Source organism: Brevibacillus sp. HB1.1, assembly GCF_013332445.1.
In the GTDB taxonomy this organism is placed as follows: Bacteria; Bacillota; Bacilli; order Brevibacillales; family Brevibacillaceae; genus Brevibacillus; species Brevibacillus porteri.
The window spans coordinates 169,564-227,234 of sequence record NZ_JABMIV010000005.1; the positions used below are offsets into that span (position 1 = coordinate 169,564).

Genomic DNA, 57,671 nt, shown 5'->3' on the forward strand with positions numbered 1-57,671 from the left:
ATTAGCCAAGTCTATGTGCACTTTTTTGTTCCGAATCGAGAATCTATGTTTGCAGGACTTTCCGGCTATCAGCTCATGTACTATGCATTCGCTCTCTTGCTGCTCTTTTTGTCCAGACGAGTGAAGCCGTTAGGGGGAACGACCGATGAAGAAATATCATAATGCATGGGCGATCGTCGTACTCTTGGGGCTTTTGGGATGGGGCATTTTTGATGCGGAATTCTTGAACAGGCAAGAGCCCATCGCTTCATCTGGCGAGCAAGGCAACGGGCAGATTGGGATTGAAAAAGGAAATACCGCTCCGGATTTTGAACTGCAGCAGATAGGTGGCGGTACGGTCAAGCTGTCCGATTTACGGGGGAAAAAAGTCATTCTCAATCTGTGGGCGACGTGGTGTCCTCCTTGCCGTGCAGAAATGCCGGACATGCAGCGTTACTACGAAGAGAATAAGGAAAAAGGCGTAGTTATTCTCGGAGTCAATTTGACTGATACGGAGACGAGCCCGGAAGCGGTGGCGGATTTTGTGAAGCTGTATGGCATTACCTTCCCGATCTTACTCGATCCCGAGAAAGAAGTGGCGAATGTGTACAAAGCCATTTCGATTCCGACCAGCTACATCATTGATTCGAACGGCGTGGTCCAGAATAAATACATCGGCCCGATGAGTGAAGAAATAATGGAGAACATGTTGTCTGCGATCAAATAGAAAAACCGACAGCAGGCATATCTGCTGTCGGTAGTCATGTCTCTCCTATTATCCAGCGTCTGCTTTGTTATCTGGTTCTTTGAGTGGTGCCTTTCGATCCAGACGAAACACAGCATTGAGCAACTTGTAAATGTGCTTGGATTCCTTGGTCAACAATGGACCTAAAATGGCGAGAATCAAAACGTAAAGAGCCGCAAATGGTTGCAAAATTTCCATGAGTGCGCCCGCTTTTCCGAGATTAGCCATGATAATGGAGAACTCACCGCGAGAGACGATGGTTAGTCCAATATTGGTAGAAGCCTTGGGAGACAATCCGGCACTGCGTCCAGCCAAAAGTCCGGCTACGACGTTACCGAAAAGGGTGATGGCGACTGCCGCAATGGACAACCATACGGCTCCACCCAGCTCCAATGGATCAATTGTCAAACCGAAGCTGAAGAAGAACATGGCTCCGAAGAAGTCACGAAACGGCAGGATGAGATGCTCGATGCGCTTCATGTGTTGTGTTTCTGCCAAGACGAGACCTACGAGTAAAGCTCCGATGGCTTCGGCAACATGGATCGTTTCGGAAAAACCCGCAATCAGAAACAGAGCGGCAAACACCGTAATCATAAACACTTCGTTTGATTTGATGTTCAATGCCCGATTCAGGAAAGGTACGAGTTTGCGGCCTACGATAATGAGGAGGAGCATGTAGCCGAGTGCAATCAATGCGGATGAGAGTACGCCAGCAAGAGAGGTTGCACCGCTTAGCACCAAGCCGGACACGATCGAGATATAGACGGCCAAGAATATGTCTTCGAACATGATGATCCCCAAGATCATCTCTGTTTCGCGATTTGCTGTACGTTTGAGATCCACCAGTACTTTTGCCACAATGGCGCTGGAGGAAATAGTGGTAATACCGGCGATAATCAATACCTCTTTGAGAGGGAAGCCAGCGGCCCAACCAAATACGAGGCCGAGGGTAAAGTTAATCACGATGTAGATCGTACCGCCTACGGCAATGGATCGACCAGCCTTGATCAGACGGCCTACCGAAAATTCCAGTCCGAGGTAAAACAACAGGAAGAGTACGCCAAGTCTGCCCATAAATTCGATGAGCGGGGCGCTTTCAATAAAGCGGAGATCAAACAAGCCGATGTCGGGAGCGTGTGGACCCACGATCATCCCGACGAGAATGTAGAAGGGTACGATGGAGAATTTTAACTTCATGGAGAGGAACCCCGCAATTGCTATGAGTGCGAGGGCAAGACCGACTTCAAAAACGATGTGCTCCAATATCACTCACCTCCGTTGCTGAGAATAGTCTTGAGAGCCTTCACCTGCTTCCGTTCACCTGCAACGACCAACGTAGATCCTGTACTAAGGACATACTCGGGGCCGGGATTAATCGTTTGTTTATGGTCTTTTTCGATAACAGCGATGATGGTAGCGCCTGTTTCTTGACGAATGTTGAGTTCCCCAATCGTCTTGCCAATGGCAGGAGCGTTCGATTCAATTTTGTACCATTCGATCATGAGTTTGTCTAACGCAACCTCGACTGTTTCCAGTGCAGATGGTTTGTACGTCAAGCCGCCTACGATGGCAGAAATTTGTCTCGCCTCATCATCGTCAAGGGTAACCATGGAGATTGTTTCGTCCATATCATCACGGTCAAAGTGATACATTTCCCGACGGCCGTCATCGTGAATGACGATAACCAGCTTGTCGCCACTTCTGGTTTCGACCTGGTACTTCCTACCGATTCCTGGTAAATCGGATTCTCTAATAGAGAACATATAAGATCCTCCTTTGCGCAAAACACTGTATTGGCATAGATAGCTGCTCTTTTTTTCAGTGAGCAACAAGTCGTCAATAATTATTTGGAATTATATCCATTCCGGTGATATTTTAGTAATAATCCCCCCTGTTATGCGGATTATTGTCGACATTCATACCTACATCCACTATTATACACGAAATGACGTCATTTTTCTTCAAAATGAAACAATTTCATTAAAAAATGACACACTTATAAACGGACAGGAATATTAACTTTCCTCTAAAACAAGGTCACTCCTCATGAGTGGGCTTCGTATAGAGGTTATTTTAAGGATGATGAAACATGGCGAACAAACAGTATCGATTAACAGAAGCTGAATGGGTCTTTATTCAAGACATGCGGTCCATGGATATGGATGAGCTATTAGACATCGTGATCGCATTGCGCAATGAGGTAAAGGAACTGGAGAAAAAGGCGGAGCTGATTAGAGAGCGCGAGAAAGAGGGCTGGCAGGAGGAGTATCAGGCAGCACAGAAGCGAATTAATCACCTGCGCCAATTCGAGGTTGAGCTTCGTAAGACATGGCCAAATGACTAAAGCAAAAAGAGGTTCTCTCTGAAGTAGGAGAACCTCTTTTTTATATGGACTAGGCCGTGATCGGTTTTGCTTCTGAATCGTTGTCCGACTCGATGGCGGTTTCGTCTGTTTGTTGGACGCGTCCCGGATGGAACTCATTTTCATGCTTGGCTATGACCACAGTGGCTACGCCATTTCCGATCAGATTCGTAATGGCACGAGCCTCTGACATGAAGCGATCAACGCCGAGCAAGAGCGCAATGCCTTCGACCGGAATGACAGGGAAGGCTGCCAAGGTAGCGGCGAGTGTAATGAAACCAGAACCTGTTACACCGGCAGCCCCTTTTGACGTAATCATCAGGATTCCTAAAAGGGTGACCTGTTCCCAGAAGCTGAGCTCGATGCCATAGGCCTGGGCGATAAAAATGGCAGCCATAGATAAATAGATGGAGGTACCATCCAGGTTAAACGAGTAGCCCGTCGGTACGACCAGACCGACAACGGATTTGGAGCAGCCGTACTTCTCCAGCCGATCCATCATTCTCGGAAGAGCGGATTCTGAGGAGGAGGTGCCAAGCACGAGCAGGATTTCCTCTCGAATGTATTTGATAAACGCGAAGATGCTGAATTTGTAGTAGCGCGCGATCCCGCCCAGTATGAGAATAATGAACAAAAACATCGTGATGTAGACAGCCGTCATCAAAAGGCCCAGTCTGGTCAGCGAACCGATGCCGAATTTGCCAATCGTGTACGCCATTGCGCCAAATGCAGCTAGCGGAGAAACCTTCATGATCATGTTGACTACACCGAAAAATCCGTGCGCCAGCTTATCAAACAGCTTGATGACAGGCTGGGACGCTTGCCCCATGGCAGCGAGTGAAAGACCAAACAGGACAGCGAAGAACAGAATAGGCAACAGCTCGCCATTAGCCATAGCCCCGACGACATTTTCCGGGATGATCCCCGTAATAAAATCAATAAAACCGTTGTTACTCTGAGCAGCAGCCTCCGTGTACTTGGAGACGTCCCCGCTGGTCAGGCCCGTTTTGTCAAAGCCTACCCCAGGCTTGATCAGGTTGACAACCAACAGTCCGATCGCCAATGCGATTGTGGTAACGATTTCAAAATAGAGCAGTGCTTTGCCGCCGATCTTTCCGACCTTTTTCATGTCTCCCATACTGGCGATTCCATTTACGACAGTGAAGAAGACAATCGGTGGGATGATCATTTTGATCAGTTTGACAAAAATGTCGGCTAACACCTTCAGCTCTGCGCCAAATTTGGGTGCAAAATGACCAACTAGGATACCGAGAATGATGGCAATTACAACCTGTACGGTCAGATTTCTAAAGTTGATCCGCATGAAATTCGTTCCTCCTCCAGGTTTTGAAAACGCTTTATTCCTCTTTTTCGCATTGTATAAATTGGCTGGAAAATTGAAAATAATGCGGTCATATTGGTTGTTTTGGTCCTTTTGGTCACAGAAATCCCCTCAAATTGGAAAGGAAAAAATCAATTGTTGACATACTCTCGACACGAACGATAGGTAAAGTAGGAAATGTACATAGTGACACGAAAGAAATAGACAACCGGGAGAATGGAGGATTTTCTATGTTCAAGAAGCAATATCTGGCGATTGCCTCAGCGTTGATTCTGACTACCACGCTTATTCCGACGAGCTCTCAAGCAGCGACTGGAACGAAGAATCTGCAAGCTAAGTACAACAATATTAAAGTTATTTATAACGGCGCAGCTGTTCCAACTACAATCGAACCATTCATCGTAAACGGAACCACGTACATTCCACTTCGCATGATGGCTGGCGTATTCAACAAGGATGTAGCATGGGATGGCACGAAGTACACCGTTACGGTAAAAGACATGCCTAACTCCCAACAAGCAAACGAGTTGGCTGCACGTGATGCTCAAATCAGAAGCCTGCAAGGCACAATTGACAGCCTGAACAAACAGATTACTGATTTGAAAAACAGCAAGAGCAACAGAGATGATGACGATGATGTCCAAGATGACCTGGACGACCTGGAAGATCAACTCGACAAGGACTACGATGACTTCAAAGATATCGAGTGGAAGTTCACGCTGAAGGGCGATGAAGATGATATCGATGTAGAAATTGAGGTTGACCTGGATGAGTTCCAAGACGAGTACGATGATCTGGATGATTCCGATTTCGAAGACCTCGTTGAAAGTGTAGTAAAAGACATTTGGGATGAGTTCGAAGATGCTGACATTGATGGCGAAATCGTTGACGAGGATGGCGACAACCTGCACGATTTCTCCGCTGATGCCAGCGATGAAGAAATCTTTTTCGAAGATGACGAAATCTAATTAATTTCTTCATAGTGGGGACGTTTCTCACAAAAAAAGCCTTGCTCCTTTACATGGGATGCAAGGCTTTTTTCCTATTTTCCAAAAACATCAAAGGCAAATTTTAATACAAGGTTGTAAACTGATAGAATAGAAGTACGTAGAGTATAGAGGACCATGCGAGAATTCGCGAATAGGAATGATTATATGTCTGTAAATCAGGTAGGGAAGATATGAAAAGTATTTTATTGGTAGAAGATGAACTAGTGATATCGCGCGTGCTGAAGGCTTACTTGCAAAAGGCAGGGCATGAGGTCTGGCAAGCGAATGACGGGATCGAGGCCGTGCAGCTTTTTGATGAAAAAAAGCCGGATTTGGTTCTATTGGATGTCATGCTCCCTGAACGCAATGGTTGGGAAATCCTCCAGTATATTCGCGAAAAGAGCTCCTGTCCGGTCATTATCATGACTGCGCTGGGCCAGACAGACCAAAAGCTCAAGGGACTGAATCAAGGAGCAGATGACTACATAACGAAGCCTTTTGTCGCGGACGAAGTAGTGGCGCGAGTAAATGCGGTGCTACGGCGCTCTGTTATTTTGGTGAAAGATCAAGAGACCCGACTATTTGGAAGCTTGAAAATAAACTTTCAGTCCCATCACGTGACGTTGCATGGTCTCGAACTGACGTTTCACCCGCGCGATCTGTCCTTGCTGCTTTTTCTGGCACAAAATCCGAATCAGACCTTTACCCGTGAGCAATTGATTGAACAAGTATGGGGAATAGACTACGGGGGAAGTGACCGTGCCGTAGACCTGGCGATCAAGCGAGTCAGAAAGACTCTGGAGAATTGGCCGGTTCATGAGGGCGAGATCAAGACGCAAAGAGGGGTTGGGTATCAATTCTGTGTTTATAAAAAATAATGAGCCTGTATCGCTGCTGCGTTATTGGACCACACGCTATCTGCTCACCCTCGTGATCGGATTGCTCATCATTGGGGCTGTCTCTGCTTATTGGATCAAGTACGCTGCGATTGAAAAGCAGATCGAGGTCACGCGATTGTTTGCAGAGGAAGTAGCTGATCGAGTCGTCGATGATGTTGGAAATATTCTGGTGGGGGAAAAACTTCATCAGGTATTAGATAATCGGCGTAAGTTTATGGGTGTTGATCGCAACCTGATTTTGTTCATTGAAGATGTAAAAGGAGAGGTCGTTTACAGTCGACCAACCAAACTTCCCCCTCCCTTGCAGCAGGCAGCACCTGAGTTGTTGGAGCAGGCAGATAGGTGGGATAAAGTGAGGCATCCGTCAGGTGAGACACTGTACGTAGTGAGGAAAAATTTGGAATACAATGATCGAGTCATTGGCAAGGTGATCCTGCTTTTCCCAGAAACAGATATCAAAGTAGGTAAAGAAGAAATCCAATATTTGGTTATCATGCTGGGCAGTTTGGGTGTGCTTGGCTGGGCGGTTATTTATTTTCATGCGCGGAAGCTGTCTGAGCCGATTCAAAATGTGGTGATGTCCGCTCGCCAGATCGTAGAAGGAAACTACGACGTCTTGATCAATAAAACGATCAAGGAAAAGGAAATTCACGAGCTGGTGCATACGTTTGCGGAAATGGCCGACCGTCTTCGGCAGCTGGAAAGTATGCGAACAGAGCTTTTGGCTGGAGTAACACACGAGCTGAAAACCCCCGTTACGTCGATTAGTGGATTAATCCAGGCAATTAACGACGAGGTGGTTTCCGGTGAGGAGCAGAAGGAGTTTTTGGAAATCTGCTTGAAGGAAACGAAGCGCCTGCAAAAAATGGTAGAGGATTTGCTAGACTTCAATTCATTTGCCGTAGGAGCGATCACCGTTTGTCAGGAAGAGCAAAACGTGAACAAGCTAATCCGCGAGATCGCCTCACAATGGCGGATTGTCCACGACCTCGGTCACGTCACGTTTACCGTTGAGGTTCTGGAAAAGCAGACGATGATCTATGTCGATCCGGGCCGTGTACAGCAAATCTTGATTAACCTTTTGAACAACGCAAAACAGGCTGTTGGTGAGAATGGGAGCATAGCGCTCACTCTCTACGAGACGGAGACGGATTTACGAATCGACGTCAAAGATGATGGGCCGGGAATACCCGCAAAGGAACAGCCACTTGTGTTCGAGCGTTTCTTTCGGGGAAGCAATAAAAAAGACAAAGTACGTGGGCTCGGTTTGGGGCTGTCCTATTCTCGCATGATGGCGAAGGCTCTTGGCGGAGATCTCCTCCTCGCAAAAAGCACGTCAGAGGGATCAGTTTTTACGCTGATTGTGCCCATGCGCAAGGAGCAGAGCGAGGAGATTGATTGAGAGCTTCACCGGCGTTGGTGGAGCTCTCTGATTTTCTGCACCAATGGTTCTCCGATACTCGGAGCGAACTGATCGTAGACTGGCTGCAACGCTGTGATCCAGGCCGCACGTTCTTTTGCTGTCTGTAAGTGGATGTGCATTCCCCCATTTTCTTGGAGCAAGCGCAGCTGTTTGTCATTCATCGAAACAGTCAATTGATTATTGTAAGCTGTCGCTTCTTGCATCGCTTCCGATATGGCCTGCTGAATATCGGCGGGGAGATTGTTCCAAAACGTTTTATTAATCACGACGGCATAGCCCAGATAGCTGTGATTGCTGATCGTCATGTGATTTTGTACTTGGTAAAGCCGCTTGGTGTACACATTAGAGATTGTATTTTCTTCGCCGTCTACTTTTCCGGCAGCTAGCATGCTGTATAATTCATTGAAGGAAGAGCCTACAGGGATTGCCTGAAGCGTGCGAAACTGAGCTTCGATCACGTTGCCTGGAATGATGCGCAAACGTTGGCCGACAAAATCGGAAGGCATGATCAACGGGCGATTGGCTGTCACTTGCTTAAAGCCGCTTCCCCAGAAGGCCAGTCCTTTCATATCAGAATCTTCAAGCTTGTCGAATAGTATTTGGCCGATTTCCCCATTGAATACCGTTTCGACATCCTCTTGCGATCGAAACAGATAAGGCAGATCAAGGACAGCCCACTCGGGAATCGTGTTTGACAGATAGGAGAATGCAGGGGCGATCATCTGGATTTCGCCGTTTTGCAGGGCAGCCATCTCAGTTTTCTCCGTGTGGAGGATACTGTTGGGAAAGACCTGTACCTCAACACGTCCGTTTGTCTTTTCCTTCACTAGCTGGGAAAAGCGTTCGATAGTCAGACCCTTTGGCGTGTTTTCCGCAATCACATGGCTAAACTTGATGATAATTTGATTGGACAGCCCCACCTGTTCTTCGTCGTATCCTCTGTTTTCCATCAGGAAATCTGATCTGAAGCCTATAATGACAGCGCTCACAAGTCCGAGCAGGACAATGAATGTACTGGTTACCAACGATTTCATTTTCATACACCTGCTTACGTTTAATGAATTTGAGTATAAACCCAATGGAAAGGAAAGAACGAACCTGTTTGAACGATTAACAATCAAATGGAAGATTATGCTACTCTCCGTCGGAATCGTTCTTTTTTCCTTGATCATTGGAAACTTGATCATGGCCGGAGGGATTATTCGGATTACGGAAACCCAACTGGGACAGCGGCTGATGACCACAGCGCGCACGGTTGCGACGATTCCCAATGTACAAAAAAGCATTCAGGAACCAGACGGGTGGAAGGTCATCCAACCGACAGCAAACAGCCTGCGCGTCGTCAATGATGTGACGTATATCGTCGTACTGAATAGGGAGCGTGTCCGTTACTCAGACCCAATAGATGAGCGGATTGGTACCGTGTTTATGGACCCTGCGGTTGATGAGGCCTATGCCGAGCACTCCTATTTTCAAAAAGTCAAAGGAGAGATGGGAACGGCTCTGCGGGCCTACGTGCCGATCATGGATGACCAGCATCAGCAGGTGGGTGTTGTCTTGGTCGGACGTGTGATGCCGGATGTTTGGGGGATCTTGTACAGTGAGCGAAACAATATCGTGCTGACCTTTTTCTTCTCCTTATTGTTCGGGGTGTGGGGCTCTTATCAGTTGGCCCGTCACATGAAAAAGCAGATGCTCGACCTAGAGCCGGACGAAATCGCACGAATCCTGGTAGAGCGAACCGCGACCTTCCATGCCATGCACGAGGGAGTCATCGCCATCGACAATCGGGAGCGAATCACGATCTTTAACGACAGAGCGAAGCAAATTTTTGGCATAGAAGGAGAGGTGCTGGGCAAGCACATACGGTCTGTCCTGCACGACACCAGATTACCAGAAGTGCTGGAGCTACGCCAGAATTTTACCAATACAGAAATTCACGTCGGCAATACACTGCTCTGGTCCAACCGTTTTCTGATCAAGGTCGAGGAAAAGATCGTCGGCGCGATTGCGATTTTTCAGGACAGAACAGAGGTGGCGAGAATGGCGGAGGAGCTGACAGGCGTAAAAGAATTCGTCGGTGCACTGCGGGTACAAAATCACGAGCACATGAACCATTTGCATACCATCGCAGGCTTGCTCCAGCTCCATCAGCATGAAAAGGCACTCGCGTATTTGTTCGAGGTCAACGAGCAGCAGGAGGAGCTCACCTCCTTTTTAACGACGCGGATCATGGATGAGAATTTATCTGGGCTCTTGATTGGCAAAGTCAGTCGCGGAAGAGAGCTGGGTATCCGTGTCGTCATTGATCGCAGGAGTCACTTGGAATGCTTTCCACCGTACATGGATCATCATAATTTCGTGCTCATTTTGGGGAATCTGATCGAGAATGCCTTTGATTCACTGGAGCGAATCGAACGCGAGGATAAGGAGATCATGATCAGTATCGAGCAAGACGAAGAGATTTGCTCTATTCTGGTGGAGGACAATGGAATCGGCATGGACGAAGAGACGCGCCGACGCATGCTGGAACGGGGATTTTCTACGAAAGAACGTGCGCACCGTGGACTTGGTCTGCATCTGGTGCATCAATTGGTCAATAAAGGGGGAGGCGAGCTGGTATGCCATTCAGCACGAGGAGAAGGGGCCAGCTTTCTCATTACGTTTCCGATGGGGGAGGTGGAGAGCCATGGAGAAGGATAACGACAACATTCGTGTACTGATAATGGAAGACGATCCGATGGTACAGGAAATCAACAAGCAGTTCATAGAGCGCGTCCCGGGCTTTGTCGTGGTCGGAATTGCAGCCAACGGGGCAGATGGACTCAAGCTAGTGAATGAGCTCACACCTGACTTGGTGATCATTGATATTTTCATGCCGATCCAGGACGGGGTGAAAACGCTGATGGAGTTGCGCGCCGCCAAACATGCTGTGGACGTCATCGTTGTGACAGCTGCAAAGGACAAGACCACGATTCAGTCCATGCTGCGCAATGGGGCGATGGACTATATTATCAAGCCGTTTCAGTTTGAACGGATCAAGCAGTCGCTGGAAAACTATCGAGAGTTTCGCCGACGGATTGATTGGGAGGGAACCGCATCCCAGGATGAGGTCGACCAGCTGTTATTCCGCAAAAGTCCAGAAAAAGAACAAGCCGATGCCACTACAGGCAGGGCAGTGCTACCGAAGGGACTGCACGCTGTCACCATGGAGCAAATCATGCGCCAGATCGAGAAAGAGAGTCAGCCGCTCTCGGCAGATGACGTGGCCGAACGCGTAGGGATCGCGAGAGTGACGGCCAGACGGTATTTGGACTATCTGGAGAAGAGCGGGAGTGTCAGAATGGATGTCAGCTATGGTGGGGTAGGCAGACCGACGAATCGCTATGTACGTGTCACTCCACAAGCTGCGGGGGGCACGGGAGGTAGAGAGCGACATGATCGATTATGAAGCCCTGATAGGCTCGCTGTTTGATATCGTGCACGTAACAGACGCAGAAGGCAGGACTTTGTATGGCTCGGAACGATATGAAGAATTTTTCGGAATCGATCCCAGGGAGATGATGGGCAAGCGTATCGAGGAGTTTCATCACCTCGGCTATTTTGCTCCAACGATTACGATGCGGGTCATTCGCGACAAGAAAAAGGTACACACGATTCAAACCACCCGCAAAAATCGCAAGCTTTTTGTGGAAGGCACACCGATTTGGGATCAGGACGGGAATTTTAGCGGAGTGATCCATACGTTCATTGATATCACGAGCCAGGAGCAACTCCAGCAGGAATTACATGAAGTCAAGTACGTCAGCACGGTCTTGCAGAGTGAAATGACCAAGGAGAACAACAGACAAAAAGGAGAGACGAGCTTGATCTACCGCAGTCAGTCCATGGAGCAGGTCGCGATGATGGCCAAAAAACTGTCGCAGGTAGAATCATCCATGATCCTTCTGGGAGAATCAGGTGTCGGAAAAGGCGTGCTGGCAAAATACATCCACGAGTGCAGTCCGCGGGTGGACAAGCCATTCGTGCATATCAACTGCGGAGCCATTCCTGAGACATTGCTGGAGTCAGAGCTGTTTGGCTATGAAAAGGGTGCTTTTACAGGAGCGTTCAAAGATGGTAAGGCAGGTTTAATTGAGAAGGCAAACGGAGGCACGCTGTTTTTGGACGAGATCGGGGAAATGTCACTCTCCTTGCAAGTGAAGCTGTTGAATGTGTTGCAAGAAAAAACCATTACGCCCGTAGGCAGCTCTGTTTCGCGAAAAGTAGATGTAAAGCTGATCACAGCCACGAATAAAAACCTGCGGCAAATGGTCAAGGAAGGCAAGTTTCGCGAGGATTTGTACTATCGCATTCACGTGGTACCATTGGAAATTCCACCGCTGCGCGAACGGCAGGAAGAGATCCCTGTGCTCGTTCATTACTTTCTCAATGTCTTTTCGCAAAAGTACTGTTTGGAAAGACAGCTCGCAGATACCTGCTACCGCATCCTCAGTGAATATGATTGGCCTGGCAATGTGAGGGAGTTGGAAAATGTGGTGGAACGGCTCGTCGTCACGTCTCACGATGTCCTCATTACGCCCGCGCAAATTCCGCGTTATATTCATAACCAAGAGACTAGTGTGAACAAAGGGATCAAGGTCGATCGTGTAATGCAGATGCAGGATGCCATGGATGAGGTGGAACGCCAGCTCGTGCACCGGGCGTATGAGCAGCATAAGACGACGACAAAGGTAGCGGAAGCGCTCGGAATCAGTCAGCCGTCTGCAAGTCGCAAGCTGCGAAAATGGCTACACCATGTGACATAGATGTACGATAATGGGGAGAGAACCCGGAGGAGGAGACTGGACAGATGAACAAAGGGAAAGCATTACGAGCGGGAGATACAATCGGAGTAGTGGCAACCTCTAGTCCTGCTACAGAAGAAGTGCTGAACAAAGCAATGGCAGAGCTGCAAGGTTTGGGATACAAGGTGAAAATATCAGATACGTGCCGAGAAGCGTACGGTGGGTATTTGGCGGGAACTCCTGAGCACCGGGCGGCTGAGCTGAATGCCATGTTCGTCGACGAGGAAGTAGACGGGATCATGTGCATGCGTGGCGGTTACGGTTCCCCGCAAATACTGTCCTTGCTCGATTATGACCTCATCGCCCAAAACCCGAAGCTGTTTATCGGCTACAGCGACATTACCGCGCTGCATACCGTTTTCGGACAGCGTGCGAATCTGGCTACCCTTCACGGACCGATGGCAACCTCAGACATCGCACATGGACTGGATGACTGGTCCAAGCAATATTTGCTGCGTGCCATGACTCGCCCCGAGCCATTGGGAGCGATCATTAATCCGCCGGGGGAAGAAATCGTCTGTCTCGTCGAAGGTCAGGCAGCTGGACCCGTAGTCGGCGGGAATCTCGCCCTCGTCTCTGCTTTGATGGGGACGCCATACCAGCTCGATACGAGAGGCAAGCTGTTGTTCCTCGAAGATATCGACGAAGAGCCGTACCGGATTGACCGCATGTTGACACAGCTTGCTCAAGGCGGCTTGTTTGATGATTGTGCGGGCGTCGTCATCGGGACATGGACCGATTGTGAGCCGAAAAAGCGCGAAGGCTTCTCTGTCTGGGATGTGTTTCAAAATATCGTCGTGCCTTACGGAAAACCGACCATCTGGAACATTCAGATCGGGCATGGTGCATGCAACATTGCTCTCCCTCTGGGCGTAGAGGCTAGTCTCGATGCGACAAACGGTGAACTGGTGATTGAAGAGAGTGTAACGATATAGTGAGAATGAGAGTGTGTTCTAAATACCTGTTCGTTGGGAAGCGCAGCAATTACTAGAAAATGATAGGTACTGGCGAGAATCCGTCTTCTATAAGCGGATTCTTTTTTCTGGACGAAGAAAGGCTGCCGAGTTTCTCGACAGCCTTAAAATAGGGGAGAGTAGTTATTAATCTTTCAACTCAGTCATCACTTTTGAAGCGCGTTTGCCATAGATGCTTACCGCTTAATCGGCAAAGAATGGTAGCCAAACGCTAAATCAATCAAGGCACTTGCTTCTTGACGCTTCAGCAAATCTTTTGCGCGGAATGTGAAAGAGCCATCTGCGCTTATCTTCGTATCAGGATCGACGATGCCTTGTGAAGCAAGCGTAGTGATCGCATCTTTTGCCCATGTATCGGCTGTGTCTTGTAGCTTCACATTGCTGGTTGCCACAGGTTCAAGCTGCTTCAAAGTTTGGATCATGACAGCAGCGGTTTGTCTTGAGATAGGTGCCGAAAGGTTCAAATCAGGGATGCTTGCGGCCAATTGCTTTCTATTGATGGCTTCATCCCCGGGAAATCCGTACCAGCCATGTGCTTTGATCAGAGCGTCAATAAATTCGCCTTGTGTCATGGTCCCTGTAGGATCAAATTGACTTCCTGTTTTTGCTCCCATAATGGAAAGCGCGCTGAGATTGTTGATATAGGTCTTATAGCTACTGGTGTTAGAAACGTCTGAGTAAGTCTCTTTCCTATCCATTTTTTGTGAATGGGCAACGGCATGTGTGACGTTATTTGGCGTGGAATAATAGAAGTATGTAATGTTACCGTTTTTCTCTTCCTTGAACGCGATTTTATTGCCTTCCTCATCTACAAACAGCAGTGGATGAATCATGCGTAGCTTTTGTTTTCCACTTGTAGCATCTTCCAGCATGAGTGAGCCATTCTCGTAGGCAATAGAAGTGCGGGTCCAAAAGCCACGCGTATTTTCGTACAGTCCGATATATTTTTGGGCATCCTTTTCACTCAAGGGCAAATACACAGGCTCTGCTTTTTCTTTTTCCGGGAAATAATGATCCATGAATTCTTTGAAAATATCGGCTCTCATGTCCGAATCATTGTTGTAGGACATATAAAAGGCGGTTTTTTGTTCAGGGATCAATACGATCAGGGAAGCATGTCCAGGAATGTTTCCACCCTTGAAAAAAACGTGCTGACCATTTGCCAGCTCTCTATAAAGGTTTTCAAAGCCTACTGTCGTGACCGGCATGTCCTTTTCCGCGAAAATCTGGTAAGAATGCATCAAGTTGATGCTTTTCTTGCTGACGATTTCCTTGCCATCAAATTTTCCGTTTTGCAACTGCATGATCAAGTAATTGGCCATGTCTTCTCCCGTTGATAGAATGCTTCCCTGCGGAGCACTACTTGGAATGAATCCTTCTGCCGGATGTGGCTCGCCATTAGGTCGGTAATGAGCAGCCATTCTCTTCAAGAGCTCAGGCTTCAAGCGTACGCTACTCGAGGACATTCCGAGAGGCTTGAACACTTTTTCATCCATATATTCGTCAAAGGGGATTCCACTTGCTTTTTCCACGGCGTAGCCAGCGAGTAAGAATCCTGTATTATCATACGAATAGACCTCGCCAGGTGGTCGGATGACGGACGGCATATTATTCTTTGAAACGAATTCAGCCAGCGAGATGTCCTGCTCGATGTATTGTGGACCGAGAAAGGTAGTGATGTCAGGAGAATCGAAGCCGCTTGAGTAAGTAAGCATGTCGTACAGAGTGAGCGGTTTTCCCGTCTTATTGGGAATCTTTAGCCCGCCGAGATATGCCTCTACATTATGATGCAGGTCTATTTTGCCCGCATCGACTTGCTGCAAGACGGCCATGGCGGTAAAGGTTTTCGTTACAGAGCCAATTTGGAACACCGTGTCTTTATCAACAGGGATATTCTTTTCCTTGTCAGCGAAGCCGTATCCTTTGTTCACGAGGACCTTGCCATCACGGACGACAACAAAGTTGGAACCATTCACATTAAATTTTTTCATTTTCTCTGCAAACAGTTGATCGGTAAACGCTTCTACTTCTTTGGCATCCAGAGGTCCTTTTATGTTGTTGGCAGCAATGGAAGCAGTCTGATTTATTTCCATTGCACCGAGCGGCTGCGTGCATGCGGCAATCAAGGTCGTGGAGAGAAGAAAAATCGTGAGACTCATTTTTTGAAAAACCTTTTTCATGTGGGATTCTCCTTTGGGTTTTGCTAATACGTTTTGGCGCACCGACTCCGAGAGTGAGCGCTTAAGTACAGTATGGCAAAGCTCGCGTCATATTCGGTAGTTACTTTGTGTCATATGACATTTTGGCACTCGCTCATGTCATGCTCAGCGGATTACGGACCAAATGAAAAAAGCTGCCGAGTTGCTCGACAGCCTTAAAGTGGGGGAGAGTAGCTATTAATCTTTCAACTCGGTAATTACTTTTGAAGCACGTTTTTCATCTGGGGTAGGGAACATTTGATATTGATGCTGAAGCTCGATTTCCTTCTCATTCAAGTCACTCGAAACTCTTTGCTCAGCTTGTCCCCTGTGTTTATCGCTATTTTCCACGACCAGTCACCTCCCTCAAAGGAGTAGGGTATACAACAAATCCCTACTTTATCCCAAAAAGAGGAAAAGGATGCTTATCGTTTAATCGGCAATGAATAGTAACCAAATGCTAAGTCAAGCAAGGCACTGGCTTCTTGACGCTTCAGTAAATCTTTTCCGCGGAATGTGAAAGAGCCATCTGCGTTTACCTTCGTGTCAGGATCGACGATGCCTTGTGAAACAAGAGCAGTAATCGCATCTTTTGCCCATGCGTCGGCCGTGTCTTGCAGCGTCACTTTGCTGGTTGCCACTGGTTCAAGCTGCTTTAAATTTTGGATCATGGCAGCAGCGACTTGTCTTGTGATTGGTGCCGATGGGTTCAAATTAGGGATGCCTGCGGCCAATTGCTGTCTAAGCACGTCTTCACTCCCGGCCAAGACGTAATGGCCCTCTGCTTTGATCAGGGCGTCAGCAAATTCGCCTTGTGTCATGGTCCCTGTAGGATCAAATTTACTTCCTGATTTCGCTCCCATAATGGAAAGGGCGCTGAGGTTGTTGATATGGGTCTTATAGCTGCTAGTGTTAGGGACGTCTGAGTAGGTCTTTTCCATTTCCATTTTTTGTGAATGGGCAACAAGGCTCATGCCGTTCATCGCTGTATAATAGAAGTATTTGATGTTACCGTTTTTGTCTTCCTTGAACGCGACTTTTTCTCCTGCCTCATCTACAAATAGCAATGGGCGAATCATTCGCAGCTTTTGTTTTCCGATTGCCTCACCCTCAAGCACGAGTGATCCATTCTCATAGGTAATAGAAGTGCGTGTCCAATAGGCACGCGTATTTCGATACAGCCCGAAATATTTTTGCGCATCCGCTTCACTCAAGGTCATGTAAACAGGCTCAGCTTTTTTTTCTGTTTCTGGGAAATAATGATCCATGAATTCTTTGTAAATATCAGCGCTAACCATTGAATCATTGTTGTAGGACATGAAAAAACCGGTTTTATGTTCCGGGATCAATACCATCAGGGAAGAATGGCCTGGCATGTTTCCGCCCTTCAAAACAACGTGCTGACCATTTGTATACTCTGGAAAATAGTTTTCAAAGCCTACGGTTGTGATCGGGATGTCATCCGCGAAAATCTGGTGCGTATGCATCAATTCCAAGCTTTTCTGGCTGACGATTTCCTTACCGTCAAATTTTCCGTTTTGCAGCTGCATGATCATGTACTTTGCCATGTCTTCTGCTGTTGATATAATGCTTCCCTGTGGACCATCAGTTGGAGCGTGTCCTTCTAGCGGACGTTGCTCGCCATTAAGATCGTAATTGGCAGCCATTCTCTTCATGAGCTCAGGCTTCAAACGTACACTGGTCGAGGCCATTCCGAGAGGCTTGAACACTTTTTCATCCATATACTGGGCAAAGGGGACTCCACTTGCTTTTTCCACGGCGTAGCCAGCGAGTAAGAATCCTGTATTATCATACGTATAGACTTCGCCAGGTGGTCGGATGATGGTCGGCATGTGCTTTGGAAGGAATTCATCCATAGAGATGTCCTGCCCGATGTATTGTGGACCGGTAAAGGTCGTTTCGTCTGGCAATTCGAAGCCGGGTGTGTAGGTGAGCAAGTCGTACATGGTGACTGGTTTTCCTGTCTGATTAGGAATTTTTAGCCCACCGAGATATTCCTCTATATTTGCATGCAGGTCAATTTTACCCGCATCGACTTGCTGCATGGCAGCCAAAGCGGTAAAGGTTTTCGTTACAGAGCCAATTTGGAACACCGTGTCTTTATCAACAGGGATTTTCTTTTCCTTGTCAGCAAAGCCGTAGCCTTTGTTCACGATGACTTTGCCATCACGGACGACAACAAAGCTGGAACCAGTCACATTATGTTCTTTCATTTTTTTTGCAAACAGTGGATCGGCAAACGCTTCTATTTCTTTGGCATCCACCGGTCCTTGGGTAGCAATGGAAGCAGCCTGAGTGGATTCCACAGCACCGAGCGACTGCGTGCATGCGGAAATCAAGGTTGTGGAGAGAAGAAAAACGACGAGACTCATTTTTTGTATCACTTTTTTCATGTGCGATTCTCCTTTTTGTGTTGGCAACACGGTTTGACGCACCGACTCTAAGAGTGAGCGCTTGAGCACAGTATGGCAAAGCTCGTGTCATACTCGGTAGTTACTTCTTGTCATCATTTTTCCGATATACTAAATAGTTGTTGTCTCTGTGATGAAACGACATGACTTGACATGCCAAATGACGTTTTGGCACTGGCTCAGAGAGGAGTTAGTTTCGTTTAATCGGCAGCGAATAGTAGCCAAACGCTAAATCAAGCAAGGCACTTGCTTCTTGACGCTTCAGTAAATCTTTTGCACGGAATTTGAAAGAGCCATCTGCGCCAACCTTCGTATCAGGATCAACGATGCCTTGTGAAACAAGTGCAGTGATCGCATCTTTTGCCCATGCATCGGCATCTTGCAGCTTCGTTTTGGTGTTTGCCATTGGTTCAAGCTGCTTCAAATTTTGGATCATGACAGCAGCGACTTGTCTTGTGATTGGTGCCGATGGGTTCAAATTAGGGATGCCCGTGGCTAATTGTTGTCTAATCCCGTCTTCACTTCCGGCAAATACGTACTGGCCTTGTGCTTTGATCAGGGCGTCAGTAAATTCGCCTTGTGTCATGGTCCCTGTAGGATCAAATTTGCTTCCTGATTTCGCTCCCATAATGGAAAGAGCGTTGAGATTGTTGATATAGCTCTTATAGCGACTATTGGTAGGGACGTCTGAGTAGGTCTGTGTCACCTCCATTTTTTGTGAATCAGCAACGAGCGCAGCACCTTTTGGTGAAGCATAATAGAAGTATTTGATGTTACCGTTTTGGTCTTTCTTGAACGCGATTTTTTCGCCTTCCTCATCTACAAACAGCAATGGGTGAATCATGCGCAGCTTTTGTTTTCCGTTTATCTCATCCTCAAACATGAGTGAGCTATTCTCGTAGGAAATAGAAGTACGGGAAGAATAAATACGCGTATTTTGATAAATCCCGAAATATTTTTGCGCATCTTTTTCACTCAAGGGCAAGTAAACAGGCTCTACCGTTGCTTTTGTTTCTGGGAAGTAATGATCCATGAATTCTTTGTAAATATCGGAGCTTAAAAACGAATCATTGTTGTAGGACATAAAAAAGCCGGTTTTTTGTTCCGGGACCAATACCATCAAGGAAGAATGCCCAGGCATGTTTCCACCCTTCAAAACAACGTGTTGACCATTTGCCAGCTCTGGGAAATAGCCTTCAAAGCCTACGGTTGTGATCGGGATGTCCTTATCCGCGAAAACCTGGTACGTATGCATCAAGTCCATGCTTTTTTCGCTGACGATTTCCTTGCCGTCAAATTTTCCGTTTTGCAGTTGCATGATCATATACTTGGCCATGTCTTCGCCTGTTGATAGAATGCTTCCCTGTGGACCATCAGTTGGAGTGCGCCCTTCTGGAGGACGAAGCTCTCCTTTACGACCGACGTAATTGGCAGCCATTCTCTTCAAGAGCTCAGGCTTAAAGCGTACACTGGTCGAGGTCATTCCGAGAGGCTTGAACACTTTTTCATCCATATACTCGGCAAAGGGGATTCCACTTGCATTTTCCACGGCGTAACCAGCAAGTAAGAATCCAGAATTATCATACGTATAGGCCTCGCCAGGTGGTCGGATGACAGTCGGCATATGCTTTGGAAGGTATTCATCCATCGAGATGTCCTGATCAATGTATTTTGCACCGGTAATGGCAATGCCATCAGGCAAATCGATGCCACTTGTGTAGGTAAGCAAGTCGTACATGGTGACCGGTTTTCCTGTCGTATTAGGAATCTTTAGCCCACCGAGATATTCTTCTACATTGCCATGCAGGTCAATTTTGCCTGCATCTACTTGCTGCATGGCAGCCAAAGCGGTAAAGGTTTTTGATACAGAGGCAATTTGGAACACCGTATCTTTATCAACAGGGATTTTCTTTTCCTTGTTAGCGAAGCCGTAGCCTTTGTTCACGATGACCTTGCCATCACGTACGACAACAAAGCTGGAACCATTCACATTGTATTTTTTCATTTTCTCTGCAAACAGTGGATCGGCAAACGCTTCTACTTCTTTGGCATCCACCGGTCCGTTTATGCTGGAAGCAGTCTGATTTGATTCCATGGCACCGAGCGGCTGTGTGCATGCGGTAATCAAGGTGGTGGAGAGAAGAAAAACGACGAGACTCATTTTTTGTATCACTTTTTTCATGTGCGATTCTCCTTTTTGTGTTGGTAACACCGCAGCGACTCCTAGAGTGAGCGCTCGAGCACAGTATGGCAAAGCTCGCGTCATACTCGGTAGTTACTTCCTGTCATCACTTTTCCGACTTACAAAATGATTTTGATGAAATGACATGACTTAGCCTGTCATATGACATTTTGGTACTGGCTCATGTGACGCGCAGTGGATTACGGTAAGGGCAGACCGTCATCATCGTGTCGGAAAAGGTATAGATAGGAGAGAATTAGCTTAAATGAAAAGGGCGATTATGCGTAACGTTCAAAATGTTATCTTTTTGCTGTTTACATTCGTCTCGGGAGTATTTTATTTATGTTTTTACTTGGTCAGTATCATGCTTGGCTTGGCCTTGTCATTTACCGTAGTGGGAATTCCTTTGCTCACCAATGTGTTGCGTACAACTCAAACCTTTGTCCAGTATGAACGTATTCAGACGAAGATTTATACCGATATTTCCATAGAACCGTTGGCAATGAGACAAAGAGCAGCGGGAAATCAATGGAAGCAGGCAAAAGCGGAATTAACGGATGAGAGAAACTGGATATCCATTTATTGGCTGATGAAGAAATTTGTCATAGGCTGTATCTGCCTGGTGGTCGGAGTACTTATCTACATTGCACCCGTATGTTTTGCGATCGTACCGTTGCTCTATCATTTCATAGAGATAAATTTTTTAGGGAGCGTAGTGGATTCAGAGCTGAAGGCATTGCAAATCATGAGTTTAGGATTCATACTCATGATCGGGTGCTCCAAGATTGGGAACGGACTGGTAAAATTAATTGGAGGGTATACTCGCTTGATGTTCAAAGCAATTAGGAGATGATGGTTTGCTAGAGATCGTAAAACAATGGGCATGGTATGACTGGGTGATGCTTTTTTTACGTCTGCTCATTTGCTTTTCACTCACCGTTACGACAATACAATGGGGAGATTCTCTTACGCTGCCCTTATGGATTGTTATTTTGTGGCAAATAATGGTGTTTTCCGTCCCGTGGATTTGTTTAATGCTGAGCTATCGTTACTATCTGATAGCTGAAATGCTCTTGTTTGGCGGATTATCGATTTATCTCACGTCTTTGTTTCCGGAGGCGTACCTTACTTTTTTGATGCCAGCTTTTTTGATTGCCGCCAATAGTGCGGAGAAATCGTTTCGCTGGTCGGCTCCCATTACGATTGTTTTCCTTCCACTGCTGATTGTGCTTTTCTCGCGGAAAATTGATGTGTTCGAGATTTTTCCGCAAGTCGGGCTTGCTTATGTGTTGGGGTTTGCCTTTCATTTGCTCATTGTCAACCATCGGCAAAATGAAATTATTCGCAAGCAAAACAGTGTGCTGGAGCAATACCTCACCCAAATCGAGAGAGTGACTCTGCTGGAGGAGCGGGACCGACTCTCCAAGGACCTGCATGATACAATGGGGCATTCCTATGTCTCGATCATCATGGGGCTGGAAACCTTGCGTCAGGATGTGGTGTCGCAGGAAGGGACGCAAAAGCTCGACTCCCTCTTGAAGCTTGCGAGAAACGGCATGAAGGAAGTGAGAGGGTACTTGCATCAGATGGGGTCACCGCAAGAAACGCTTCCCTTCGTTCATTCGCTGAAGCAGCTTGCGGAGGAGTTTCAGACACATGCAAAGGTAAATGTACGGTTTCGTGCGATCGGAGAAGAGTATCCTGTTGGTAAGCAGGTGAAAATGACTATGTTTCGCTGCTTACAGGAATCTTTGACGAATGCGGTACGCCACGGGCAGGCTACGGACATCGTCGTTTCTCTCTATTTTGAGCCGCAACAGACGAGGCTGGAAGTACAGGATAACGGTCACGGGATGGAAAATTGGAAGGATGGTTTCGGGATCACGACGATGAAAGAGAGGGCCGCTCATTTGCAAGGAAGAGTATCCGTATACTCAGAGCGGGGAGAAGGAACGATCATTACTTGTTTTGTGCCGAGGCTGGTAGAGAGCACGGATGAAATCATTCGTTTGTTTATCGTCGATGATCACTCGTTTATTCGGGAAAGCTTGCGCACCATACTCGAGGGACAGCGAGACCTGCGGGTAGTCGGGATGGCAGAGGATGGGGCGCAGGCTATGGAGCTGTGCGAGGAGCTGGAACCAGACCTGGTGCTGATGGACTTGGAGATGCCGAATATGGACGGGATCACTGCGACAAAACGAATCAAGGAAAAATGGCCCGGTATTCGTGTTCTTGTCCTGTCTACGTTTCAAGATACGGAAAAAGCCAAGGAAATTATGCGCAGTGGTGCAGACGGCTATCTCTTGAAATCGATTGAATCACGTGAGCTTGCGGAAACGATTCGCCTGGTCCATCGCGGCGGAACGATGATTGCACAGGACCTGTTTCATAAAATGCTGGATGCACAACCAGTAAACGAACAGGAAGAATTACTCGTTGCATCGAAAATAAGCGAAAAAGACGAGAATGTTTATGGTTTAACGAAGCGGGAGCAGGAGATTTTGCAGATGCTCTCCCAAGGCATGCGCTATAAAACGATCGCTTCCAAGCTGTATTTGTCAGATGGGACAGTGCGTAACTATGCGTCTGCCTTGTATGACAAGCTCGGTGTGCGGAATCGGGATGACGCGGTACAAAAAGGGCAAAAGGAAGGACTTCTGTAACGTATGACAGCCAGGGAGAGTAGCCCTGGCTTTTTGCTTTTCCTGATTAGGTAGTTCATTGTAAATATTTCTTGTTCTGTTAATATTAAGCGTGGTGTAAATTATGGAAATCTAAAGAGACAGCGCAAGAAGACTATCAAGGAGAGTACTGGTGGAGGAAAACTATGAAACGATGGATGGCAGCATTGTTAAGCCTTGTGTTAATCCTGACGGCGCAATCTAATACGGTTCAAGCCAAAGGGAACGACACAAGAGACGTTTACGAACAGCAGTATACACGTATCGGGGAGGATTACCACATCCTGAACGATAATGTGCTACTGTCGAAAAAAGATGGAAGCGTATGGACTTGGTACATCTATGGACATCCTCTGAGTGCTTCAGATCCATTCTATGAAGCCAAGCTGATGCAAATTCCGGGCTTGCAGGATGTCAAAGAGATGACAGTCAAAAGGAAATCGGCCCGGGGTAACTATATTGTTAACTATGCGGCGCTAAAAAAAGACGGTACGGTGTGGTATTGGGACGCCGCCCCCGTCACTACCCTTGAAACGAGTTCTGCAAGTGTTCCGCGGCAAATCAAAGACTTGAAAAATGGAACGTCACTAGTCGCCCATTATACGGGTGCCTACAAAGTCTTGTTCGTCTTAAAATCAGACGGTTCCGTATGGAGTTTGGGAAGTGAAATAGGTACCACTAAGGGTGGCTCACCTACTACAGTCCGAACAAAGCTACTAGATGATGTCGTATCCATAAAAATGGCGAATGGCATCGTATTCGCTGTGAAAAAGGACGGTACGGTTTGGAGGTGGAAGGCAAACTCGTATCTGCCGAATAACCGCTCGAAAAACACAAGTCCAGAGCAGATGAACGGATTTGCTGATATCGTCAAGATAGAGCCGGGCATTTCTACCAGCTATGCTTATATGAAAGATGGCACAGTCTTGTCTTGGTCAACCGCTGACACGAATAAGCATCCCTTGTATTTGCATGCAGCAAAAGACGCGCGAACGATGGTTCAATTGGATTCCATTCGAGATCGGAATATCGACGAAGCTTATGCCCTCCGAGAGGACGATCAGCTTTGGTCAGTGGACAACAACCATAAAGTTTTCCCAGAGCTTACGGACATCGCTTCTATACACCATAGCGACTTTTCCCCACCCAAAAGGTATTACTATGTAGTAAAAAAGGATCAGACTTTGTGGGCTTGGGCAGATTCGATTGCCTTGCCGAAGCTAGTTGTTTTCACGGGAGAAACGGCAACTAGCAATCGTCCAGTGAAAACAGACAAACCAACAGCCGAACGCCCTAGGACAGCAGACAAACCAACGGGCAATCACCCTGGAGCAACAGCTCAGCCTGTGATACGGACTACGCCGGAAATGAGTCTCTATCCGTATATTACGATGCTGCAACCTGGGAACAAACAGTTCATTGCGGTAAATAATTTGCTTCCCGGGACAAAAATGGCGTACACCATTGACGATCCGAGTATAGGAACCTTATCGAATGTGAATGGCACACAGGTCGTAAAAGCGAACAAACCCGGGCAGACCATTGTACGGGCAACTGCAAGCAGAGCTGGTTCTCCGGACGTGACCGCTTCCTTTTTGTTGTACGTCGTCGACAGTAACACGTTGTCCGATACGTACTACACTGCCGTCCGATCGGTACCTGTCGCTGACAGACAGCGTCCGTTTATTGTGGAGGGACTGACCCAAGCAGGAGAGCTTGTGATTACAGCCGCAAGCAGCGAAAAGCCAAAGCTTGTTGACGGCCAACTCGTCATTACTTCTGACTTGATTGACCGCGTAGCTGACAATGCGCGAAAGGCTAAGAATGCGGTGGAGCAGACGCTATCGGAAAACAACATTGCTCTTGCTAGGGAGTTGGTCGTGAATGGGGAAATTTTGTCGTTGCCTGACCAAAACGGTTTTACAATCAAGCTTTACAAGGATAGCTTCACGAATCGTAAGGATGTCGACTATCTTACCGTCCATGCGGGGGATGCGAAACTGACGTTTAACCTTGCGACTGTAAATCGCCTGTTCCATTCGCTCCCGGTTATCGTTATTCGCTTGGTCGAAAACAATAACGGCGGATATCATGTACAATTTTTAGATGAACAAGGGCAGGAGCTTTCGAACGTATCAAGCAACATCCGTCTCATTCTGCCTGCAAATCAGGCGGACGCGACAAATAATAGCGTGTTCTATTCGAATGGGAAAAGCACGCAGCCTATCGGTGGAAAGTTCAATCCGTACAATAACGGCATGGAAGCCGAAATAAACCGTTCCGGAACGTATTTCGTGGACGATAATACCAAAACGTTCCCTGATGTGGACAACCGGGATCCTGAACTACAGCAAGCCGTACAATTTCTGGGATCGAAAGGAATCGTAACTGGGAAAGAAGATGGCAACTTTGAGCCTGATTCACCGCTTACCCGTGCTGAGTTCACGGCGATGCTGGTAAGAGCTTTTTACGCTTTGGACGAAACAGCGACGGAGAGCTTTTCAGACGTGAATCCGCCACAATGGCATGTTCCATTTATCGCTTCATCCGAAAAAAAGGATATCGTGAAAGGTTATCCGGATGGCACGTTTAGGCCGGATCATACCATATCCCGGGAAGAAATGGCTGCGATTGGCGCAAGATCATTACATGAAAAGAAGAATTACTATTACCCTTCGAATACAGAGGACTACTTGAATCAATTCACAGACCAACAGACGATTTCCGAGTGGGCGAAACCAACGATGGCTTTGGCTGTGAAACAGCGCTTGATCGATGTTCCTGCTAATAAACAGATTAGAGCTGGCGAGGCTGTCACTCGCGGGGAAGCTGCCCGAATGCTATATCGACTATATTTGCAGCTTTGATACTGTTCATAAATTGCGAAAGGCTTATTCCAACTTGAATGATGAGGGGGAATGAGTCTTTTTGCATGAGAATAGATGGAGGATTTTTAACCCATTCGGAGGTATTTCACAAATCCAAAGAGTATCTTTTAAAAGAATTGGATCGTTTGGATATGCAACAACTAAAGGAAAAACTGTCACTGGAACAATTCGATGATGTGATGACAAGAAAAACCTTGTTATTAGAAAAAATTGAACAGAAGCCCAATTGCATATCATTTAGATACGATAGTTTAAGTGGAAATTTTCAAACCAATCCCCTAAGAAATTTGACAGCTATTTACATATAGTTGTATAGTAAACTACCAAATGTAACCCCTTATATACATAAACAATTCTTCTATCAAAACTCCACGAGGAGGAATGACACGATGGAAATGTCTATCACAAGAGGACTCTCAGAATTAAAATTACTCGATAAAAGAATCCAAAAAGGAATCAATGAAACGACTTTCATGTCTTCCGCAATTGGACCTAAGCCAGTAACTGGTTATACGTCAACAGAACTGTATGTGGAAACGACAGAGCGAAACTACCAATCCGTTGTTGATCTAATAAAAAGAAGACAAAACATTAAGTCGCTGATCGTCGAGTCCAACGCAAAGACGATGGTAACGATTAGCGGCAAGAGAATGACAGTGGCAGAAGCAATCGAGCGAAAAACGTCCATTCAATACGAGAAATCACTGCTGGAGAAAATGAGAAGAGATTACAACCATGCAGTCACGCAGGTTGAATCGAAAAATGAAGAAGTACAGCTACGATTGGAAAAGCTGCTCGAAGCGAACTTTGGCAAAGACTCCAAGGTGAAGGATACGGAAATGGAAGCGATCTCCAAACCGTTTAAAGAGCAAAATGAAGCAAAGCTCGTAGACCCCTTGAAGTTGAAAGAGAAAATGGATACGCTTAGTAAAGAAATCGATGAGTTTGAGTGTGAAGTCGATTTTATCTTAAGTGAATCCAATACGATTACCAAAATCAATCTTGTGGATTAACAGTGTGGTTTGCTAGTCATTTGAATAGCTGATAAACGAGAGTCCCTTGCCTAGTGGGTTAACTAGGCCATCCTACAAATTATTTGGCGAATACGAGGATGAAAGCTCAAAGATGAACGTTCAGATTTCAAAACTTACGGGTCAAAGCTCTTTAGGCTCAAAGGTTAGGGTTCAAGATGTAAGACTCGATGAAATCTTGGGGTATTGGTCCATAAAAGTACACTCTCTGGACTTTTCAGCAACCACCAAGCTAAATGGTTAGCAACTAGGACTTATTCGAAGTAGAGATATGTTGAGAGAAGATTCTCAGCGTACCTCTACTTTTTTATTTTATAAACGAAACGGTTAAGAGATAGAAAAGATATGTCGATACAAATAGGAAGAAAAGGTAATAAATTGATTGTGCAATACAAGGAAAGTCAGGGAGTGAAGCAATGGAATTTGAGTTTCATGTTACCTTCAACGATCTACAACTTGATGAAAAGGAAGCTTTTATCGATCTCTGCCAATCGGAACAAGTGAAACCGGTCATGATCGTCTTGGATCAGGGAAATTACATCAATCAACCGATGATAACAGGAGTAATCAAACGACCTGATTTTCATGAAGTGAATAAAGAGATGGAAAAGATTGCAGCTACGTTTCAAAACAACGGTTTTACCATCGTCCGAAAAAAAGTAGAGATTTCTCCAAAAGAAGAAACGTATTTTCACCAGCCCATCATAAACTCGAAGCCTTACTTCGAATGGCATGGCAAAGTACAGGTCGATGATGTCGCCGCGTTACGAAATTTATGTGAGGGTCATGGTGGACATATTTCGAGAAACTCTTTGAATGCGAATGGAAAAGTGAGATTTATCACCGTCCGAGAATATGAGAGCCCGAAACAGTTTTACGATCGAGTAGAAAAGATACATACCATTTTGCAAGCAAATCAGATCGGGCTAATCAAAGAACAATATGAACTATGTATTTATGACAGCCGCGAAGAACTGGACAGCGGCTGGATTTCCTAATTTTTAGATGGAGGATCATGATGATTACATATGATGATGTAGCAGAGTTGGAATATGAGGCGAGAGAGCTCGTTGTTTTGGAAGCACTGTTGAGAAGAATTGCTCTAGTGAATATGCCCTTTGTATTAAAAGGCAGCCTTCTAACCAGACAATATTTGGACAACCGAGAGATTCGGGACGCGGATGATATCGACTTATTGTATGCGGGGAAAATCAGGGACGTCGAACATGCCCATGAAGTATTTACACAGTGGATGATTCAAGTAACCGAAATGGATCTGAACGATGGCGTCGTGTTTAGAAGTTTTCGAAAGAATGCATTTTGGAGATATATCGACTACGCTATGGCAGATGATTTTCCGACGATCAATACGGATATTGCTTATTATTTCAAAGGTCAAACAAGGGAAGCGGATGACTATAATGAGCTGAATCTGGATATTTCGTTTCACTTGGAAATGGATGCAGACCCGGTTCCACTAGAGTACCAACCTGCCTTTGGAGAAAGCTTTCATGTTCCGTACACTGTACCTCTGTCCATCCAGGTTGCTTGGAAGCTGCATCAAACGATTGTCAGGCCGAGGTTTAAAGACTTGTATGATTTGAAATTTTTACTCTCTCACCCGTCCTATGACAATGATGCGCTCAAGGAAACATTACAGGCGCTCGTGAACGAATGCAGTATCGATCCATCTATTAAAAAAGCGGATATGAAAAAAGTGCTCGTTGATGATTTACAGCCCATATACGATTCATTATCCTACGATTACGACTTGAGAAAATATGCTGGCGGCATGGATCGTGGCCTTTATTTTACGCAGTTTGTCAGTGAGTTGCGTAAAAAGATGGATTTTGCCGGGATTAATGGGTATGCGTTTGAAAATTTGCCAAGTCCAACACCGAAAAAATTGTAACAGGATAGTAAGTAAAGTAGGCTTATTCCGTCTGTCTCGGTAGAAGGAATGAGCTTTTTTTATGGGATACAAGGTTAATGATGAGATTGGTCGGAATCATTCACCATCATCATTCATGAATAATACCCTACATTAACCCAATTTCTTTAGAGCAAATGTGTCTTTTGAGTCAATGGGATGATCCAAACTGTACATGTAGGGGAGTAGCGAATGAGCGAAGGTAAACAGAAAGATAAGAAAATCATTTTTGACTATATTGTTGTAGGCACCGGTCCAGCAGGTTCTGTTATTGCAAAGAAACTAACAGACGATAAAAAAACATCCGTTCTCGTATTGGAATCAGGAGAAAATAATGATAGGGACACGCCAATTAGCAACTCAACGTTTGCCTTAGAGCTGGAGGAGCTGTATCTTCCTCAATATTTTTGGCAAGGAGAAGGAGTACCCCAGGAAAAAGTAAATGAACGAAGTTTTGAATGGACGACGGGTCGATTATTGGGTGGAGGCTCTTCTATTAACACACAGCAGTATGTAAGACCTACCTCAGCAGTTTTTCAACAATGGGAGAAGCTGTTGGGACCTCTTTGGTCACCAAAGAATGCACTTCATAATTTCCGAAAAATGGAGAATTACAATGGGAAGACAAACAATAAAGAGGTTCATGGTTATAAGGGAAGGATCGACATTCGGCAAGCACCTGAAAATCCAACACCAAAGTCCAAAAAGTTAGTGTCAGCCATCGAGAAAGCAACAGGATTTCGAAAAATTCTCGATTACAATGACCCGAAAACTCCCCTTGGACCCTTTACGCGTTGGCAATTATTTCAGCAACCCAATGGACGGAGAGAAAGTGCTTCCACCGCTTTTCTATCATCAGATATCATGACTACTGCTGGTCAAGGAGTCAATGGTCGAAAGCTGCAAGTTTTCTTTAAATCAACAGCTCTTCGGGTATTATTTAAGAATAAGCGAGCAATTGGCGTTGAATTTCTCAAAGAGGGTAAACGCGTGCGAGCCTACTCTCGGAAAAAAGTAATCATCTCAGCAGGCATCCATAGTTCTCAGCTTTTAATGCTTTCTGGAATCGGTCCCGCCAAAATGCTTAAGGACGAAGGAATCCCAGTTGTTTTCGCCAACTCCCACGTTGGCAAAGGCCTTAGAAACCACACGCTCAACTTTGCTGAGTTTAGTGCCAATCCGAAAGATAACCCATTGCCTGATGATGATCCAAATGCGCTTTTTTCAGGTGGCGCCTTTTTGCCAGATCCCACTCCAGGCTCAAACAAAACTCGTCGTGCAGTCCAACTGATTGGAATCGGCTCAAAAGGGAAACTGACGATAGCTATCCTTTTCCTAAAACCAAAGAGCCGTGGTTCCATAAGTATACAAAGTAATGATCCGTTGAAAATTGTGCTGGCTGATGAAGGATATCTCAATAATCCCGCAGATCTTGAAGCAGTTAAAAACTGCTATAAGGTATATATCAAGAAAATAGCCGCACAATTAACCGCGATCGATCGATCATACCGGCTTATTTCACCAGCTCTAGACATCATCAACAATAATCGCAAGCTTGAAGAGTTCATCAAAAATAATTTTGACCATAATCATCATGAACAAGGTGCGCTTCGCATGGCGCCTCTTAGCAAGGGGGGAGTGGTGGATAGCCAAGGTCAAGTCCATGGAGTAAAAGACTTAATTGTTGCTGATGATTCGATTATTCCATTCACGGTGGATGGCAACACGTCTGCACCAGCCTACCTTATTGGAAATACAATTGCGCAGCAGCTCTTGAAACAAAACTCGCGAGATAATATGAAAAAGTGAAATTAGTAATGAAAATAGTAATATCCCGTGAATCCGCAATTGTAGGGAGATTCAGGGGATATTATTCATGGATTGCCGTTGTACGAAATCTCGGGTTTTTGGTTTGTAGCTACAGCGAAAATCTAGGACGATAGTATCGCGTCTTTAGATGCCGCTGTATTCTGTTATTGGTTGATTAACCCAAAAAGGCAATAGAACGCTTCACTTTCCTGGCGAATGCAATGGGATTATCAATCGACTCCCAATGAATATACATAAGACGCGGGTTGTCAAAGAGCCAGTGATTATGGACTGCTGTTACCTTTATCCCGTTTTTGCGAAGGTTTGACAACAAACGGTTTACCTGGTTTTGGAAGAGAGCCGTTTCCCCTAAACATAGGGCACGTCCTGAACTGTTTAAGGATTCGAACGAGAACAGTTGATAACGGACCAATGGGGATGTGGTTCTTCTGCCTAATATGGACGCATTGAATATTCTATTTCTGGAGACGAAACAAACGGGACCTCTCGTAATTTCATGCTCTGTTCCACCTAAAATGGCAGAAAATCGGTTACACAGTCTTCTAAACTGGGGACTTGCCTTTGCTTTTGCCTTTATTTTGCCCATATCCGTCATCCTTTCGATTATGATGAAATGAAAACTTCATGGCTCCACCATGTTAACCCAGGAATGCGATGGACTCTTTGGTTTTCCTGGCGAATACGATCGGATTTTCTATCGCTTCCCAATGCATATACATTAAGCGCGGGTTTTCTTTTAGCCAGTGGTTGTGAAGTGCCGTCACTTTAATCCCACGTTTGCGGAGATTCGACATCAAGCGGTTCACCTGATTTTGGTGAACGGCAGTCTCGCCCAAACAAAGGGCACGACCCGACCTATCAAGGGATTCAAACGAAAACATTTGAGCTCGAACTAAAGGGGAAAGCGTTCGTCTTCCCAAGATGGTTTCTCGAAGATTTGCAAGCCGCATGACAAAACAAACCGGCCCATTTTCAACTTCCGACTCGCCCCCTAATATTCTTCCAAATCGGGCACAGAGCCTTTTAAATTGGGGGCTAACCTTCGCTTTTGCTTTATTCGCCATAGTAATCCTCCTTTTGTCAATCTAGAAATATCTTATGATTGACAGAAAAAAGGGAAATGAGTAATCTGTGGCTTTTTTACATGAAAAAGATACAGATTTCATTCTAGGTTCTATTTATTTTCCCATAGCACACTTCTGAAGATTTTCTCGTAGAGGGGTTTATCGGATAAATATCATGACGATGCAGTATTGTTTGGGAGTGAGACAATCATCGTTGATTACGTAAAACTTGAATATTGAATGGAGGTGACCAGCATGTACAAAGAATTAGATGTTTTCATAACAGGCAGCCAAAATACTGTTGATTATTGGTATGACTATGGCTGCATAATAGCGTCTGACATGCTAGCGAAGTTCAGCCAAAAGGATTGGGAAGACCTGTCCAGTCATGTGCTGATGAAACCGTTAGAATGGCAGCGAAGACTCGCGTACTGTATGGACAGCTGTTGTAACGAGCATGAACTAAATATTCTACTATCGTTGCTGGATACGGATGATGAGGAACTTTTCGTGACCTGTGTAGATACGTTGAGAAGCTTTACGACTCTAGAAGGGAAACAAATGATACGTGACAATCCTGCCATGCTCGTTCGCGTAAATGAATTGCTTCCCAGAGCTGGCGTTGCGACTAGGAGAGTATTAGAGGATTTTCTTGTGAAAATACATGGCTAAGTTAGCTTCATTTATTGATCTGCTAAATCGCAATAGGATGGAGAAGTGACTCATGAACAATAATAGATTTTCGCGCTCTGCTTCGTCCGGCCTGTAGAAAAGATGGACTGACATGAAAAGAATAGGAACCTTCGATCCACCACATACTACAAACGCTATATCTATACCATGAGAGGTGGAGCGTCCGGATGAGTATGACAATGAGTCGGCCCGTGACCGACGTACTTAATAAACAGGTTGCCAACTGGTCTGTGCTGTATATGAAACTGCATCATTATCACTGGTTTGTCAAAGGCCCGAATTTTTTTACCCTGCATGAAAAATTTGAGGAGCTATACATCGAGGCAGCCAAAAATGTAGATGAGCTGGCGGAGCGGCTGTTAACGGTTGGGGGCAAGCCTGTTTCGACGTTGAAGGACTGTTTGGAGCAGGCTTCCATTAAGGAAGCGACAGGTGGAGAGTCTGCGGATCAAATGGTTGAAGCGGTCGTGAGTGATTTTACACTTCTGATTAAGGAGCTCCAAGAGGGCATTACAGCCGCGGAAGCAGGGGACGATGAAGCGACTGGGGATATGTTCCTGGGGATCATGGACAGCTTGCAAAAGCATGTGTGGATGCTGCAAGCCCACTTGGGAAAATAAGGATAAATTCTTTTGCTAGCAAAGCTGATGCCATGGGGTATCGGCTTTTTTTCTATGTGCTCATGAAGGCAAAAGTGCAGGGCTAGTCTGATTTGGGACAACCCCCTTGTTCCCAAGAAAGACATGCTGGTGTAAACTAACCTTGTGTGAAATAGAGAAAGCACTTTCATGATGGAAAGGATGTACATTCCCATGGCATCACCCTATGTTACATTTAATCGCGAGCAGTGGAGTGCTCTGCGGGCTTCCACGCCGTTGACCATATCTGATAACGAGCTTTCCCTTTTGCAGGGCTTGAACGAGAAAATGTCCATGACGGAAGTCTCCGACATTTACTTGCCGTTGTCCCGTCTGCTGAATTTGTATGTCGGGGGCACGCAGGAGCTGTACCAGGCGACTCACACTTTTTTAGGGAACCAGGATGGTAAGGTTCCATTCATTATCGGTATTGCAGGTAGTGTGGCTGTAGGCAAAAGCACAACAGCTCGCATTTTGCAGACGCTGCTGTCTCGCTGGCCGAATCATCCGAAGGTCGATTTGGTAACGACAGATGGATTCCTGTATCCGAACAAGGTTCTAGAAGATAGAGGAATCATGAAGCGCAAGGGATTCCCAGAGAGCTATGATTTGCGGCGCTTTATCAATTTTTTATCCGATGTAAAATCGGGTTTGCCTGAAGTGAAAGCGCCTGTTTATTCCCACCTTGTGTATGACATCGTACCAGATGAATGGCAGACCGTCAGACAGCCTGACATTTTGATTGTCGAAGGCTTGAATGTGCTGCAACCGCCTATAGGTGACGAAAACGATGCTCGTATTTCCGAGGTCATTGTTTCTGATTTCTTTGACTTCACGATCTACGTGCACGCGGAAGAGAAGCACATCCTGAAATGGTATGTAGAGCGGTTCAAGCTGTTGCGTCAGACCGCGTTCTCCGACCCATCCTCGTATTTCAAGCGTTACGCGAGTCTGTCTGACGAGGAGGCGACTGAGGTAGCCACCGGTATTTGGAAGGAGATTAACGGAGCCAACCTGCGCCAAAACATTTTGCCGACGCGTGTTCGCGCTCAATTGATTTTGGACAAGGGGCAGGATCATATGATACAAAGCGTGAAGCTGCGCAAGCTGTAGATAAAAAGGTGGGAGACGGTTGTCATGAAAGTGATTAGTGCCTGTTTGATCGGCTGTGAATGCCGTTACGATCAGAAGTCATGCTTAGACCAAGAGCTGGAGCAATTGCTCCGGGAAGGAAAGGCTATACCCGTCTGTCCTGAACAGCTGGGAGGCTTGCCAACACCACGACCGCCAGCAGAAATCATCGGGGGGACTGGAGAAGATGTTCTGGATGGCAAAGCACGCATCATAGACAACACTGGCCGAGACGTCACCGAGGAATTTTTGATGGGGGCGAACCAAGCGCTGAAGCTGGCGAAAACGGTTGGAGCCACATCTGCCATCTTGAAAGAAAACAGTCCGTCCTGTGGAAGCTCCTTCGTTTACGATGGCAGCTTTTCCGGGAAAAAAGTGCCGGGTGTCGGGCTGACGGCGGCGCTGTTTCGCAGAAATGGGATTGAGGTAATCTCTGAATCAACAGTATCCAATGAATAAAAAGGGGGGACGCGATGGAAGCGTCCCTCTTTTTACGTCCCTCTTTTCGTAACTACGTTTTACAACTCCTTTAACAACCTCTCCAGCTTCTTCTGCTGTTCTTTCCGTTTCTTCTTCGCAATGCGGTCTTCTTCCTTCAGTGCCAGTACAAGGGAAAAGCACATCAGGACCATGATGACGGTAAAAGGCAGCGCTGCCACAATGGAGGCTGTTTGCAGGCCTTCTAAGCCGCCGCTTAACAAAAGAACGATGGCGATTGCGGATTGGAGGATGCCCCAGGTGATTTTTACCCGATTCGACGGGTCCAGGTTGCCATCAGAAGACAGCATGCCGAGCACGAAAATAGCTGAATCCGCCGATGTGATAAAAAACGTGATGATCAACAGAACCGCAACGACAGCGAGAATGTATCCCATAGGCAACTGCTCCAGTGCGAGGAATAGCGCAGTCGAGATGTCACGTTGTACCGCTGCCCCTATAGGCGCTTGATCAAAAATTTCGAGGTGAAGCGCAGTCCCACCAAACACCGAAAACCAGATGAAGCTCAACAAACTCGGAACGAGCATCACGCAAATGACGAATTCCTTGATCGTGCGCCCTTTGGAGACGCGTGCGATAAACATGCCGACGAACGGCGCCCAGGCAATCCACCACGACCAGTAAAACAGCGTCCAGTTGGCTACCCATGTCCCTTGTGTAAAAGGGGTCAGCCGCAAGCTCATCGAGATGAGATTGTTCAAATAACTGCCGAGCGTGCTGGTGAAGGCGTCAAAAATAAACGAGGTTGGTCCCAATACGAGCGTCAGCAGGAGGAGCAACAAGGCCAATACCAGGTTCGTATTGCTCAAATACTTGATTCCCCGATCCAGTCCTGTCGTAGCCGAGAGCAGAAATAGCACTGTAATAATGGAAATGATCACGATTTGCACGGTGGTGTTGGACGGCAATCCAAAGAGGTGAGACAAACCTCCGTTTATTTGCAGAGTTCCGAGGCCAAGTGAGGTTGCGACACCGAATGCCGTGGCGATGACAGCCAAAATATCGATCCCTTTTCCGAGCGGTCCATGTATGCGCTCACCGAGCAGCGGGCCAAAGGTGGAGGAGATCAAGCCCTTCGCTCCTTTGCGAAATTGAAAATATGCGAGAGCGAGAGCGATGAGAGCGTAGATCCCCCAAGGATGCAGGCCCCAGTGAAAAAATGCATAACGCAGAGCGGTTTGTGCGGCTTCGGTCGTTTGTCCAGTCACACCTGCTGGTGGAGAGAAGTAATGAGAGACGGGCTCCGCCACTCCCCAAAAGACAAGACCAATTCCCATCCCAGCAGAAAACAACATAGCAAACCAGGTGGGGAGCGAATATTCCGGCTCGTCATCGTCGCTCCCCAAAGGGATTTGTCCGTATCTGCTAAAGGCAAGAAAGATACAAAAGATCAGAAAACCGAAAGTCACGATTAAATAAAACCAGCCAAAATTCGTCGTGGTCACTTTCAGTACATGGGAAGCCGCAGAGGCGAAAAGCTCAGGAGAAATCGCGCCGAACAGCACAATGACAAATACAATGACCAAGGATATCAGGAAAGTCATCTTTATCCTCCCGGGAATCTACAAGAAATGGTAATAGTTTATCATCCCGCGGGATTTCCAAGATTATTCCGGATGTGACCGCCCCTGAATGGAGTTACGATGAAAACGTCTCGATAAACCGATTCGCCGCTTTGGACAGATGACGTCCAGACTGCCAGACGACAGCAGCGGAGGAATAAATGGAAGTTCCGGAGAGTCGAATCCCGCGAATTTGTTCGCTCTGATGAGTTTCCCATGCCGAGATAGGGACGATGGAGGAACCGACCGAGGAGGCGACCATGCTGACGATGAGAGAGATGTCCGGGCACTCGCAGATCACGTGCGGTTCCACGCCTAGACGGGAGAATTCCTTGATAATCAAGTCGTAGATGCCCAATCCTGGTGTGCTCGGCATGATGAGTGGAAGCTCGGCGATCTCGCGCATTTCGATTTCCTTGCGATCGGCATAGGGGGAGGTGGCAGGAACAATGAGCACAAAATCCTCTTCCTCCAACGGAATCATGGTGCAGTTGTTCAAGGAGTGGGGGAGGCGTACGATAGCGACTTCTATGGTTCTGCGCTCCAGCCACTGATTGAGGAGCTGCGTATCGCCTTTCCAGATTTTATACGTAATGAGCGGATATTTTTGCTGAAACACACGAATTTGTTCTGGCAGGCGATAGGCCGACAGTGCACTGACACCGATGGACAACGTCCCCCGAATGCCTTCGCCTGTTTCTTTGACCTCGGAGAGAGCTTCCTCCATTTGATGAACGATATTGAGCGCCTGCTTATAGAGGGTGACGCCTGCTTCTGTCAGGACCATTTGTTTGCCCGAGCGTTCAATGAGCATGACCCCGAGCTCTTCCTCCATTTGTTTCAGTTGCTGACTCAAAGGCGGCTGGGCCATATTCAGTCTTTTAGCCGCTCCTGTTATCTGACCTTCCTCTGCTATGGCGATAAAGTAACGCAGTTGCCGAATATCCACGCGCAATGCCTTCTTTCCTTACGAGAATGGATCCATATGAAAACGATATGAAAATTAGATTTTATGGATATTTTTCATATTGATGAAGCTATGATAGCATGTTTTCTGTGAATCTTCACTTCATGGAAAAGACATAAAGGAAAGAAGGGGAAATCCGTGCGTACGTGGATGGAAAAGCTATTTCACTTGCGCGCTTACGACACGACGTTTCAAAGGGAATTCATCGCCGGATTCATTGGCTTTGTCACCATTGTCTACATTGTTGCCGTAAACGCTTCGATTTTAAATGATGCTGGAATACCGATGGAAGCAGGCATTCTGGCGACTGTATTGACGGCATTTATCGGGTCACTTCTTATGGCCTTTTGGGCAAATGCTCCTATTATTCTGGTTCCCGGTATGGGAATCAATGCCCTTTTTACGTATACGTTATGCCAATCGATGGGCCTTACTTGGCAGGAAGCATTGGCTGCTGTTTTTGTTTCTGGTCTGATTTTTACTGTGATTGCCTTTACCAAGGCCGCAACGATATTGTCCAATGCGATTCCCTCTTCGCTAAAAGAAGCGATTACCGTAGGGATTGGGTTGTTCTTGACCTTCATCGGTCTGCAAAAAGGCGGGCTGATCGTCATGAATCCGTCTACATTTGTTGCGCTGGGTGACTTGTCCAGCCCGCATGTGATCGTCACGCTGATTACTTTGATTGTTACGTTGATTTTGTTTGTTCGCAATGTGCCAGGCAACTTCTTGATCGGAATTGCGGTTGGTACAGGACTTGGCTTTTTGTTCGGGATTGTCGAGCCAGGAGGGGGAGGAACGTTTTCGTTCGCGGATTACGGAAGCGTATTTGCGGGTTTTTCCTTTTCTGCTATTTGGGCGTTGCCATTTTGGATCGCGACCTTCTCATTGGCGATGGTCATCGTTTTTGAAAATATTGGTTTGATTCATGGGCATACCTCGATGCTTGGACAGCCGCAGAAGTTCGGCCGTTCGCTGCAAGCGAATGCGTTGTCGGCTGTCATCTCTGGCATTTTGGGAACCAGTCCGACAGTTTCGACGGTGGAGACCGCGGCAGGAATCGCAGCAGGAGGACGGACGGGGCTGACCGCACTTGTAACAGGCACCTTATTCTTGCTCTCGCTCGGTTTGCTGCCTGTCATTAAAATGATTCCGGATGGAGCCATTGCGCCAGTGCTCATCATCATCGGCGCACTGATGCTGCAAAATGTACAGAATATCAATCTGAAGGACTTCTCGGAAGGCTTCCCTGCCTTTTTGATCATCGTGATTATCCCGTTGTCCTACAGCATAGTAGATGGAATTGCGTTTGGCTTCGTGGCGTATCCGCTCATGAAGCTCGCATTGGGCAAACGACGCGAAGTGCCTGCACTCATGTACGTTATCGCGGGATTGTTCTTGCTGAATCTCATGCTGCCGATATTCGCATAAAAGAGTAGTTTTCCCTCGACTTCGGTCGGGGGTTTTTTGTTCTGTTCTCTAGAAAGTGATGCAAGCAATGTGAAATAATGGATGGAAGGTTATAGAACAGGAGGCTCTTCCATGATCCATGAAATGACGTTTCAATTACGTACTACTGATTTCGCCAAAGGACTAGCCTGGTACCAGAGCTTTTTGCAAAGAGAGCCGGATTTTGTTCCTCATGAAGGATTTGCTGAGTGGGAAGTCCTGCCTGGTTGTTGGCTGCAGCTGGCAGAGGGGACGCCAGCGGAAGGAAGCGGTCCCATGCGATTTGCCTTGGTCGATATCGAGACGGAAAGAGAAAGACTGATTAAAGAGCTGCAAATCGAACCGTTTGAAATTTTCCAACGGGAAGAAGTACCGGTCAAGTGGGGGACGTTTGCCGATCCATGGGGGAATCGCATTGGTCTTTTCGAGTACTTGGATCCTACTGAAAAAGAGGAAAAGTTAAAAAGGCTTGCGAAGCTATAGTAAAGTAAAACCTCAAAAACAATGAAAAAGTCCCTTGCCAATGAGAGCGGCAAAGGGACTTTTTGTGGAGAGATGTGGATAGATTATCGTTTTACAAACGTAAACGCTTGTTTTACTTGGTCCAGAGACATCATCAGAGGGATGAATTTCTTCCCTTCTTTGCTTGCTGGGTCAAATACTGTGTCTTGTGGCAAGCTTGCTACATATACCGTGTTGGTTGCTTGGTTACGTGCAATTTCGTAGCCGACTGGTGGCTCGTCCGGGTTGTTCAATTTCTTCCAGTCCTTCAGGTCAAACGCGGTGATAACCACAACAGGTGTACGATCTTCGGCTTTCTCAGCATTGAAGATGAAGCGGGTTACACTCTTTGCTTCTGGCAAGTATTCGTCTGCATTTGGGCCAGTTTTTTCTTCAACTAAGATGTTGCCGTTCCAAGATTTTGGACCTTTAAAAGCAAAGGCAGAGTCTTGGCTTTTGAAAGTATCATGGTAGACTTCGAGAGGTTTTACAGCTGGTTCGAAGTTAGCACTCATCAATTCCCATTTGGTTTGGTTCCATTTCCATTTGGATTTGAGGTAGCCGCGAACATCTGCATTGTAATCACCAGTCAGACGCTCTGTGCCTTCCAGTACGTAGAGACCATTTTTGTTGAGATCGATTGGTTTCAGTTCTACGAAGTCCGCTCCGACTACACCTGCTTTGTTTTTATCCAGACCTGGCAGGCCGAGTTCTTTCGCTTTTCCATCCTTAATGTTGTAGATGTGATTGGTTGTGTAGCCACCGCTTCCGCCAGTGCTTGCAGTAACCATGATCTCGCCTTTTTTATCGTAAGTGAAATCTTGAACGGAGAGCTTCGGCTCGTAGCCGTCGTCCTTCACGTCGATGTTAAAAGATTTCTTCGTTTTGCCATCTGTTACTTTGATAGTGAGGTCCTTCACGTATGGGCTGTTTTTCTCTTTTTTCCCGTACAGAACGACTGTGTCTGCGGTCTTGTCACCCGTTACGTCTGCTGTTTTTTTCGTAATCTCTTGCAAGCCTTTTGGTGTAGCAGTTGTGTTGCTTGCATCTGCTGTAATTGCATACCCTCCAGTGAAAAGTACGGAAGTAAGTACAGTTCCTGTTACGAGTTTGTTCAAGTGTTTCAAGTGTTTCATGTGATGAATCTCCTCCCCAGTCTTGCTGACTGATCATGATGTAATGTGTAGTGTGCTGTATCTAGTGCTTGTCCTTGCTACACGTTCATTATGTACGATAGTGTGGATGCATTGGTTACAGACTATCGACATAAATCCTACAAATCAGTAACAGGTAAATGTTAGTGGGCTAGGAGGTTGCTCGCTTCTAGGATTAATGACCGAGAAAATATATTTGATTTTAGACAGACCTGTCTGTATACTAAGTCCAAGGAGAGCGGATGCTCCCCCACCAATATTCAACAAACGAAGGGAAGATCGACCATGAGCAAAGACATTCGACCACCGTTTACAAAGGAGTCTGCATTGGCAAAAGTGCAGTTTGCTGAGGATGCTTGGAATTCTCGCAATCCGGAGCGGGTATCTTTGGGATACTCCGTTGATTCCAATTGGCATAATCGCACAGAATTCTTTACCGGCCGAGAGGCTATCAAGACATTTTTGACAAATAAGTGGGCTAGAGAGCTGGACTACAAACTTGAGAAGGAACTTTGGTGCTACACGGACAATCGGATTGCAGTGCGTTTTGAGTACGAATATCGTGATGCAAATACAGGTCAGTGGATGCGATGCCATGGAAATGAATACTGGGAGTTTGCCGAGGATGGCCTCATGAAGAGACGGGATATGACGGGGAATGATTTTCCTATCAAAGAGGCGGATCGTAAATTCAAATAATGGTTTGAACTATAAAAAAGAAAAAGGATGATAAAAAATGAGTAAAGACATTCGACCACCGTTCACACTTGAATCCGCGTTGGCAAAAGTAAAATTTGCCGAAGATGCTTGGAACTCTCGCGATCCGGAACGCGTGTCACTAGGGTATACCGTTAACTCCAACTGGCGCAACCGCACAGAGTTTTTTACAGGTCGCGAGAATATTAAAGCTTTTTTGACGAAGAAATGGGCAAGGGAGCAGGACTATAAACTCATGAAAGAGCTTTGGTGCTACACGGACAACCGGATTGCGGTTCGTTTTGAGTATGAGTACCGTGATGCAGAAACTGGTCAATGGATGAGATGCCATGGGAATGAGCTTTGGGAGTATGACGAAGACGGTCTTATGAGAAGACGGGATATGAGTGGAAATGATTATCCGATAAACGAAAATGATCGGCGTTACAAATAATCCTCGGGAAATAGCAGCGTGTTCCTAAACCACCGGAAATGAGGTGAAAACGATGACAGTATATTACAAAACAGAAATTGTGGACGGTCTCGCCATTTTTTATCGGGAGGCTGGGAATCAAGAGAATCCGACCATTTTGTTGCTCCATGGGTTTCCATCTTCTTCTCACATGTACCGCAACTTAATTGCCGAGCTCTCTAATGAATACCATATCATTGCACCTGACTATCCTGGTTTCGGTAACAGTGATCAGCCTTCTATGGCCGACTTTGCCTATACCTTCGACAATTTGGCGGATGTTATGGACGCATTTGTCGAGCAGCTCCAATTGAAGAAATACAGCATTTATGTCCACGATTATGGGGCGCCAGTCGGATTCAGATTGGCTATCAAACATCCAGAACGAGTCCAAGCCATTATCTCTCAAAACGGAAATGCATACGAAGAAGGCTTGCTATCCTCGTGGGCTCCCGTACGGACTTATTGGGAAAATCCAGCTGATGATGCCTCTATCAACAATGTTTTAGGTCTGCTGAAACCTGAGTTCACAAAACAGCAGTATGTAAACGGGACACGCAACCCGGAAAAAATCAGCCCAGACAGTTGGAATTTGGACCAATATGTGCTGGAGCGACCTGGGAATAGTGAGATCCAGCTTGCCCTGCTCTATGATTATCAAAACAATTTGAAACAATATCCGAGTTGGCATGAGTATTTCCGGACCTACCAGCCTCCGACATTGGTTGCTTGGGGAAAAAATGATATGTTCTTTGGTCCGGATGGGGCGTTGGCTTACCAAAAGGACTTAAAAGATGTTGATGTTCATCTGCTCAATACGGGTCATTTTCCTTTGGAAGAGGATTTGGAAATCAGCGTAGCGTTAATTAAGCGATTTTTAGGTGAGCGAATAAAGGAATTGGAAAACGGCGTGCAATAACAGCTGAACGGTGACCCGTGGGATGGGCTCTTTGAAAAACTGGCTCTCTTGCGGGTCCGTTCAAAGATTTTTATAGATCATGAATAACACGTATACTCCAGTTGGATCAACAAATGAATAAAATTGGACTTTGCATACGAAAAATAGATGTAATCCACCAAAAGACTAATAATGGAGGAGCCATATGAAAGCGAGCGACCTTGTGGTGCAATGTCTGGAGGCTGAGGGAGTTGAGTACATTTTCGGCATCCCGGGTGAAGAGACTATTGATCTTATCGACTCCTTATCGCGGTCATCGATTCAATTTGTAGTTACGCGGCACGAACAAGGGGCAGCCTTTATGGCAGATGTGTATGGTCGACTCACGGGAAAACCCGGCGTGTGTCTCGCTACGTTGGGGCCTGGCGCGACGAACCTGATTACAGGTGTGGCTAATGCTCACTTGGACCGCTCGCCATTGATTGCCATTACTGGTCAGACAGATCGTAGCCAGCTGCACAAAGAATCACATCAAAATATAGATACGATACAATTATTCAAAGGAATTACAAAATACAATCAGCAGATTTCATCCGCGCACACAATTCCAGAGATCATCCGTAAGGCGTTTGCTCTGGCAACAACCGACAGTTTTGGCGCTGTGCATCTGCAGCTGCCTGTAGATGTTGCTCGGGATACGGTAGTCGGCTCACCACTTCCCATTGGAAGAAAAGCAAAAGTTTGTCCCGACAAGTCCTCGCTGCACACAGCCGCACAGTTAATCATGGAGGCAAAGAGACCAATCATCCTAGTAGGCAACGGTGCGGTTCGTAGTCGAGCTTGGAAAGAAATTCGACAATTAGTAGAGAAAGCGAATTTGCCATTGGTCAATACTTTTATGGCCAAAGGTTTTCTGCCTTTCGATCACCCGCTTAATTTGTTCACAGTCGGCGGAAGTTTCGATCCTGATGGTTTGCTTCCTCTGCATGAAGCAGATTTGGTAATCGCCATTGGATTTGATTTTGTTGAATTTGATTCGAAATTCTGGAACGAGGATAAATCGCGTAAAGTACTGAGTATTAATACCACCTACGCTGAAACTGATGCTCATTTTCCCGTTGAATTAGACCTTGTGGGTGATTTGCGAGAAACGATTAAGGCATTATCGAACCTGTTAAATCGGAGGCCCGAACCTGTAGACTATGAGAAGATTCGTGTACGTAGAATGAAGAAGTTGCGGGCCATCCCATCAGAACAGGATCTGCCTCACAAGGTGATGTGGACCTTAAGCAAAAAGCTGCCGAAGGAAAGCATCGTGATTTCTGATGTCGGCTTGCATAAGATTTGGGTATCATTCTGGTACCAGCCAGAACTTCCAGGGCAAACGATTATTTTCAACGGTCTTGCATCAATGGGAGCATCGCTGCCTGGCGCTTTGGCAAGCTGCTTGGTCAAGCCAAACTGTCCTGTGGTTATCATAACGGGAGACGGTGGCTTTCTAATGAATGCTCAGGAGCTCGAGACCGCAAAGCGCTTGGGTCTGAGCTTTACTATCATCATCTTTAATGACCAGCGGTATAGCTTGATAGAGAAGCACCAGTGCAATGCCAATCTAGCGGTTACACAGATTTCTTTTACCAATCCGGATTTTAACCTTTTTGCCCAAAGCTTTGGAGTTGCGTACAGACGTGTTACAAATACAGAGGAGTTTCCTCAAGCTCTTACAGAGGCAGTAGATAGTGGAGAACTGAATTTAATGGAGATCGTTATAAGGAACCCAATTAGAGAGATAAAATAACGTTATTCGCAGAAAAAAAGCCGAAAAATTAAATTTGAAATTATATATACTTGTCTGTATAGTAATGGCGAGGAGACAGAAGGATGAGGGGGGACCAAATAATGAGTGACTTCATTTTAGAACAATTAGGATTTGCTCGACGTCAAACGATTAATTATGTGAGAGAAATGAATGACCGCGATGCTGAAATCATTCCTGTTGGGTTGAAAAATAGCATAAAATGGAATTTGGGACACATATATGTCGTTCAAGAAAAATTCGCTTTTCAACTTTCTGGAAAAGAAGTTCAAATGCCCTCGAATTTCAAGACTTTATTTGACCCAGGAACTCAGCCTTCTAACTGGGATATTAAACCTCCAGCATTGTCAGAGCTGATTGAACTATTGACGGCGCAAATGCTAAGGATCGAATCGACACTTTCGAACAATTTGAAAGAAGCGGTAGAGCCTTCCTATAAATCATCTACTGGACTTTCTTTCACAACAGTTGAGCAATTACTTGGCTTTTCCCTATACCATGAGGCAATGCACTTTGCAACGATCAAAAATATTGGGAAATTAATCGCCAACCTTCGCGTTCATTAATAGAGGAGGAGAAGGCATGAGACAAAGAAAAAAAGAGCAAATACTGGATGTTGCCTCATCCTTGTTTTATAAACAAGGAATTACTGCTACGGGGGTCGATCAAGTTGTAGCAGAATCCGGAGTAGCCAAAATGACGCTGTATAACAACTTTCCTACTAAAGAGCATTTGGTGATAGCTTATCTTGAGACAAGAGATTCCCTTTGGAGAAACTGGTTCGAAACCACAGTTTATAAGAAGGAAGTTACCCCGTCGGAGCGTTTGGTTGCTCTATTTGATACATTAGAAGAGTGGTTCTTGCAACCTGACTTTCGTGGGTGTTCCTTCATAAATACGGCTGCAGAATTTAATGAACCTACTCATTCGTTTCATCAAGTATCTTTAAGACATAAATCATTATTAAAAAATTTTATCAAGAAACTTGTTCAAGAAGCTGGAGTACGGGAGGAAGAGGAACTGGCCAATGCGTTGTATCTTTTGATAGAAGGCAGCATTGTTACTGCAATGATCGAGGGAAATCACGAAGCAGTTCATCATGCTCGCAAAACGGCTCAGAAGCTCGTAAGTATCTTTCTAAAAGAAGCATCAAGTGGCGTGGAAGAGGGTATTCATTAAAAATCGGCGGACATCGATTTTTATTAATGCCATATCCATAAATGGTAGTTTTTACATTGCATTCAGGATGAAATCGACTAGAGGCCTATGCATTGTGATACTGGCCTCTAATAGTACCCATTGATAAGACCATCGCCCTTAGTGATGGTTTTTTTGCTCTGGCTTTTCATTGTTGATAAAATAAAAGAATGCAAGTAAAATGATTGAATGCTCAAACGGGCCGCGGTTCGTAAACTCCCGCGTTATCAAAACTAGGAGGAAATCATATGTTTAATTTTTGGATCGGAGTGCTTTTTGCTCTGGTGAACTTCGGGCTGTTCCTGCTCTGCTACCGACTGTTCGGCAGAATGGGACTGTACGCGTGGATCGGGATGGCTACCGTGCTAGCCAACATCCAGGTGGTCAAAACAATCGAGATGTTCGGCTTGGTCATGACGCTCGGCAATACGATTTATGCTTCTATTTATTTGGTAAGCGATCTATTGAACGAGAAGTATGGGGAAAGAGAAGCGAAAAAAGCCGTATGGTTCGGCTTCTTTACCTTAATTGCGGCAACGATCATCATGCAGCTCGTGCTGGTGTTTGAACCACAGGAAACAGATATTGCCCAAGGTTCCTTAGAGACGATTTTTGGCTTGATGCCAAGAGTGGCATTGGGTAGCTTGTGTGCGTATTTTGTCAGCCAATTTGTCGACGTGAAAATCTATTCGTGGCTGAAGAAAAAATGTCCAGGCCGTAATCAGCTCTGGATTCGCAATAATGGAAGCACGCTCTTCAGTCAATTGCTCGACTCGGTCACCTTTTGTACGATTGCCTTTTTGGGAGAATTCCCGATGGACGTATGGTGGCAAATCCTGTTGACTACCTACCTGATCAAGTTTGTCGTATCGGCAGCTTCGACGCCGGTTCTTTATATCGCACGCAGTATGAAAGTGGACGAAAGCTAATTGACAAAAACAAAGAAAAACCGCCAAGGACGATGGACCTTGGCGGTTTTTGTTTTTACAAGTTTAGAAGGATTATACAAACTTTACATCAAATTTACATAAGGTTCAGGTTATACGTTTACCATTTCATAGTAGATACTTCCGAATGATGTGAGGAGGAATGATGCAAGAATGTTGAAAAAAAGAGGAAATGCTTCCAAATGGCCGAAGCTGGCGCTAATGGCCGCGGTCATGATGGGAACTGTTTTACCGACCGGGTGGATGCCACAGGCAAAAGCCGCGCGGGCTGATCATGTGGTGATCAGTGAGGTGTATGGGGGTGGGGGAAATTCTGGCGCCCATTACAAGAACGATTTCATTGAGCTGTACAACCCGACAGACACGGCTGTTTCACTTGTAGGGTGGTCTGTTCAGTATGCTGCTGCTACTGGACCCAGCTGGAACAAGACCGATTTGACAGGAAGCATAGCTCCCTATGGTTTTTATTTGATTCAGCAAGCAGCAGGAACGGGCGGTGTAGCAGACCTCCCTGCTCCTGAGGTTACGGGAACGCTTGCAATGGCTGGAGCACAAGGAAAGGTCGCATTGGTTAGCCATGCTACGCCTTTAACCGGGGCGGGTGTATCCTCTCAACCAGGTGTTGTAGATATGGTCGGATACGGAGGAGCAAATGCATATGAGGGCAACTCTCCTGCACCAGCTACTTCAAACTCGACCAGCGCCCAACGCATAAGTGACGCCAGCGGTATCGTACCGAACGGAGGAAATGGCTGGGATACCAATAACAACGGCAACGATTTTATCACAGGAGCACCTACCCCGAAAAACGCACAAAGCCCAGTAGAACCACCGCTACCAACAGATGCGACCGAAAAGCTGAACGCTACAGAACTTATTTTTGATCATACTGATCCTATCCAAGCAACAATTCGCGGCTATGTCGGTCAAGGGCGGACTATTAAGGTTTATGCGAGTCAGCCTACAGGAACAGGTAGCGACACTCCTTTGGCACAACAAGATTCGGATGCTTCCGGGTTAATCGAGCTGACTTTTACCAATCCCGATCCAAATGCGCAGGGAGTCTATCTGACTGCAACGGAAGGGAGTAAGAAAGAGAGCACGAGCATCGAGCTGAGGCCAGCGGTAGCCAGCACAGCTTTGATCCAGGGAAAAGTCAGCCTGCAAGCCGTGAATGGTGTGGGCGAGCTGCGAGGAGAAGCTGGAGCGGCAGCAGGGAATGCGATACTGCGCGCATACGATCCGCAAAAACAACCGCTTTTGCTTAGTAATAAAGAAACAGGAATCGCACAGGCAAACGGGTCATTTTCCTTTACGATTCCAAACATCGATCAGCTGGATCATATTCTCGTAACGCAGCAAACAGCTGGGGAATATGGCAAGTCGTTTGAGAGTCAGGAAGTCAACATCACCAAGTCAGCCTTGGGTTCGACGACGATTGCTGAAGCAAGAAACACCCCTGTAGGAACGAACGTGATTGTCGTCGGAACGGTGACGGCGATGTTTGAGGCGGGCGGACAAAACAACGTCTATTTCCAAGACGATACGGCGGGACTCGTCCTTCGTGCGCCAGGATTGACTGGCAAAATTGAAGTAGGAGACAAGATTCGCGCTACCGGAAAAATGAATGACTATAATGGGCTGGCACAGCTCGAAGCAGCTACTAGCAACGTGGAAATCGTGCAGAAGCAGGCGGGCGTGCCTAACCCACAACTGGTGATTTCTACTGATTTTGCGGCTGCTACAGGAGAGGCTTTGGAAGGTAAGCTGGTGACGGTAAAAGTAGTCACCGTCAAATCAGTAACGAGCGGCAATTATACGCTGGAGGATCAGCACGGCAAGTTTGTGTCTCGTCCTGCTGCCACTCTTCCGCTTCCAGTGAACAAGAGCTATGCCGCTATTACAGGCGTGGTCAACTACGATCGCAATGAATACAAGCTGGTCCCGCGCACTGCCGCTGATCTCGTAGAGGACGAGAATAAAGTCCCTATGGTTACAGCGAGTCCAGCAGGTTCTATGGTGACACAGGGAACAAAAGTCACGCTTTCAACGACGATGGCTGACGCCACGATCTTCTATACGATTGATGGTTCAACGCCGAGCAGGGATAGCCAGAAGTATACGGGTTCGATCCAGATTGATGCGGATACGACCGTTTCAGCCATAGCCGTCAAGGATGGTTACACAGACAGCAATGTAGCGACCTTCCGCTACATGATTCAAAAAGAAAACATTCGCATTCATGACATTCAAGGAACGTCGCACCGATCATCGATGGCCGATGGAACAGTGAATAATGTTCCGGGAATCGTAACGGCTATCGTCAGAAGCGGCAGCAATGTACAAGGCTTTTATATGCAAGACCCGCAGCCGGACGCAGATCCATTTACCTCGGAAGGCATTTATGTTTATGAGCCAAAAGCAGCGGTCAGCCCGGGCGATGAAGTAACCGTTAGCGGAACCGTCAAGGAATACGTGCCATCGAACAGAGCGGGTACAGACCTCACGCAGACGCAAATTGATGCGACCAACGTTGTGATCGGCGCTAGAAAGGCACTCCCAGACCCACTCATCCTGGGCAAGGACAACTATGAATATCCGAAAGGAATCATCGACAACGACAGTCTCGGCAAATTCGATCCAGACCAAGACGGGATAGACTTCTGGGAAAGTCTCGAAGGCATGCTGGTGCAGATTGACAATCCAATCGTAGTTGGCGAAACCAAGACATTTACCAATCCACGTGCAACGGAATTTGTCGTCATCGATGATCAAGCCCATCCGAGTCAGCCACGTACACCAGCCGGTGGGGTGGTGCTAGCGGCAAATGATTTTCACCCTGAGCGTATCACGGTATCGGACAAACTCGAATCGATTGCCGGAGAGGTAAAAGTCGGCGACAAATTTGACGGCCCACTGTTAGGCATCATTGACTACAGCTTTGCGAATTACAAGCTGTTCCATACAAAACCATTTACGGTACAGGCAAGCCATTACGAGCAGCCAGTGACGAGTATTTCCCCAAAGGAAGACAAGCTGACAGTCGCTTCGTACAACATCGAGAATTTTTCGGCTAATACCGATTCTGCCAAAATCAATCGCATCGCCGAGACGATTGTGGACAACATGAAGGGGCCGGATATCATCGGTGTGGTGGAAATGCAGGACAATAATGGGCCAACGGACAATGGGCAAACAGATGCTACACAGTCTGCGGACGCATTGATCAAAGCAATTGAAAGCAAAAACGGCCCGACTTACCGATACACCGATATTGCGCCACAGAACAATCAAGATGGTGGACAGCCAGGAGGAAACATCCGTGTCGGTTTCTTCTACAATCCAGAACGGGTACAGCTGGCAGAAGGAACGCCAGGAAGTGCGACAGATGCGGTGCAAATCGAGAAAAGAGATGGCGTGGCGCATCTTTCTCTCAATCCAGGGCGGGTAGATCCGACCAACGATGCGTTTGCTTCGAGCCGTAAGCCACTGGCTGCGGAATTCGTTTTCCAAGGTGAGCCTGTCATTGTCATTGCCAACCATTTTAACTCCAAGGGTGGAGATCAAGCGCTGTTTGGAAAAGATCAGCCGCCACAGCTGGTGAGTGAAGTACAACGCATGAAAATTGCCCGTGTGTTAAACAACTTTGTAAAAGAAATCCATGCGGCTGAAGCGAAAGCAAATGTTGTGGTGCTGGGTGATCTCAACGATTTCCCGTTTTCGAATCCAGTGCAGGAATTGGCAGATGGCGTTTTGACCAATATGGTGGAGACACTGCCAAAGGGTGAGCAGTATACGTACGTGTACCAAGGGAACTCCCAAGTCTTGGATCAAATTTTGGTTAGCAACCATTTGGAGGACGACACGAAGGTTGATATCGTTCACATCAACGCTGGCTTGACTGAGAGAGAGGGACGTGTGAGTGATCATAATCCTGTCCTTGTACAGCTGGACTTGAAGGATCATGGCACGCCGGAAAGAACAGCACAAGAAGTGGCAGAAAGCATCACGCAGCTCACACAGCCAGCAGCGGGTGAGACGCGCTTGAAGCTGCCAGAAGTACCTTCAGGCTTTACCATCGCGATCAAGTCGTCTAGTGATCCAGCGATTATTGCGCAGGACGGCAAAATTACGCCGCCAAATCGCCAGACGAATGTAGACCTGATTTTGGAGGTCACACGAACATCCGACCAATCGACAGCAGTGACGAAAGCATTGACCGTGCTGGTTCCAGCTAAGCCGGACTCACCACCGCCAGTTACACCGCCGGACAGAACACCGACACCGGACTCGCAGCGAGATTTGAATAAGCAAGCAGCTCAGGTCATCTCCGCAAGTAACGAGGAGAACGCCATTTTAGGACAGGTGGATCAAGTACTCAGCCATCTGGAAAAACTTCTAGATGCCCAGCAGTGGACGCCGACTGAGAAATGGGAGACAGTCACTGATACGATCGCGACTGTACTCGAGGCAGTGGCTGAGCAGGCCGAGCGAGGAACCATCAGTGAAGAGGCACTCCAAGATGTGACCAAGAGCTTTTTGGACAAAGCATTTGACCCGCTTACAGAAGAGGGCATCGAGGATGAAGAGATTGCCCGTCTGGCACTTGCCTCCTTGACGAGCTTGGCGAAAACAGCGCTGGAGCCGCTCGATGAAAAGGATATTTCCAAAGAGGTAGCCAAGCATGTCCGTACACTGGCGGAAAAGCTTTTGAAAAAGCTTGGTACTGTCGTCATTGAAGATGGGGATGAGATCAAGGCAGATGACGAACAAGTAGATGAACTTCTGGACATACTCGGGGAATTCATGAAAGCAATCGAGTCCGTGAAAGAAAAAATCGGATTTGCTCCGGTGTTGTTCATTCAGGTGGAAGAAAGCGATGACGATGCGAACGACACGCGTTCTCGCAAGGAAGAATCTGATCCGACGGTGACGCTGGAACAGCAGCTGGTTGAACAATTGAAGAAAAAAGAGGTAGGCATCCGTGTAACTTTGGACAGCGAAGCGTGGGTAGAGGTGCCGGGTGCATACTTTGCTGCTGAGCGTGCACGAGAGTTTGCCCTCTCCCTGACAAAAGCAAATGAAAACGGCTGGAAGGGCGTGCCGAACCCGGGTGAAGCTTATCAATTGCAAGCGTGGAGCAAGGGTAAAAAGCTGACAAGCCTCGGAAAAACAGGCTATACACTCGGGCTACCTATCGCTGAAGATGCAAGCGAAAAGCTCCAAGCCTACTCGTACCGGAGTAATATGTGGAGGCCAGCTATAGGACTGAAAGGAAAACCAGTCAAAGTGGTAAAAGAAGGCGATGTAGGGATCTTTACAGTAGTGACGGCTTCCTCTTATGTAGTTGGTGAGACTGCCCTGAAAAGAATCGAGATCAAACCGAAGTCTCTCAAACTAGCACAGGGTGAGGAAGCACAGCTCGAAGTTACAGCTATTCTCGGGAACGATGCAGAAGAAGACGTTACGGATGCAAAAGGAATCGAGTTCAAATCGAGCAAGCCCGATCAGGTAGAGGTGGATGAAACAGGTCGGATTCTCGTTTTGGAGGATGCCAAACCAAAGACGAGAGTAACCATCACGATCAGCTATGCTGGCAAGACAGCCAATGTAACCGTTACGGTTAAGTAGCAAGAGAAAAAAACGGGTTGGGAGATAGCTTCCCAGCCCGTTTTTTGTTGTGGAAATGGATTAGATACGTGCCATCCCCATCACTTTTTCAACTTTGTACAGCATCTCGTTCGCGACCTTATTCGCTTTGTCTGCCCCGGCAGTCAGGATATCATCCAGCTCAGAGGAGTGGAACAGCTGCTCGAAGCGTTCTTGAATCGGACGCAATGTTTCTACGACAACTTCTGCCAGCTCGGTTTTGAATGCGCCGTAACCCTTACCCTCGTACATCGCTTCGATCTCATCCAGAGTTTTTCCGGAGCAGAGGGAGTAGATGGTCATGAGGTTAGAGACAGCAGGCTTTTCTGCTTTGTCATAACGCACAACGCTGTCGGAATCCGTTTGCGCGCGCTTGATTTTTTTCGTGATGGTGTCTGCATCATCCAGCATGGAGATGAAGGCGCCTTGGTTTGGATCGGATTTACTCATTTTCTTGGTGCCTTCAGCAAGGGACATGATGCGTGCGCCAGTCTCCGGCAGGCGAACTTCTGGAATGGTGAAAATGTCACCATAACGGTTGTTAAAACGAGCGGCTAAATCACGAGTCAGCTCCAGATGCTGCTTCTGATCCTCGCCCACAGGGACGAAATCAGTGCCGTACAGCAAAATATCAGCAGCCATCAATGGAGGATAAGCCAGCAGACCGCCTGGAATGGATTCGCCGCGTCCATCGGATTTGTCCTTGAATTGGGTCATGCGCTCCAATTCCCCCAAGTAAGAGGTACACAGCATGATCCAGCCGAGCTTGGCATGAGCCGGTACTTCCGATTGGACGAACAGCGTCATTTTGTTCGGATCGAGGCCAACGGACAAATAGAGAGCCGCGAGACGACGGATGTTTTCGCGCAGGACAGCAGGCTCCTGTGGAACGGTGATCGCATGCTGGTCTACGATGCAGTAAAAGCAGTTGAACTGATCTTGAAGCGGAACGAAGTGCTTCATTGCGCCCAAGTAGTTGCCGAGTGTCATAATGCCGCTCGGTTGAATGCCGGAAAAGATGGTTTTCATGGGAAAGTTGCTCCTTTCAATGTTAGATGCGAGTTTAGAAAGTTGAGTTCAAAAAGTCGACTTTTCGATGCCGCATAAGCTTTCAGGACTACTTCGTGATCAAAAGTCGATTTTTTGAATGTCCGCTTTAGAATACAAAAAGGTCCATCCGCCCTGGACAGGGACGAATGAACCGTGGTGCCACCCTTGTTATTTCACGTACGGAATCATCCATACGCAAAATCTCTTTGATCCGTACCGTTTCTGTGTCAGACAGCTTGATACGGTGTCCATTGTAACGTACGGACGTAACGCCAAAGCCTACTGCCGCCATGAGAGCGGGTTCGGTTTGGAGCTCGGAAGCCCATTCATCATTTCCTTAACACTGATTCGCACCAACCATCAGCTCTCTGAAGTCTCGAGAAATGACTACTCTTCTTCCTCATTGCCATCAAATGATACCCTTTGAGCAAACATTTTACATAGAGTGGAATAAAAAAGCAAGTGGGTATTGACAAGGAAATCCAAAAGATGTAAAAGTAACTCAAGAGTTATATAACTTTCGAGTTACTTTTGGAGTGAGAAAATGACCAATGACAAATTGTCTAAAGGGGAGCAGAGTCGCGGTCGGTTACTTGCGGCGGCAGCTTCTGAGTTCGCGGCAAAAGGCTTTCATCGTACACGGGTGAGCGACATCGTGAAAGCAGCAGGCCTGACACAGGCGTCGTTTTACCAGTATTTCGACAGCAAGGAAGGCTTGTATCAGCAGTTGACGGACACATTTGCCACCAAGCTATGGGAATTGGCGGACAGCGGTCAGAAGGTAACGGTCTTGACGAAGGCAGATGTCTTCGGTCAAGTACGGGAGAATCTGCTCACCTTGTTCCGATTTTTTCAGGAGCAGCCTGAATTGACCCGGATCGTACTGTATCAGGCGGAAGAGGGCGAAGAGCTGCATCGTAAGCTGGCTTCAATTGTTGCTGTCAACCTGCGAAAAAATCAGAGTGCTGGGCACGTCCGTGTCGAGTTGTCTGTGGAGGTGGCGGCAGAGGCAATGATCGCAGTCGTAGACCGTATGACGACGCGGTATTTGCTGACGGGCGAGAAAACAGCGGAGCAGCTTGCGGACGACGCAGTATCTTTTTTGGCATATGGAATTTTGCAGGCAAACGAATAGGAAGAGGGTGCTTGTATGCTGGAGCTGTCCCATCTGATTTGGCTGTTTTTAGTCGTTTTCATGGTTCATGATTTCGAGGAGATCGTGATGGTAGAAGGTTGGGTGCGAGCAAAAAAAGACCTCATTAGACAGACAATGCCAGAACGGCTAATGAAGATGATGGAGCCTTCGCTTTCGATGAGTACAGCGCAATTTGCGGTCGCAGTCTCTTGTATTTTCGCCGTTTTATCGGTAGCGGTGATCCTGACTGTCACGACGCTTTCGACTGGAACGTACCTCCCGTTTTTTCTAGTTTGTCTGCATGTGATGTTTCTCCATGTTTTCATGCATGTTGGTCATACCGTTGTTCTTCGCACGTACACACCTGGTGTGGTGACGGCTGTGGCATTCGTTTTGCCATATAGTTTGTATACGTATGATCGATTGCTTGAGGCTGGGCTTGCGACGTGGCCGTTGATATGGAGCACGTTGCCGTACAGCTTGCTGATCATCCCTGTTTTATACGCGGCACACCGGATTGGGGAGGCAGCAGGTAAAGTGATCCCCCGATGAGAAAAAGAAAGGGAGTATGTTATCCTAGTAGTGGTTGTTCAAAAAGTTGTTTATTGATCACAGAAGCAGTCCACAAGTAGGAAGAGATTGGTGTGAAAGAGGGAATTTTGTTGAAGCTGCGACTAGGCGTAATAGGCGCGGATGATTCACTTGCCATCATCGAATCAGTCATGCGAGAGTTTCCCGAAATTGAATACTTGCCGATTGTCTATTGGAAAGAAGAAGAAATCCTCGGTCTGATCTTGCCGCATGTGGATGAGGTGGATATGTGGCTTTTCTCCGGACAGGTCCCTTATGCCATGGTGAGCGAGTCAGGCAAGGTCCAAGTGCCGATGGCTTATGTGCCTCATCTCGGTGCGAGCTTGTACAGAACCTTGCTTCATCTGTCCCATCAATTGGGAATTCGGGTGGATGAAGTGAGCTTTGATACATTTTCACCAGAAGAACTGGAGCATTTTATGGACGAAGCGGGTATCGATGGTGGTTACAAATGGCTCAAGCATTATGAGGGAGCAATCTCAGCGGATGAACTGGCCGATTACCACGAACAGCTTTGGAGAGCAGGCAAGACTAAGGTGGCTGTCACCTGCTTGCGGACAGCAGATGTAGAGCTGGCACGGAGAGGTGTCCCTGTACATCGGGTCGTGCCGACACGTGCAGGCGTGATTTCGGTTATTCACATGCTTTTGCGTACGCACGAAATGCTTCACTTCAAAGATACCCAAATTGCCGTGCAGATGATGGAGATCGATCCATTTCGTGAGCTTGCCGGTGGCAACTTTTCCACAGATGAATGGCAAAATGCCGAGATCAAGACGATGGAAAAGCTGTTGCGATACGCGAAGTATTTGCAAGGCTCACTGAAGACAGCAGGTCCCGGACGATACGTCATTTATACAACGCGGGGTAACCTGCAAGAAGTGACTCGTGACTATGCGACCATGCCGGATTTGGAAGAGCTGTTTGGCATTCGTGCTGATCTGGTGACGTGCGGAATCGGGATCGGCAAGACTGCTTATGAAGCAGAAATCCACGGGGGCGCGGCTTTGTTGCACGCCAAAGAGCGCGGGACAGGCAACTGGATGGTCTTCTTTGATGACAAAAGTGTCGTAGGACCGCTTGGCCGTGCTGAACAGATCACCTATCGGTACGACTCAGAAAAGCTGCAAGAGCTCAGCCAGCTTACCTCTCTCAGTGTCATGACGCTCGCCAAGCTCTACTCCATACTCAAAAAGCGAGGCTCTCAGGAAATTCATGCGACAGAATTAGCCTCGTATCTACAAATTTTGCCACGAAGCGCCAGACGCATCCTGATTGAACTGGAGTCAAAGGGACTCGCGCAGGTGATCAGGGAAGAAAACCCGCACCCGCGGGGCAGACCGCGCAAGGTGTATCGGATCGTATGGCAAGCGCAATTGTAATAAATTTACCAATTAATCATTTCTTTCGGGAAATGATTTTTTTGTCGTTAAAAAATTGTTCTCAAATTCACATTTATGACAAATAATAAGAGATGTAAACAACTATGAACTTACATAAAAAACAATATTTTCCAAGGAGGAGTTAACAAGTATGAAAAAATCGGTTTTTGCAGTAACACTCAGCTTCGCAATAGGTAGTTCTACCTTCCTGCCGCTAGCTGCGCAGGCCGAATCCGAAAGCATCGTCTATAGCGCTGAGTGGGATACCCCCGAATTTATTGGAGAAGAGTTCGAGGCAGAAGATCTGGATGGCGAAGACAAAGTTTGGGGATTCCTGGAGCAACATCAAGATTCCTTCCGCATTGACGGAGAAGTGAGAGATCACTTTAAAGTGCTTGATGAAGTGACAGACAGAGAGACAGACATGACTCACTACCGCGTACAAGAAATGTACGAAGGCATCCCGGTCTATGGTTATCAGCAGACGATTCACGTAAACGAGGATGGAAATGTAACGGCATTCCTCGGTAACTACGCGCCTGACCTGTCAAACAATGATAAGCTGACGGAAAAACCAAAACTCAAAGCAGATAAAGCGGTTAAAGAGGCCATCAAGGATTTGGAGGATGAGATTGACAAAGAAGTGAAGAAGTTCGAGGTGAAGCCAAAAGGGAACCTCTATATCTACATCCACGAAGATGAATCGTATTTGGCTTATGAAGTGGAGCTGAATTTCCTCGATCCGCAGCCAGGGCGTTGGAAGTATTTCATCGATGCAAACACTGGTGACGTGATTAACAAATACAATATGCTCCATGAGGTTACAGGAACGGGTACGGGGGTACTTGGTGACTCTAAGTCCTTCGAAGTAACGAAAGTAAGCAATACAAACTACACGGCGAAAGATACGACTCGCGGTAAGGGAATTGAGACGTACAATGCACGGAACAGATACACCCTCCCAGGCACGCTTGGCTCTGATACCGATAACAAATGGACAGATGGAGCACTTGTAGACGCGCATGCCTATGCACAGAAAACCTACGATTACTACAAAAACGCACATAACCGCAACAGCTATGACAACAACGGTGCGAAATTGATTTCTACTGTCCATTACGGTAGCAACTACAACAACGCATTCTGGAACGGCGTGCAAATGGTATACGGGGATGGAGATGGCAGCGTATTCCGCCCATTGTCTGCTGGCTTGGATGTCGTCGCACATGAATTGACACATGCCGTTACAGAAAAAACAGCTAATCTGATCTATCAAAATGAGTCCGGTGCGTTAAATGAATCCATCTCTGACATCTTCGGGGCAATGATTGACAACGATGATTGGCTCATGGGTGAAGATGTATACACACCTGGAACGCCTGGCGACGCACTGCGCTCTCTCGAAGATCCAACAGTTGCTGGTGATCCTGACCACTACAGCGATCG

Annotated in this window: 50 protein-coding genes and 1 other annotated feature (2 of these 51 only partly in view); of the genes, 36 read left to right on the forward strand and 14 right to left on the reverse strand. The window is 46.7% G+C overall.

Going from position 1 to position 57,671, the window contains the following annotated elements:
- Both HPY27_RS15555 and HPY27_RS15560 read left to right on the forward strand, forming a co-directional pair.
- A protein-coding gene (locus tag HPY27_RS15555) for a hypothetical protein (protein ID WP_017247376.1) crosses the window boundary here: on the forward strand, nucleotides 1–162 show its 3' end. It extends 534 nt beyond the left edge of the window; 162 of the gene's 696 nt are visible here — the last part of the coding sequence; its start codon lies beyond the left edge, outside the window; its stop codon occupies nucleotides 160–162.
- Nucleotides 146–706, forward strand: a complete 561-nt coding sequence (locus HPY27_RS15560; protein WP_017247375.1) for a peroxiredoxin family protein — start codon at nucleotides 146–148, stop codon at nucleotides 704–706. The genes HPY27_RS15555 and HPY27_RS15560 overlap by 17 nt, the downstream gene beginning before the upstream one ends.
- A gap of 48 nt (nucleotides 707–754) precedes the next feature.
- On the opposite strand, the gene HPY27_RS15565 is transcribed toward HPY27_RS15560, so the two are convergent.
- Both HPY27_RS15565 and HPY27_RS15570 read right to left on the reverse strand, forming a co-directional pair.
- Nucleotides 755–1,987: a cation:proton antiporter gene (locus HPY27_RS15565; protein ID WP_017247374.1), complete on the reverse strand. Its 1,233-nt coding sequence runs from the start codon at nucleotides 1,985–1,987 to the stop codon at nucleotides 755–757.
- Nucleotides 1,988–1,989: 2 nt separating this feature from the next.
- Nucleotides 1,990–2,487: a cation:proton antiporter regulatory subunit gene (locus HPY27_RS15570; RefSeq protein WP_017247373.1), complete on the reverse strand. Its 498-nt coding sequence runs from the start codon at nucleotides 2,485–2,487 to the stop codon at nucleotides 1,990–1,992.
- 326 nt (nucleotides 2,488–2,813) lie between these two features.
- Between HPY27_RS15570 and HPY27_RS15575 the strand changes: the two genes are divergently transcribed.
- On the forward strand, nucleotides 2,814–3,068 hold the full coding sequence (locus tag HPY27_RS15575) for a hypothetical protein (RefSeq protein WP_017247372.1): 255 nt from the start codon (nucleotides 2,814–2,816) through the stop codon (nucleotides 3,066–3,068).
- 49 nt (nucleotides 3,069–3,117) lie between these two features.
- Here HPY27_RS15575 and HPY27_RS15580 read toward each other — a convergent pair whose 3' ends face one another.
- Entirely contained in the window at nucleotides 3,118–4,410 is a 1,293-nt protein-coding gene (locus HPY27_RS15580; protein WP_173623163.1) for a dicarboxylate/amino acid:cation symporter, read from the reverse strand.
- Between the two features lie 248 nt (nucleotides 4,411–4,658).
- Here HPY27_RS15580 and HPY27_RS15585 point away from each other — a divergent pair, with 248 nt between their 5' ends.
- The 3 genes from HPY27_RS15585 (at nucleotide 4,659) to HPY27_RS15595 (ending at nucleotide 7,718) form a co-directional block, all read left to right on the forward strand.
- Nucleotides 4,659–5,396, forward strand: coding sequence for a stalk domain-containing protein (locus tag HPY27_RS15585; RefSeq protein WP_173623162.1), 738 nt, complete (start codon nucleotides 4,659–4,661; stop codon nucleotides 5,394–5,396).
- Between the two features lie 212 nt (nucleotides 5,397–5,608).
- Nucleotides 5,609–6,295 (forward strand): response regulator transcription factor, encoded by a 687-nt coding sequence (locus tag HPY27_RS15590; RefSeq protein WP_017247369.1) that lies wholly within the window; start codon nucleotides 5,609–5,611, stop codon nucleotides 6,293–6,295.
- Nucleotides 6,264–7,718: a HAMP domain-containing sensor histidine kinase gene (locus HPY27_RS15595; RefSeq protein ID WP_017247368.1), complete on the forward strand. Its 1,455-nt coding sequence runs from the start codon at nucleotides 6,264–6,266 to the stop codon at nucleotides 7,716–7,718. Before HPY27_RS15590 ends, HPY27_RS15595 begins: the two co-directional genes overlap by 32 nt.
- 5 nt (nucleotides 7,719–7,723) lie before the next feature.
- Here HPY27_RS15595 and HPY27_RS15600 read toward each other — a convergent pair whose 3' ends face one another.
- Nucleotides 7,724–8,773 carry a DctP family TRAP transporter solute-binding subunit gene (locus tag HPY27_RS15600; RefSeq protein WP_174225386.1) on the reverse strand — a complete coding sequence of 350 codons (1,050 nt, stop codon included), beginning with the start codon at nucleotides 8,771–8,773 and terminating at the stop codon, nucleotides 7,724–7,726.
- Nucleotides 8,774–8,870: 97 nt separating this feature from the next.
- Here HPY27_RS15600 and HPY27_RS15605 point away from each other — a divergent pair, with 97 nt between their 5' ends.
- The 4 genes from HPY27_RS15605 to HPY27_RS15620 are packed head-to-tail and all read left to right on the forward strand — an operon-like array spanning nucleotide 8,871 to nucleotide 13,521.
- Entirely contained in the window at nucleotides 8,871–10,442 is a 1,572-nt protein-coding gene (locus tag HPY27_RS15605) for an ATP-binding protein (protein ID WP_017247366.1), read from the forward strand.
- Nucleotides 10,429–11,190, forward strand: a complete 762-nt coding sequence (locus HPY27_RS15610) for a response regulator (RefSeq protein ID WP_174225387.1) — start codon at nucleotides 10,429–10,431, stop codon at nucleotides 11,188–11,190. The genes HPY27_RS15605 and HPY27_RS15610 overlap by 14 nt, the downstream gene beginning before the upstream one ends.
- Nucleotides 11,177–12,547: a sigma-54 interaction domain-containing protein gene (locus HPY27_RS15615; protein ID WP_017247364.1), complete on the forward strand. Its 1,371-nt coding sequence runs from the start codon at nucleotides 11,177–11,179 to the stop codon at nucleotides 12,545–12,547. The genes HPY27_RS15610 and HPY27_RS15615 overlap by 14 nt, the downstream gene beginning before the upstream one ends.
- Before the next feature lie 44 nt (nucleotides 12,548–12,591).
- Complete coding sequence (locus HPY27_RS15620) at nucleotides 12,592–13,521, forward strand: S66 peptidase family protein (RefSeq protein WP_017247363.1); 930 nt, start codon at nucleotides 12,592–12,594, stop codon at nucleotides 13,519–13,521.
- 215 nt (nucleotides 13,522–13,736) lie between these two features.
- Here the strand turns inward: HPY27_RS15620 and HPY27_RS15625 are convergent, their stop codons facing one another.
- The 4 genes from HPY27_RS15625 to HPY27_RS15640 all read right to left on the reverse strand — a co-directional run bounded on the left by HPY27_RS15625 (nucleotide 13,737) and on the right by HPY27_RS15640 (nucleotide 20,372).
- Nucleotides 13,737–15,740 (reverse strand): serine hydrolase domain-containing protein, encoded by a 2,004-nt coding sequence (locus tag HPY27_RS15625; protein WP_173623157.1) that lies wholly within the window; start codon nucleotides 15,738–15,740, stop codon nucleotides 13,737–13,739.
- A 216-nt stretch (nucleotides 15,741–15,956) separates the two neighbouring features.
- A complete protein-coding gene (locus HPY27_RS15630) occupies nucleotides 15,957–16,109 on the reverse strand; it encodes a hypothetical protein (protein WP_173623156.1) in 153 nt (50 codons plus the stop codon).
- 74 nt (nucleotides 16,110–16,183) lie between these two features.
- Nucleotides 16,184–18,172, reverse strand: coding sequence for a serine hydrolase domain-containing protein (locus HPY27_RS15635; RefSeq protein WP_174225388.1), 1,989 nt, complete (start codon nucleotides 18,170–18,172; stop codon nucleotides 16,184–16,186).
- Between the two features lie 208 nt (nucleotides 18,173–18,380).
- Nucleotides 18,381–20,372 carry a serine hydrolase domain-containing protein gene (locus HPY27_RS15640; RefSeq protein WP_174225389.1) on the reverse strand — a complete coding sequence of 664 codons (1,992 nt, stop codon included), beginning with the start codon at nucleotides 20,370–20,372 and terminating at the stop codon, nucleotides 18,381–18,383.
- Nucleotides 20,373–20,637: 265 nt separating this feature from the next.
- Here HPY27_RS15640 and HPY27_RS15645 point away from each other — a divergent pair, with 265 nt between their 5' ends.
- The 8 genes from HPY27_RS15645 (at nucleotide 20,638) to HPY27_RS15680 (ending at nucleotide 30,714) form a co-directional block, all read left to right on the forward strand.
- Nucleotides 20,638–21,225: a sensor domain-containing protein gene (locus HPY27_RS15645; protein ID WP_173623153.1), complete on the forward strand. Its 588-nt coding sequence runs from the start codon at nucleotides 20,638–20,640 to the stop codon at nucleotides 21,223–21,225.
- Between the two features lie 4 nt (nucleotides 21,226–21,229).
- A complete protein-coding gene (locus HPY27_RS15650) occupies nucleotides 21,230–23,038 on the forward strand; it encodes a helix-turn-helix transcriptional regulator (protein WP_174225390.1) in 1,809 nt (602 codons plus the stop codon).
- A 164-nt stretch (nucleotides 23,039–23,202) separates the two neighbouring features.
- Nucleotides 23,203–25,923, forward strand: coding sequence for an S-layer homology domain-containing protein (locus tag HPY27_RS15655; protein WP_174225391.1), 2,721 nt, complete (start codon nucleotides 23,203–23,205; stop codon nucleotides 25,921–25,923).
- Between the two features lie 65 nt (nucleotides 25,924–25,988).
- Nucleotides 25,989–26,252: an Imm3 family immunity protein gene (locus HPY27_RS15660; protein ID WP_174225392.1), complete on the forward strand. Its 264-nt coding sequence runs from the start codon at nucleotides 25,989–25,991 to the stop codon at nucleotides 26,250–26,252.
- A gap of 81 nt (nucleotides 26,253–26,333) precedes the next feature.
- Entirely contained in the window at nucleotides 26,334–26,957 is a 624-nt protein-coding gene (locus HPY27_RS15665) for a hypothetical protein (RefSeq protein WP_173623149.1), read from the forward strand.
- 434 nt (nucleotides 26,958–27,391) lie between these two features.
- Complete coding sequence (locus HPY27_RS15670) at nucleotides 27,392–27,973, forward strand: hypothetical protein (RefSeq protein WP_106836466.1); 582 nt, start codon at nucleotides 27,392–27,394, stop codon at nucleotides 27,971–27,973.
- 17 nt (nucleotides 27,974–27,990) lie between these two features.
- A complete protein-coding gene (locus HPY27_RS15675; protein WP_254612912.1) occupies nucleotides 27,991–28,887 on the forward strand; it encodes a nucleotidyl transferase AbiEii/AbiGii toxin family protein in 897 nt (298 codons plus the stop codon).
- A gap of 210 nt (nucleotides 28,888–29,097) precedes the next feature.
- Nucleotides 29,098–30,714: a GMC family oxidoreductase gene (locus HPY27_RS15680; RefSeq protein WP_174225393.1), complete on the forward strand. Its 1,617-nt coding sequence runs from the start codon at nucleotides 29,098–29,100 to the stop codon at nucleotides 30,712–30,714.
- 175 nt (nucleotides 30,715–30,889) lie between these two features.
- Here HPY27_RS15680 and HPY27_RS15685 read toward each other — a convergent pair whose 3' ends face one another.
- Nucleotides 30,890–31,321, reverse strand: a complete 432-nt coding sequence (locus tag HPY27_RS15685; protein ID WP_174225394.1) for a DUF1259 domain-containing protein — start codon at nucleotides 31,319–31,321, stop codon at nucleotides 30,890–30,892.
- A gap of 52 nt (nucleotides 31,322–31,373) precedes the next feature.
- Nucleotides 31,374–31,799: a DUF1259 domain-containing protein gene (locus tag HPY27_RS15690; protein WP_017247350.1), complete on the reverse strand. Its 426-nt coding sequence runs from the start codon at nucleotides 31,797–31,799 to the stop codon at nucleotides 31,374–31,376.
- Nucleotides 31,800–32,054: 255 nt separating this feature from the next.
- Between HPY27_RS15690 and HPY27_RS15695 the strand changes: the two genes are divergently transcribed.
- The 4 genes from HPY27_RS15695 (at nucleotide 32,055) to HPY27_RS15710 (ending at nucleotide 34,720) form a co-directional block, all read left to right on the forward strand.
- Nucleotides 32,055–32,471: a hypothetical protein gene (locus HPY27_RS15695; RefSeq protein ID WP_174225395.1), complete on the forward strand. Its 417-nt coding sequence runs from the start codon at nucleotides 32,055–32,057 to the stop codon at nucleotides 32,469–32,471.
- Nucleotides 32,472–32,659: 188 nt separating this feature from the next.
- Nucleotides 32,660–33,112, forward strand: coding sequence for a Dps family protein (locus HPY27_RS15700; RefSeq protein WP_174225396.1), 453 nt, complete (start codon nucleotides 32,660–32,662; stop codon nucleotides 33,110–33,112).
- Nucleotides 33,113–33,304: 192 nt separating this feature from the next.
- Entirely contained in the window at nucleotides 33,305–34,243 is a 939-nt protein-coding gene (gene coaA / locus HPY27_RS15705; RefSeq protein WP_254612913.1) for a type I pantothenate kinase, read from the forward strand.
- 24 nt (nucleotides 34,244–34,267) lie between these two features.
- Nucleotides 34,268–34,720: a 2-thiouracil desulfurase family protein gene (locus tag HPY27_RS15710; protein WP_017247346.1), complete on the forward strand. Its 453-nt coding sequence runs from the start codon at nucleotides 34,268–34,270 to the stop codon at nucleotides 34,718–34,720.
- A gap of 59 nt (nucleotides 34,721–34,779) precedes the next feature.
- Here the strand turns inward: HPY27_RS15710 and HPY27_RS15715 are convergent, their stop codons facing one another.
- Together HPY27_RS15715 and HPY27_RS15720 are read right to left on the reverse strand one after the other, a co-directional pair.
- A complete protein-coding gene (locus HPY27_RS15715; protein WP_017247345.1) occupies nucleotides 34,780–36,303 on the reverse strand; it encodes a glycine betaine uptake BCCT transporter in 1,524 nt (507 codons plus the stop codon).
- Between the two features lie 94 nt (nucleotides 36,304–36,397).
- Complete coding sequence (locus HPY27_RS15720) at nucleotides 36,398–37,270, reverse strand: LysR family transcriptional regulator (protein WP_069846187.1); 873 nt, start codon at nucleotides 37,268–37,270, stop codon at nucleotides 36,398–36,400.
- Between the two features lie 168 nt (nucleotides 37,271–37,438).
- Between HPY27_RS15720 and HPY27_RS15725 the strand changes: the two genes are divergently transcribed.
- Both HPY27_RS15725 and HPY27_RS15730 read left to right on the forward strand, forming a co-directional pair.
- Nucleotides 37,439–38,719 carry an NCS2 family permease gene (locus HPY27_RS15725; RefSeq protein ID WP_217438008.1) on the forward strand — a complete coding sequence of 427 codons (1,281 nt, stop codon included), beginning with the start codon at nucleotides 37,439–37,441 and terminating at the stop codon, nucleotides 38,717–38,719.
- 111 nt (nucleotides 38,720–38,830) lie between these two features.
- Nucleotides 38,831–39,220, forward strand: a complete 390-nt coding sequence (locus tag HPY27_RS15730) for a VOC family protein (RefSeq protein WP_174225399.1) — start codon at nucleotides 38,831–38,833, stop codon at nucleotides 39,218–39,220.
- A gap of 83 nt (nucleotides 39,221–39,303) precedes the next feature.
- On the opposite strand, the gene HPY27_RS15735 is transcribed toward HPY27_RS15730, so the two are convergent.
- The gene (locus HPY27_RS15735; protein ID WP_174225400.1) at nucleotides 39,304–40,374 is read right to left on the reverse strand and encodes a hypothetical protein; all 1,071 of its coding nucleotides are present in this window, start codon (nucleotides 40,372–40,374) and stop codon (nucleotides 39,304–39,306) included.
- Nucleotides 40,375–40,677: 303 nt separating this feature from the next.
- On the opposite strand from HPY27_RS15735, the gene HPY27_RS15740 reads away from it, so the two are divergent.
- From HPY27_RS15740 to HPY27_RS15775, 8 genes are all read left to right on the forward strand, one after another.
- The gene (locus HPY27_RS15740) at nucleotides 40,678–41,091 is read left to right on the forward strand and encodes a nuclear transport factor 2 family protein (protein WP_017247340.1); all 414 of its coding nucleotides are present in this window, start codon (nucleotides 40,678–40,680) and stop codon (nucleotides 41,089–41,091) included.
- Between the two features lie 37 nt (nucleotides 41,092–41,128).
- On the forward strand, nucleotides 41,129–41,542 hold the full coding sequence (locus HPY27_RS15745) for a nuclear transport factor 2 family protein (protein WP_106839118.1): 414 nt from the start codon (nucleotides 41,129–41,131) through the stop codon (nucleotides 41,540–41,542).
- 52 nt (nucleotides 41,543–41,594) lie between these two features.
- Nucleotides 41,595–42,479, forward strand: a complete 885-nt coding sequence (locus HPY27_RS15750; protein WP_174225401.1) for an alpha/beta fold hydrolase — start codon at nucleotides 41,595–41,597, stop codon at nucleotides 42,477–42,479.
- Between the two features lie 184 nt (nucleotides 42,480–42,663).
- Nucleotides 42,664–44,256, forward strand: a complete 1,593-nt coding sequence (locus HPY27_RS15755; RefSeq protein WP_174225402.1) for an acetolactate synthase large subunit — start codon at nucleotides 42,664–42,666, stop codon at nucleotides 44,254–44,256.
- A 101-nt stretch (nucleotides 44,257–44,357) separates the two neighbouring features.
- Nucleotides 44,358–44,840: a DinB family protein gene (locus HPY27_RS15760; RefSeq protein ID WP_017247336.1), complete on the forward strand. Its 483-nt coding sequence runs from the start codon at nucleotides 44,358–44,360 to the stop codon at nucleotides 44,838–44,840.
- 16 nt (nucleotides 44,841–44,856) lie between these two features.
- The gene (locus HPY27_RS15765) at nucleotides 44,857–45,453 is read left to right on the forward strand and encodes a TetR/AcrR family transcriptional regulator (RefSeq protein ID WP_017247335.1); all 597 of its coding nucleotides are present in this window, start codon (nucleotides 44,857–44,859) and stop codon (nucleotides 45,451–45,453) included.
- Between the two features lie 266 nt (nucleotides 45,454–45,719).
- Nucleotides 45,720–46,400: a queuosine precursor transporter gene (locus tag HPY27_RS15770; RefSeq protein WP_017247334.1), complete on the forward strand. Its 681-nt coding sequence runs from the start codon at nucleotides 45,720–45,722 to the stop codon at nucleotides 46,398–46,400.
- 171 nt (nucleotides 46,401–46,571) lie between these two features.
- Nucleotides 46,572–52,049 carry a chitobiase/beta-hexosaminidase C-terminal domain-containing protein gene (locus HPY27_RS15775; protein WP_174225403.1) on the forward strand — a complete coding sequence of 1,826 codons (5,478 nt, stop codon included), beginning with the start codon at nucleotides 46,572–46,574 and terminating at the stop codon, nucleotides 52,047–52,049.
- A 60-nt stretch (nucleotides 52,050–52,109) separates the two neighbouring features.
- Here HPY27_RS15775 and trpS read toward each other — a convergent pair whose 3' ends face one another.
- Nucleotides 52,110–53,096, reverse strand: a complete 987-nt coding sequence (gene trpS / locus HPY27_RS15780; RefSeq protein ID WP_017247332.1) for a tryptophan--tRNA ligase — start codon at nucleotides 53,094–53,096, stop codon at nucleotides 52,110–52,112.
- 156 nt (nucleotides 53,097–53,252) lie between these two features.
- Nucleotides 53,253–53,530 (reverse strand) — a binding site (T-box leader).
- 131 nt (nucleotides 53,531–53,661) lie between these two features.
- On the opposite strand from trpS, the gene HPY27_RS15785 reads away from it, so the two are divergent.
- The 4 genes from HPY27_RS15785 to HPY27_RS15800 form a co-directional block, all read left to right on the forward strand.
- A complete protein-coding gene (locus tag HPY27_RS15785; protein WP_174225404.1) occupies nucleotides 53,662–54,252 on the forward strand; it encodes a TetR/AcrR family transcriptional regulator in 591 nt (196 codons plus the stop codon).
- 15 nt (nucleotides 54,253–54,267) lie between these two features.
- A complete protein-coding gene (locus HPY27_RS15790) occupies nucleotides 54,268–54,804 on the forward strand; it encodes an HXXEE domain-containing protein (protein ID WP_174225405.1) in 537 nt (178 codons plus the stop codon).
- Nucleotides 54,805–54,896: 92 nt separating this feature from the next.
- Nucleotides 54,897–56,225, forward strand: a complete 1,329-nt coding sequence (locus HPY27_RS15795; protein ID WP_371814330.1) for a helix-turn-helix domain-containing protein — start codon at nucleotides 54,897–54,899, stop codon at nucleotides 56,223–56,225.
- 151 nt (nucleotides 56,226–56,376) lie between these two features.
- Nucleotides 56,377–57,671, forward strand: partial view of a M4 family metallopeptidase gene (locus HPY27_RS15800; protein ID WP_174225406.1) — the 5' portion only. The gene runs 292 nt beyond the window's last position; only the first 1,295 of its 1,587 coding nucleotides appear in the window; the start codon lies at nucleotides 56,377–56,379; its stop codon lies off the right edge, out of view.

Bases quoted from the DNA above. Each gene is read 5' to 3' on its own strand.
- HPY27_RS15560 (WP_017247375.1), top strand. From the start codon at position 146: ATGAAGAAATATCATAATGCATGGGCGATCGTCGTACTCTTGGGGCTT.
- HPY27_RS15570 (WP_017247373.1), bottom strand. From the start codon at position 2,487: ATGTTCTCTATTAGAGAATCCGATTTACCAGGAATCGGTAGGAAGTAC.
- HPY27_RS15575 (WP_017247372.1), top strand. From the start codon at position 2,814: ATGGCGAACAAACAGTATCGATTAACAGAAGCTGAATGGGTCTTTATT.
- HPY27_RS15580 (WP_173623163.1), bottom strand. From the start codon at position 4,410: ATGCGGATCAACTTTAGAAATCTGACCGTACAGGTTGTAATTGCCATC.
- HPY27_RS15585 (WP_173623162.1), top strand. From the start codon at position 4,659: ATGTTCAAGAAGCAATATCTGGCGATTGCCTCAGCGTTGATTCTGACT.
- HPY27_RS15590 (WP_017247369.1), top strand. From the start codon at position 5,609: ATGAAAAGTATTTTATTGGTAGAAGATGAACTAGTGATATCGCGCGTG.
- HPY27_RS15600 (WP_174225386.1), bottom strand. From the start codon at position 8,773: ATGAAATCGTTGGTAACCAGTACATTCATTGTCCTGCTCGGACTTGTG.
- HPY27_RS15605 (WP_017247366.1), top strand. From the start codon at position 8,871: ATGCTACTCTCCGTCGGAATCGTTCTTTTTTCCTTGATCATTGGAAAC.
- HPY27_RS15610 (WP_174225387.1), top strand. From the start codon at position 10,429: ATGGAGAAGGATAACGACAACATTCGTGTACTGATAATGGAAGACGAT.
- HPY27_RS15615 (WP_017247364.1), top strand. From the start codon at position 11,177: ATGATCGATTATGAAGCCCTGATAGGCTCGCTGTTTGATATCGTGCAC.
- HPY27_RS15620 (WP_017247363.1), top strand. From the start codon at position 12,592: ATGAACAAAGGGAAAGCATTACGAGCGGGAGATACAATCGGAGTAGTG.
- HPY27_RS15625 (WP_173623157.1), bottom strand. From the start codon at position 15,740: ATGAAAAAGGTTTTTCAAAAAATGAGTCTCACGATTTTTCTTCTCTCC.
- HPY27_RS15635 (WP_174225388.1), bottom strand. From the start codon at position 18,172: ATGAAAAAAGTGATACAAAAAATGAGTCTCGTCGTTTTTCTTCTCTCC.
- HPY27_RS15640 (WP_174225389.1), bottom strand. From the start codon at position 20,372: ATGAAAAAAGTGATACAAAAAATGAGTCTCGTCGTTTTTCTTCTCTCC.
- HPY27_RS15645 (WP_173623153.1), top strand. From the start codon at position 20,638: ATGAAAAGGGCGATTATGCGTAACGTTCAAAATGTTATCTTTTTGCTG.
- HPY27_RS15655 (WP_174225391.1), top strand. From the start codon at position 23,203: ATGAAACGATGGATGGCAGCATTGTTAAGCCTTGTGTTAATCCTGACG.
- HPY27_RS15660 (WP_174225392.1), top strand. From the start codon at position 25,989: ATGAGAATAGATGGAGGATTTTTAACCCATTCGGAGGTATTTCACAAA.
- HPY27_RS15665 (WP_173623149.1), top strand. From the start codon at position 26,334: ATGGAAATGTCTATCACAAGAGGACTCTCAGAATTAAAATTACTCGAT.
- HPY27_RS15670 (WP_106836466.1), top strand. From the start codon at position 27,392: ATGGAATTTGAGTTTCATGTTACCTTCAACGATCTACAACTTGATGAA.
- HPY27_RS15675 (WP_254612912.1), top strand. From the start codon at position 27,991: ATGATGATTACATATGATGATGTAGCAGAGTTGGAATATGAGGCGAGA.
- HPY27_RS15680 (WP_174225393.1), top strand. From the start codon at position 29,098: ATGAGCGAAGGTAAACAGAAAGATAAGAAAATCATTTTTGACTATATT.
- HPY27_RS15685 (WP_174225394.1), bottom strand. From the start codon at position 31,321: ATGGGCAAAATAAAGGCAAAAGCAAAGGCAAGTCCCCAGTTTAGAAGA.
- HPY27_RS15690 (WP_017247350.1), bottom strand. From the start codon at position 31,799: ATGGCGAATAAAGCAAAAGCGAAGGTTAGCCCCCAATTTAAAAGGCTC.
- HPY27_RS15695 (WP_174225395.1), top strand. From the start codon at position 32,055: ATGTACAAAGAATTAGATGTTTTCATAACAGGCAGCCAAAATACTGTT.
- HPY27_RS15700 (WP_174225396.1), top strand. From the start codon at position 32,660: ATGAGTATGACAATGAGTCGGCCCGTGACCGACGTACTTAATAAACAG.
- coaA (WP_254612913.1), top strand. From the start codon at position 33,305: ATGGCATCACCCTATGTTACATTTAATCGCGAGCAGTGGAGTGCTCTG.
- HPY27_RS15710 (WP_017247346.1), top strand. From the start codon at position 34,268: ATGAAAGTGATTAGTGCCTGTTTGATCGGCTGTGAATGCCGTTACGAT.
- HPY27_RS15715 (WP_017247345.1), bottom strand. From the start codon at position 36,303: ATGACTTTCCTGATATCCTTGGTCATTGTATTTGTCATTGTGCTGTTC.
- HPY27_RS15725 (WP_217438008.1), top strand. From the start codon at position 37,439: ATGGAAAAGCTATTTCACTTGCGCGCTTACGACACGACGTTTCAAAGG.
- HPY27_RS15730 (WP_174225399.1), top strand. From the start codon at position 38,831: ATGATCCATGAAATGACGTTTCAATTACGTACTACTGATTTCGCCAAA.
- HPY27_RS15735 (WP_174225400.1), bottom strand. From the start codon at position 40,374: ATGAAACACTTGAAACACTTGAACAAACTCGTAACAGGAACTGTACTT.
- HPY27_RS15740 (WP_017247340.1), top strand. From the start codon at position 40,678: ATGAGCAAAGACATTCGACCACCGTTTACAAAGGAGTCTGCATTGGCA.
- HPY27_RS15745 (WP_106839118.1), top strand. From the start codon at position 41,129: ATGAGTAAAGACATTCGACCACCGTTCACACTTGAATCCGCGTTGGCA.
- HPY27_RS15750 (WP_174225401.1), top strand. From the start codon at position 41,595: ATGACAGTATATTACAAAACAGAAATTGTGGACGGTCTCGCCATTTTT.
- HPY27_RS15755 (WP_174225402.1), top strand. From the start codon at position 42,664: ATGAAAGCGAGCGACCTTGTGGTGCAATGTCTGGAGGCTGAGGGAGTT.
- HPY27_RS15760 (WP_017247336.1), top strand. From the start codon at position 44,358: ATGAGTGACTTCATTTTAGAACAATTAGGATTTGCTCGACGTCAAACG.
- HPY27_RS15765 (WP_017247335.1), top strand. From the start codon at position 44,857: ATGAGACAAAGAAAAAAAGAGCAAATACTGGATGTTGCCTCATCCTTG.
- HPY27_RS15770 (WP_017247334.1), top strand. From the start codon at position 45,720: ATGTTTAATTTTTGGATCGGAGTGCTTTTTGCTCTGGTGAACTTCGGG.
- HPY27_RS15775 (WP_174225403.1), top strand. From the start codon at position 46,572: ATGTTGAAAAAAAGAGGAAATGCTTCCAAATGGCCGAAGCTGGCGCTA.
- trpS (WP_017247332.1), bottom strand. From the start codon at position 53,096: ATGAAAACCATCTTTTCCGGCATTCAACCGAGCGGCATTATGACACTC.
- HPY27_RS15785 (WP_174225404.1), top strand. From the start codon at position 53,662: ATGACCAATGACAAATTGTCTAAAGGGGAGCAGAGTCGCGGTCGGTTA.
- HPY27_RS15790 (WP_174225405.1), top strand. From the start codon at position 54,268: ATGCTGGAGCTGTCCCATCTGATTTGGCTGTTTTTAGTCGTTTTCATG.